Below are 57,671 nucleotides of genomic sequence, written 5' to 3'. Positions count from 1 at the left end.
CCCTCGCGCTCATCGCCACGCTCGTACTGACCGGCCCCGATCGGAAGTTCGCGCTGCGGGTTCTGGCGACCTACACACTCGCCAGCCTCTTGCTGAACTACGTGCACGGCCTCATACCGGCCCTGCACACCGAGTCCATCCGGTGGGGCCGACTGGCCGACTGGGACCCCGCAAACTGGGCCCTCGTACTCCTGGCTACCTCGCTCCCGGTCGGGTCGATCTACTTCGGATCGGACCTCGTGGCGAAGGTGCTGCACCACGACCCCGAGTCGGCCGACTCTGCCGCAGTGGCCTCTGACGATTCGGCCGGCGAACAAGCTGATGAGTCGGCCGTCCAGATCACCGGTGCGCAGGCCACTGAGTCGGGGCCTGGCCTGGCCGAATCTGGTCCCGAAGGGGTGCCCAAGTCGGCGCCCGTGACGAAGCCGACCGAGGCCGATGAGTCGGCCTCCGCTGTCCGATCACCCCGGTCCGCCGCCGTGGTGGAGTCGACTGGAACCTCCCGGCATCAGGCGACCGGTCGGGTACCCGCCGCGACCAAGCCGACCGCCGACCGCCTCCGCACTGACGCGGAAGTCCTGGAGGAGGCCCTGCTCCTGACCGCCGACTGGACCGACGACGCGCTGACCGCGGAGCGTCTGCGCAACGAACTACGCGTCGGCCAGAACCGCGCCCGCGTCGTGCGCGACCAACTTCGGGCCGAGCGCACCGGCCTGCCCGAGCCCGTCACGTACGACGGCTCCGAGGGCGAGCCTCTCGACGTACTCGACGCCGCCGCCTCCACGCAGCAGGGGAAGCCCGCCACGGCCCCGTCCGGCACCGCCTGACCCCGCGTTCCGCCGATCACCCCTGTGTCTCCCGTGCCGACAAGCACGAGGAGGCACAGGGCCCGCGTACAGCGAACTCCCGTCCCCAGCACCCTACGGAGAACCAGCCCATGCACGACCCGCAACACGAACTCCCCATCCATCAGCAGGAGATGACCACCAGCCTCAACGACGCAGCAAGTTGTCGGGGAAGGAGTCCTTACCCGACCTCCGCCCCACAGAGGGGCGGGGCATCCGGCGCCGAGGCGGCACCGGAGTCGGCCGGCCCGGGGGTGCCAGCCGAGATGGGGACCAGCACGCCGTCGCCGAACACGCCGCAGAAGCCCGTCCAGCGTCGACGTCTGCGCGACAAGCAGCTTCGTGAGCGCCGCGTCCATCCCCGTTACAACGACGCCGAGTTCACCCTCGTCCAGAACGCTGCCGCCCTGAGCGGTTTGGCACCTGGCGGCTACGTGGCCGAATGCTCGCTCGCTGCCGCCCGCGCCGATGACCCCACCGCAGCCGTCGCCGACTACCGCGCCATGATCAAGGCACTCATGGCCGCCAACGGCAAGCTCGGCCAGATCGGCAACAACCTCAACCAGCTCACCTGGCACCTCCACAAGGACGGCGCCTGGCCCCGTCCGGCCACCGTCCAACAGCTCCTGGACCGCGTCGAAGCGTCCGTCGCTGAGCTGGACATCGCCATCGCCCAGGTTATTGAGGGGCGGTGATCAGGTGATACCCAAGATCATCCTCAGCTCGGGCCCAGACGCCACGCGCCGCACGATCGGCTACCTCTTCGGCAAAGGCCGGGCGAACGAGCACACCGACCCGCATCTCGTGGCCTCCTGGAACGGCTTCGCCCCCGATCCCGGCCGCAGCCCCCACCGCAACCCCAAGGAGGTGACGGCCCAGCTTGTCGCCCAACTCGACCAGCCCGTGAAGATGCTGGGCGACAAGGCGCCCAGGGACACCGTGTGGCACTGCCCGGTCCGAGCGGCGCCCGAGGACCCGATCCTCACCGACGCCCAGTGGGCCGACATCGCCCGCCGGATGGTGGCCGCCGCCGGCATCGCCCCCGACGGAGACGCGGAAGCCTGCCGCTGGGTCGCCGTCCGCCACGCCGACGACCACATCCACATCGCCGCCACCCTCGTACGGCAGGACGGCCGACGACCCGAGCGCGGCTACGACCAGCGCGCCGTCCAACGCGAGGCCCGCCAGATCGAAGTCGACTACGGGCTACGCCGGTTGAAGTCGGGCGATGGCACCGGGGCCAAGCGCCCCACCAGCAAGGAGCACTTCAAGGCCAAGCGCCTGGGGCAGGACGCCACCACTCGTGATGTCCTCCGTCTGCGAGTGCGCCGCGCGGTTGCCGCCGCGGCTGACGAGGCCGAGTTCTCCGCCCTGCTGGAGGCGACGGGCGTGACTGTGCGCCTCAAGCTCAGCCCCTCCGGCGACGCGCTCGGCTGCAACTTCGCCCTGCCCGACGACACGAACGACAAGGGTGAGCCGGTGTTCTACGCGGGCTCCACGCTCGCCCCCGACCTGTCCCTGCCCAAGATCCGCAAGAACCTCGCCACCACCAGCCCCGAGCCTGTGGCTGCCCGACCGGCCGATCCGTGGCGCCAGGCGACAGCCGCCGCCGAACGCGTTCCCCACCACCTCATCCACAGCGACGAGCCGACCGCCCAGGGCCAGCTGGTCGCGCTCGGCGCAACACTGGACGTCCTGTCGGTCACCGCACCGACCGCGGTGAAGGCCGAGCTGGAACAAGCCGCCCTCGCCTTCGAGCGCGCCACCCGCTCCCGCATCGTGGCCGACCTGGACAGCTCCCGCGTCCTGCGTCGCAGTGTCCAAACGATCTGGCGCGAGAAGCCCGCCGACGGTGACGGGTCCGGGTTCACGATGCTCCTGGACACCGTGCTCACGGCCGTGGCGTTCGCGATGCACTGGCACCGCACTCACCAGCACGCACAGCAGGAAGCCGCGGCCGAGCAAGCCCTGGTCCATCTGCAGACCGCGTACGCACAGGCAGCCGAACCGGTCGTGGGGCGCCTCGCGCAACGAGCCCCCAGCCTCCAGATGAAGCAGCGCTTCGCCCGCCACCTCCAGCAGGCGGTTCCCGATCACGCCGAGCGCATCCTGGGCGACCCGGCATGGGACGCGCTCACCACCGTGCTCGCCGAAGCGGAGGCCGCCGGGCACAACGCGAACACGCTCCTCGACCAAGCGCTCGACCAGCGCACCTTGGACGACGCCCACAGCCCCGCCCGCGCGCTGACCTGGCGCGTCCGGCGTCTGGGCGAGCGGCATGCCCCCAGCCCTCGGGCCCAGGCGGCCAAGGCTCGCAGTGCCGCACAAGGCAACGTCGGCTCGACCCGCTCGACGCCCGTCGCACCCCTTCAACCGCGGTCGCCATCGCGCCGACGCTGACCAAGGAGCGCGCGCAACATAGCCGACGATCGCCGGTTAGCCAAACCGGCGATAGTCCGGAGCATTTGGGCCTCAACCCCGAACTCCGGAAGGAAACCCCTACATGCCCTCGCCCGAAATCCGACCGCACATCGTCGCCCTCCTGTGCCACGCGGACTTCAAGCTCCGAGCGGACACCAACACCTGGAGCCACCGCTCCGGACGCCCGTTCACTGAAGCGGAGCAGGCAACGGCCCTCTCCGCCACCAAGGACGAATTCGAGGAGTTCGGCGCACAGCACCAGCGCTACATGGAGTACCTGCACACGAAGGAGGAGAGCCCCAACACTCTCCAGAGCTTCCTCGCCCCGTTCATGGAACAGCTCACCGAGAAGACCTACGGCAATGCGGTCGAGCTGATGACCAAGGGCGATCGGGCCGAACTCGATCGCATCCTCGGTCTCATGCTCGAACCGGCTCGCCCTTTCACTCCGTACGCCTTCTGACAGGCGTACGCACACGGCGGCGCTGATCAGGCCCGCGCCAAAAGCTCGGGAGTGAGCAGCTCCAGCGCTTCCTCCCAGCGATAGCGGTCCGCACCACCGCCGGCCTTCGGCTTGTGGGGCTCGTACGAGCCGATCAGGACGCCCATCTCGCGCAGCACGTCGAGGCTGCGTGCGTACGCGGGATGGGCGGCCTGCGCCGCGTTCAGGTACGGGCAAGCAGCGATCGGGATGCCCATGCCATGGGCCTCGCACAGGATGCCGAGCGCCAAGGTGTCGGAGATCCCCAACGCCCACTTGTTGATCGTGTTGAAGGTGGCAGGCGCCACCGCGATGGCGTCGGAAGGCGGCAGCGGGCGCGGGTCGCCGGGCATCCGCCAGGCTGAGCGGATCGGGTAGCCGGTCTGCGCCTCGACCGCCTCGGCGTCTATGAAGCCGAAGCCCTGCGGAGTGGCGACGACGCCCACGTCCCAGTTCGCCTCCTGCGCCGCGGTGATCAGCTTGCCGACGTCGCCAGCAATTCCTGAGGCGCACACAACGACGTAAAGAAAGGGCTTCTTGGTCTGCTGGTCTGGCTGATCACTCACGCAGGGACTCCCAGTTGGCGACTGAAGCGGTGCAGTTCAGGCAGCGTACGGCGACGGTCGCGGGCAGCCATGTCGGCGACCAGTTCCCGGACGGCTGGGCGCCGGATGTCCTGGGCCGCGCAGCTCTCGGCGATGCGCAGGGCCTGGTAGCCGTCAGCGAGACGACCCTGCTGGCTGTAAGCGCGGCCGGCCTCGATCCACAGGGCGGCCCGGCGTTCGGGGACGGGGATGTGGCGGCGCATGAGAGGGCGGGCGGTGTCCAGGGCGACGCCCGCGTCGCCGAAGACGACGGCCGCGCTGAGTCCGTGCAGGGCGACGTTGGTCGGGCTGAAGTTGGCCCAGGCGTCCGGGCTGTCGAGCGCGACGTAGCGGGCGACTTCTTTCGCCTCGGTGAGGAAGTCCTGGGTGGCGGAGCGATCTCCGCCGTTGCTGGCGGCGGTGACCCCGCGCAGGAGCAGCAGTCCGAGCGCCGCGAGGTACCTCGGGGGCCTCTGGTCGTACGAGCCCGTGAGCTGGTCGGCGGTGTGCCGGACGAGGGTGACGGCCTGGGCGGTGTGCCTGTCGCGGGCCAGGGCGTGGGCGTGAACGCGGACGCTGGAAGCGAGGACGACAGGGTCGCCGGAGCGTTCGGCCTCCGCCATTGCGCGTCCGACCGCGAGCCAGGCGTTGCCCTGGTCGCTCTGTTTGAGCAGCAGGCTCGCCGAGGTCTGGTACGTCGTGGCGAGGAGACCGGAGAGGTCGCTCGAGCCGGGGCTTTCGCTGATCGCCTGCCGTAGCTGACCGATCAGGACGGGCAGCGCGCCCTCCAGCTGCGTGTAGTCACAGGTGCAGAACAGGCGCCGCACGCCTGCGACTTGGTCTCGCAGACTCGGAACATCGGGCACTGGTTCGGCGGTCACTCGGACCGCTCCTGGCATCAGGGACTGGACCAAGTCCTGATGGGCGGTGCTGGGGATGGTCGGGGCCGCGAGCGCGGCGATGCCGGCGGCGAGAACGGTACGGCGGCGCATGTCCTCTGTCTCGGGGTCGGAGGGGCTGATGTCCGAAGCGGCGGCGAGGCCGAGGCGATGCGGTGGAATCGCCAGCACCTGCGCGACCTCGCGCAGCATGCGGACGTCCTCCGTCCCCCTCCCGCTTTCCAGGCGGCTCACCTTGGACTGGTGATAGCCCAGTGCGGAGGCAACGTCCTTCTGCGAGCGCCGCTGTAATACGCGGGCCTGACGGATCACTTCACCGATCCGTCTCGCCTCACCCTGCGCGTCGGCCATCTGTGCCACGGCTCCTCCCGCCGTCGCCGATCCTGCCTGCTCAACCGAGCGTAATGGACTGGCAGTTCATCGTGATGCAGCTCCTGCATAGGTCATGCAGCACCGGCACACGTTCTGGTTCGAGGGGCCCGTGGGGCAGTTGCCTGGAGCGGCCGAACCCATCCAGGAGGCCGCTCATGGAAGCGCACCACATCCGAATTCCCGTCTCCGGCACACCTGCCGGCGCCGCGTCCGCGCGTCGGCAGATCGCCGAGGAGATACGGGATTGGGGTGCCGCTCTCGGGCACGAACTTCTGTACGCGGCCGAGTTGGTGGCCTCGGAGCTGATCACGAACGCGGTACGGCACGCGCACCACGGGCCCATCACAGCGGGCGCCGATCTTGACGCAAGGGCACTGCGCATCGCGGTGATCGACGCCAGTTCCCAAATCCCCGAAGTCAGCCTGCCCGAAGCGGACGAGGAAGACGGACGCGGACTGTTCCTCGTCGCCGCGCTCGCCGACCGCCACGGATTCGATCCGCTGCCTTCCGGCAAGCGCTGCTGGGCCGAGTTCGAGTTCGGAACACCGCTCCCAGTCTCTGCAACACGCCCTCGCCAGCAAAGGAGTTGACTGTTGCCTGCCACACGGATTCCCCCAGTCGCAGCGGAAGTGGTCGCCGTACGGCCGAGCGTCCCGCTTGCCGGAGCCGTGACCGTCGACGGATCGAAGAACGCGGCGTTGCCTCTGCTGGCCGCCGCCGCGGCCATGCACCGCCCGGTGCACCTGAGCAACGTCCCGGCGAACACGGATGTCGAGACGATGCTCACCCTCCTCCAGCAGGCTGGTTGGCACGCAGCCCGCCCGGTCAGTGACCCGCACACCACGGTGATCCTGCCGAGCGACAAACCGCAGCCGGATCCGGGCCCCGAGGTCGCTTCCCGCATCCGGGCTTCGTACTACCTGGTCCCGGCGCTGCTCGGCGCTTACGGGCGGGCCCGCCTGCCGTGGCCGGGCGGCTGCGCCATCGGGGAGCGCGGGATGGAGCAGCACTTCAAGGTGTACGAGCACTTCGGTGACCGCACGACCGTGGATGATCACGGCTATCTCGTGGAGGCGGCCACGGGTGGACGCGGGACGTTGTCGATCATGCTGCCCTTCCGGTCCCGCGGAGCGAGCATCGCCGCCATCTTGCGGGCGATCGTCGCCGGTCGCCCGCTGCGCCTGGGACAACCGAACCTGTCGCCCGAAGTGCTCAGCGTCGTAGAGGCGTTGGAGATCGCTGGGTGGGAGTGCCGGGTCATGGCGACCGTCCTGACGCTGCGGCCGCCTCGGTCCCTCACCAGCGACCCGCTCGCCTGGAGGGTGCCTGGAGACAAGATCGAGGCAGGCACCCTGGCCTGCGCGGTCGCGGTGAGCGGAGGCAACGCACAGATCCTTGGCGTGCGCAGCGACGACATCGCGCCCCTCGTCAACGCACTGCGCTGGCTCGGCGTACCCACCGATGCCAAGGACGACGTACTCACCGTCGAGGCCCAGGACGCCCAGCCCACCGGCCGACCCCTGCGCGCCATCGCCTCCCTCTCCCCCGGCGGCCTGGACGCGGATTTCGAACCACCCCTGATAGCCCTCGCCCTCACCCTCCCCGGCACCCACCTGTTCGCCGACGACATCAACCCCGGCCGCCACGGCAACCTGCTGCCCCAGCTCGTCCGCCTCGGAGCCACCATCGACGAGCTGTCGCCCACGCAGTGCCGCTTCACCGGGCCGCAGCGGCTGACGGGAACCGGGGTGGAGGCCACCGACATCCGCACAGGCTCCGCCCTCCTCATCGCCGGGCTCACCGCTCACGGCGTCACCACCCTCGGCGGCCTCGAACAGCTCCGTCGCGGCCACGCCGACCTGCCCGTCAAGCTGCACGCCCTGGGCGCCGACATCTGCGAGGTGATCCCGTGAACCGGCAGCTCCGGCAGCTCATCGCCACGACCGACGTCCACTCCACCTTCGGCTCGGCCGTCCCGATGCTCGCCTACCTCCACGCCTCCAGGCCCGACAGCCTGATCGTGGACTGCGGAGACTTCTTCGAGGGCAGCGGCTTCTACCACCTCGGCAAGGGGCGCATCGAGCGCACAGTCCTCACCACCCTGTACGACCTGCTGGCACCCGGAAACCACGGCTGGCCGCACTACTTCGAGCCGCAGCTGCATCGGATGACGGTGTGCGCGAACACCACCGACGACAACGGCAAGCCGCTCTTCGACCGCGTACACATGCAGGAGATCGGCGGTCGACGGGTCGCTGTCACCGCGGTGCTGGGGCCACAGGCGTTCAACGCCATCCCTGCCGACCAGCGTGTCGGCCACCGCGTCAGCGATCCCGCACAGGCCCTGCGCGAAGTGATGCTGGAGCACCACCACCGGGCCGACGCCTGGATGGTGCTTTCACACTCCGGCTTCGAGGAGGACCTGAAGCTGGCCGCCGCCTGCCCGTTCGCCGACGTCATCTTCGCCGGACACTGCCACAGCGACACCCTCGGCCCCTCGCACGTCGGCGACACTCTGGTGGTCAAGGGCCGCGAACTCGGCGTCGGATACGCAGCCGCAGAGCCAGTCGGCAGCGGCTGGGCCGCCCGCACCTGCGTCTTCCCCGACGCCACTACCGTTCCCAGCGACCTCACCGCGCTGTGGAAGGAGATCTCGACCGCCCGACAGCAGCTGAGCAGCCCCCTCGGCATGCTGCGCGAGCCTTACCGCGGCAACCGCTTGGACCGCCGCCGACTGCTCGAAGAGATCGCTGAGCGTCTGCACACCGGCCTCGGCGCCGACGCGGTCGTCCTCAACGAGACGGCCTTGCGCACCGTTCAGCTCGGCGCCGTCCTCACCCTCGGCGACCTGTTGGCCGTCGAGCCCTTCGCCAACCAGCTTGTGCACGCCTTCCTCTCCGAGGAGCAAGACCAGGAACGCGACAAGCTGCTCGATCACCTGCCCCAGCTCGTCGGCCCTCTCGCCGTCGCCCCCGATCCTTTGCCGCCGGCGATTCGAACCGTGCTGACCACCGACTACCTGGCCAACACCTTCTTCGGCGAACGAACTCATCAGGCAGGCATGCGACTTGGCCAGGCAGTTCACCACGTCCTGGCCTCTCCACTCCCCAGCTCAGCACCACTCACAAAGGAGCCGAGCGATGATCCTTACCGGACCTGAGATCAGGGCTGCCGTGGCCGACGGCCGCTTACGCATCACGCCCTTCGCCCCGGACCAGACCAACCCCAACAGCTACAACGTCCGGCTCGGTCCCACCCTCCTGACCTACGCCTCCACGGTCATCGACGCGCACCGCCCCAACCCCACACGCTCGATCATGATCGGCAAGGACGGCTTCGTCCTCCAGCCCGGTGAGCTGTACCTCGGCCACACCGTCGAGGAGGTCGGCTCGGACGTCTTCGTTCCTCTGCTCTTCGGCCGCTCCTCAGTCGGCCGCCTCGGTCTGTTCGTCGAGATCACCGCGCCGATCGGCGACATCGGATTCCACGGCCAGTGGACCTTGATGCTCTCGCCCATCCGGCCACTGCGGGTCTACGCGGGCATGAAGATCGGCCAGGTCATGTTCTTCGTCTCCACCGGTGACGTCGACCTGTACTGCGGCAAGTACCAGGGTGCCGCGGGACCCCAGCCCTCCCGCTACTGGCGGGACACGGCCCGCACCCCGGCGGCCGCATCATGATCCTCACGGGCCCCGCCATCGCCGCCGCTGTCAGCATGGGCGAGATCACCATCTCCCCGTACGACCCCTCACGCCTCTCCCCCAACGCCTACGACTGGCGCCTGGGCGACACCATCCGCGTCTGCGCCGGCGACCTGGACGCGGCGATGCCCACAGCCTTCACCGAGCACCCCATCCCCACCTCCGGCCTGATCTTGAAGCCTGGCGTTCTCTACCTCGGCGCCACGCTGGAGCGGACCGGCTCGGAAACGTACGCGCAGCTACTGAACGGCGACCTCACCATCGGCGCCCTCGGCATCTGGGTCCACGTCTCAGCCCCACTCGGCCACCAAGGGCACGCGATCCACTGGACCTTGGAGATCCGCGCTGCTCTACCCACGCGGGTCTATCCGGGCATGACCTTCGGAAAGCTCGTCTTCCTCACCTCCCTCGGCACCCCTGCCAGCTACCAGCAGGAGCACGCCAAGTACGCGGCCACAAGGGGCATCGACATCTCCCGACTGTACGAAGAGATCCCTCAAGGAGCGCTGTGAATCCCGCCGTACGCCAGGACGCGGGGCCGGTAGCCGCAACCTTTCTCGACCTGCCGGCCGGAAGCCCCGGCGGCAGCGTCGAGCTCTTCCTCGACCTCTACACCGGGGATCAGCCGCTCATCCCCGCGCGAGCATTCATGCTGGCCCCTGCTGGGACCAGACCTCGCCTCCCGGCCAACCTCGGCCTGCTGACGGCACCCGGCAAGTGCCTGGAGGGTCCGGCGTTTGCCCGTTACGTGGCAGTCCTACGACGCGCCTTGGTGACCGCGGTGAACCCGGCCCAGATCGAGGTCCTGCACCTGCAGCACCTCGCCTTCGGCGCCACCCCTGCACTGCTCCGGGCCCTGCCATCGCGTCCCAGAATCGCCCTCGTGCACGGCACCGACCTGATCTTCGCCGAAGCACACCGCGATCAACTCCAAGTGCTCCGCGAGACAGCAAGGGCGGCCAACGCCATCGTCGTGCCCACCAAGGCGATGGCGGACCACCTTCTGAAGCTCGCCCCACAGACCGACCACCGAAAGATCGTCCACGTCCCCTGGGGCATCCCGGACCGCCTGCTCACCGATCCACCGTTCAGACCCGCCCGCACCCCGACCAGCCACCTACGGCTCTTGTACGCCGGCCGCCTCACCGCCGAGAAAGGCGTAGGGCACCTGATCACCAGCGTGTCAGCCTTTCCCGGAGTCGAGCTGAGCATCGCCGCCCCCAGAGCCCAGTTTCACGCCATGGCCCCGCTCCTCAAACGGGCCAGGGTACGGCCGCGATATCTCGGCTGGCTCCGGCGTCCACAGCTGTGGAAAGCCTTCGCCGAGCACGACCTGCTGGTCATGCCCTCCACGACGCTGGAGGCCATGGGCTTGGTCGCGCTGGAGGCCCAAGCCTGCGGTCTACCCGTCCTGCATCAGCCGGTCCCCGGCCTCAACGAAGTCCTCGCCACGTCCGGGGTGGCCACCGACTTCACGCACCCCGCCGCACTCGCACGCGAACTCGACCGGCTCCGAGCCGCACCGGGCCTGTTCCCCGCCCTTCAACAGGCGGGCTACGCGAACGCCGCCCGCTACCCGCTCTCGGCGACAGCGGAAGCCCTGGCCGACCTCGGCCGCCAGCTCACCTGAACACGGCCGTGGCCCGGCTTCGACGCGCCATTGCCCTTCCAACTCCGACCGCGTCACTACGCTGACGCGGCGGGACACCGATTGCGAACAGGGAGACCATGACGTACCGCACCGACCGCATCGAACAGCTCCTGAGCGAAGGCGTCCGGGACAAGGTCTATCCAGGTGCCGTGTGGGCGGTCGGTGACGCCCACGTCACCGGCTCCCAAGGCGTCGCCGGAGCCCTCGACCCCGTCGAACCGGACGTGCCGATGCGACTCGACACCGTCTTCGACGCCGCCAGCCTTACCAAGATCCTCGCCGTCTGGGCTTCGATCGGGGCGCTGTGGGAAGAGGGCAAGCTCGACCTCGACGCACCGCTCGGCACCTTCTGGCCAGAGGCCGACGGACACCCGCTGGAAGCCGTGACCGCCCGCAACCTCCTGACCCACACCGCCGGTCTACCGCTGCGAGCCCAGCTCAAGAATCTGTACGGCATCGACCCACAGGACATCCGCGACGGAGTCCTGCACGAGGCCCTGCACCGGCCACCAGGCGAGGCCGTCGAGTACACCGACCGGGCCGCCCTCATCCTCGGATACCTGGCCGAGCACCTCTCCGGACAACGGCTCGACCAGCTAGTCACACGCCGGGCCTGGCAGCCACTGGGCATGGCCAACACGTGCTTCGGACCACTGCCCGCCGAGGTCACTGCACGCTGCGCACCAACCGAACTCGACCAGGACACCGGCAGGCACCTCAAGGGCGTCGCCCACGACTTCTCCGCCCGGCTCCTAGGCGGGGTTTGCGGCATCGCGGGCGCCTTCACCGTCCTCGACGACCTCGGAATTTTCCTGCGCCACATGCTCGCCGCCGCCCTGGACCAAGCCGGATTCGGCCCCGACTGGACCAAGGAGTCGCTGACCATCCAGACCGGCGACCTGGAGCCGGTACGTGGCCTGTTCTGGCACCCAGCCCCTGGCAGCGACTCCGGCGACGACATCTGGGTCCACTACGGCTTCACCGGCACCGGCATGTGGATCTCACCCCAACAAGGCCGATGGGCAGTGCTGTTGACGAACAAGCTCTACTACACCCGCGATCGGCAGCCCTTGACCGATGTCCGCAACGCCTTCCGGGCCCTCGCGTTCGCCTGAAGCAGTCAGTGCCCGAGGTGGAGCAGACCGTCTTCCAGGGTGGGATGGAAGCAGTCGGCAGGACCGGAGTTGCGGTTGTACCAGGCCGCATCGAGGCGCGGTTCCCGCACCTGGTGACCAGCCCTGCAGCGCAGCCACACCGAGTCATCGCGCATGCAGAGGACGATCCAGTCGCGGTACTCGGCGCACGTCGGGCACGCGTGAACGTCGCCATCGATGACGAGGGGCCGCTCCCAGCGCATCATGAAACCTTCCACGTCCTGCCGCGACGGCGCCCGGAAGTCCGACGGCAGGAAATCAGGGTGTGCCGGCGCTTCTGGAGCAGCCGCCGGACGTGGAGGGTCGGGCAGGGGCCATTCGGTATGCAACGCCAAGAGCACTTGGCCAGCCCGCTGTGCTTCACGGAACTCACGGTCGGCACGAGCACGTCGTCGGAACATGCGGGTTCTCCTCTCTGTCGGCAGGCTCGGCGTACCGCGCCGCTCAGGAACGGCGCGGTACGGCACAAGCTCCTGCAAATCTGCGCGCGTCAGCTGCTACGCACGACGGTGAGACGGCCCTCGCTGCTCTTGGGCAAGGAGCGCCGGGGCACTGGGGCCGGCGACCCGAGCGAGGAGGCAAACGCAGCGACCAGGTCATGAGGGACGCTGGGGCTGAAGGTCGCGCACCACAGGTAGGGGGCACCGAGCATGGGCTCCGCCCATGCCTGCCAACCGAGTTGATCAGGCCGTGGATCAGCATCCTGAATCAGCGGCGGCAGCAGCTCCAAGGAGACGCTGCACGTGAAGGCGGCGTCAGTCGCGGTGGTCTGAGGCCGATCCATATCGCGGATCCAGCCCTTGGCGCTCAGCGCGCCGAGGACCTTCGGGGGCCCGCTGGCACTCACGCTGTGGGTCTTGCGAGCGCCGAACTCGACGAGGAGATCGGTGAGAGCTTCGTGCGGGACGCCGGTGGTGAAGTAGGCGTTCCACTCTGTCATCGCGGAGACGGGATGTGCCCGAGCGCTCAGCTGCCATGCGACAGGGAGTCCTCCCAGTTCAAAGGGGTAGGCCGCAAGGATCCACTCGGCGCCGTACAGCCCGTCGGGGCTCACATACAGCACGGTGTTGCGGGCGGTGGGCCACATCCGCCAGCCGAGGCGGCTCAGCGTCTCACCGACGCGTTCGGCGAGCGCGCCGTCGTCGCCGGCCAAATGACGTGGGGTGACCCAGTACACCGGGTCTTTCGCCTCGGGGTGCAGGGGATCAATGGGATGGTGCGAGCTCAGTGGCGTCTCCAGGGCGAGGGAGTCGATCTTCCAGCAGGACGTTGTAGGTTGACATGCCTTCGGGCAGCGCACCAGTCCCTTCGAGGCTTGCTCTGTCTGCCCCCGGCGAACTGCTGTCCTTCGTCATCCAATCGAGGCGTTTGACAGCAAACGCAGTCGTCTGGGCTTCTTCTGACAGTGAATCTAGTCGTGAGGGGTGACCAGCCTCGATCCCGATAGCCTGGAGACCGAAGCGTACGGGCACGGGGGGATGATGGTTCGAGCACTTCTGCTCGGGGTTGGGACCTTTGAGAGCGTGGTCGACGGCGAGTGGAACCCAGTGTCGGAGGGGTTGCGTCCGCTGCCGTCGGTTCAACCGCAAGTGCGTGAACTCGCCGTGGTGCTTTCACGCTTCGACGGACTGAACGTCGGTGAACCGGTGATCGACGCGAACCGCGTCAGCATTGAGGAGAGCTGGCGGCAACTGCGGCACGATTCGGCGGGCGGGCCGCGTATCGTTCACTTTGCCGGTCACGGGGCCCTTCGTGGCCGCGTCTTGTACCTGCCCGTACACGACAGCCGTCCGAACGACCTCCCGGAGTCAGCGATCGATGTCGGTCGATGGCTGAACGAAGTCGAGCATGGTTCCAACCAGTCTCCCGTCCTGTTCCTGCTCGATGTTTGCGGTGCAGGGGCCGCGACGGACTACCAGCTGTTCCAGGACGTTCCCGAGGGCGACCGAAGGACCTGGGTGATTGCGGCCTGTACGGCGGACGAGAGCGCCTATGACGCACGGTTCACCAAGGCCACGGCCCAAGCCCTGGAGCGGCTCCGCTTGGGGCACTGGGACATTTCTCCGGCTCTGTCCCACGTGCCGGTGGAGGCTGTCGCCGACGAGATCGCACGGGAGTTGGTCCGCCTCGGCGAGGGGTATCCGCAGACCGTGGTGCACTCGCCGCGCCGAGCCGCCTCGTTGCCGGTACCGGAGTTCTTCGCCAACCCGGCGTTTAGCACTGACGGCTGGCAGCGACTTCGGAGCCGACTGCGATTTGCAGTTCGGGAACTGGCGGCCGAGTTCGACCCGGGTCTGGACCCAGTCCACTTTCTCACCCGGGCGTCCGGCCGCCTGGACGACGCCGCTGCGATCATGGCCTGCCTCTTTACTGGGCGAACCCGTGAGCTGAGCCAGATTCGCTCCTGGTTGGCGAGCGACGACACCCTGTTGCTGGTCACCGGAAGCCCTGGGGCCGGAAAGTCGGCGCTGCTGGGGGTAACCGTCTTCCTGTCGCACAACCAGCTCGCCGAGCTGAGTGCTGGGCTGGTTGGCCGCATTCCTGCTCAGTACCGTCCGGAGCGTCGGTACCCGACTCTTGTCGCGGTCCATGCCAGGCACCGGAGCAGGGACGAGGTGATCGCTTCGATCATGGCGCAACTGACTCCCGAGGACACGGAGTCGGCCGCCGCTAGCAGTGAGCAAGCTCTGAAGCAGCTCAAACGCATCGCCCAGGATCTGTCAGAACCGGTGATACTCATCCTCGATGCCATTGACGAAGCCCTGGAGAGCGACCGTATCGTCCGCAATCTGCTACCCGAGCTACTGCGCACGCTCCGCTCCGACGGCCGCCCCGCCTTCCGCGCGCTCGTGGGAATGCGCCCGCCGCAGACGGACGGCCACCGGTTCTGGGAAGCACCCGGTGCCCGCGGGATGGTGCTTAACCTGGACACCTCTTCCAGTGTCGAGGACCTTGCGAACGACCTCACGACCTACATCGCCGACATCCTGTACAGCGCACCCGGCTACAGCGACCAGGCCCTCCGCGAGTCCGTAGCCCGTGCGGTTGCCACCACGATCGCTCATAGCCGCGATCGCAGCACCTTCCTCGTCGCAGCGCTCTTCGCCGACTTCCTGCGGACCGGCGTACCACTGAAACCTGCCGATGCGGTCGCCCGGCTGCCGCAGAGTCTGCCGCACCTGCTCGAACTGCATTTGCGGACCACGCTGGACGACGACCCGTGGATGCGGCACGTGATGGTGGGGTTGGCACAAGCTCGGGGTCAGGGTATGCCACTGGAGCTCGTGGCGGCAGCGGCCACCGCTGCCGCCATGGCCGCAGGTCAGGGGCTCCGCCCGCTGGCCCCGGGCGAAGCCCGCGAGAAGCTGGCTACCGCCCGCTTCTATCTGCGGACGAACATCGACTCGGACGGACGTCAGCTCTACCGGTTCTTCCACGAGACGATCACCGAACACTTCCGTGACGCCGGGGCCGAACTCGACGGCCTCGCCGACAAGCTCTTCTACGAGCTATTTTCTGCCGTCCCCGGACGGTGGGCCGCTGAGGGACCTCGGTGGGACCTCGCTGCACCGTATCTGCTTCGACACCTTATGGAGCATGCCGTCGCTGTGCCGGGCGGATCCGCGGTCGATCAGTTGTTCCTGGACCCGGAGTACCTAGTCCGCGCCGACCGCAACAGCATCTGGGAAGCCGTTCACAGGACGAAAACCCCCACGGCGCGGCGGGCCGGAGCCGCGTACCAGAAGGCATTCGGTCGTGGCAGCCTCTTCGGGCAGGACGGATTGCTGGAGACACGGCGTGCGAGGCTTCAGCAGAGCCTTGTGACCTACCGGGCGGCCGGACTGGCGCGCCATCTCCAAGACGAACAAGCTGCGCTCTGCACGCGCTGGAGTACGGGCTTGCCTGAGGAGTCTCTGCTGCACGTCATCACCAAGGACGAGTTGGGCACCACAGTGTCAGCCCTTGCCCTGGGAGCTGTCGGTCGACGGCTCCTCGCTGTGTTCGGCGGCAACGACGGCTGCCTCCAAGCGTGGGACATCACACCGAACCGAACCGGCGCGGTCCTCCGGTATTCCTCGACACTCCGGACAGACAGAGATGCCATCACTCACATGGTGATCGTGGATCTGGAGGAGCGGGTGGTCATCGCCTTGGTGACTGACCAGAACGTTCTGCGGCTGCACGATCTCGCCACGGGTGCGATCGTTGCCGACGCGCACCTCAACGGCGCGGGGGTCTCGGCCCTGGCGGTCGCCGACACTGGGGATGAAACCGTCCTTGTAGTTGGTCGGGTCAATGGCGACATCAGCCGGATCGGCCTGCTGGATGAGTCGTTCGGCAAAACCCTCGACACCGTCAACGCCGGGGACACCACCATCTGCTCGCTACTCGGAGTGGAGTCCGCGGACGGCTCCCTCGCGATCCACTATGTTTGCGCCGAACCTCAAGACGACGGACCGAGGGTGCTGCGCAAACTGGACGGGCGGCCCGTCTGCCTCACATCGGCCGGCGGGCTCCAAGCAGTGCGGATCCAGCACACCAACGCGCTGGCCCCGCTGTTCTCCCTCGTCGCCTATACCCCCAACATGTACGAGGTCCGGGCGAACGGTGACACCGTCCAGGTCGTCACAGGCCCAGAGGACAGAAGGCTCGCGCTAGGGGATATCCGCCGCGTCGACCGCTTTCAGCTCGCGCTGACCGCCCATCGCGACGGCAACATGCGGGTGTGGGACCTCGACGTTTGCCCACGGTTCGGTCACGGCCAAAACCACTGGCACCCCGCCACAATGCTCGGCACCCTCCGCCTCGGCGGCTCGGAGCTCGCCCTCAGCGCCGAACTCGTCTCCGGCACGGTCAAGGCTTGGGACCTGAACACCGGCGCCGAGGATCGCGAATTGACTGGCCTGGGCGGGCTCAGCCATGCCACCACCGTGACGGCCAGCGACGCGTCCTACGTCGTCACGGTGACCACGGAGAATGAGCTCGACACCTGGAATGTCCGTGAGGATGCCCTGGAGTCGACGGTCCGCCTCCCCGCCCCGGCCACCGCGTTGGCCGCTGTGCCGCACGGCGATTCGGTGTGGGCCGTGGTCGGCGGTGCCGACGGCGGTATCCATGTCTGGGACACGATCAAGAAGTCGCCTTCCCATCTCCTCGCCAGCATGGAGGGGCCGGTCACAGAGCTGGTCGCAGGCACCGTCGGCAGCGAGTCGCTCCTCATCAGCGTCCACAACGAACACAGGGTCTGTCTCTGGTCCCTGGCTGACAGCACCCTGCGGCAATCGATCACGCTGGACCGGATCGGAGCGATCGCGATGCAGGGCGGACGCCTGTTCGCTGCCGAGCAATCGTCGGATGACGATCAGGTGCGGATCTGGGACCTTGTGACCGCCTCGCTCGTGGGTTCCGTCCCCGTGGCCGGCCCTCGGGTGATGACTGTCAGCCAAGTAAACGGCAAGCCGGTACTCGTGGCCGCTGTCAGCGAGGCAGAGGTCCAGGCATGGGATGCCGAATCCGGCGATCCACTCGGACCGCCGGCCCCGGTACCGGATCAAGTACACACGATCGCCCCCTACGAGAACGGCGTGCTGGTAGGCAGCGAGGTCGGCCATGTCACGGCCCTCGGCTGGGCCTGTTCCGCAACGGAGCCGTCGCTCCATCCGACGCGGCCGACCGTCCACGTCACCCACGTCCTGGCTTGGTTGCCGGGCGAACTGCTATGTGGCGATGCCCGCGCAAACGGGTGGGAGTTGCACACCGCCGACGAATGGGAGAGAGGGCTGCCGCCTTCCTCCGACCTGGTCTACACCCGCCCCATCACTGCGACGACTGCCCAACTCCACGATGCTCTCGTCGACGTACTGGCCCCCGACGGATTTGAGGTCGTACGGCTGGAGGCACACGAGTACGAGATCAGCAAGGTCGACGGCGTGACCACCGGCGGCCCGTGGCGATTCCCGGCGTACTCCGTCCATTGTCACTTGGAGGAAGGACCAGAGCAGTGACGATCGTCGCAGTGCACGGCATCGGCAACCACCTGAGCGGCCGCTCGCCGGAACAAGCTGCCACCGAACTAGCAGGGCAGTGGCAGCCCAAACTTCAGCATGGCTTCACGGCTGCCGGACTGGGCGCCCACCAACTCCCTGCCCTGCACGTCGCGTACTACGCTCACCACACCCACGCCGCGGAGCGACAGGCTGTCGTGCCGGATGTACTTGCCATCGACGAACGAGAACAGTCCGTGGTCATCGCCTGGGCGCTGGCCCTGGGTTCACCCACCCTCCAGGAACGGCAGGGACTGATTACTGCACCGCTGCGGCAGGTCCTGTCCTGGGTTTCCCGACGCCGCAACATCCCCATCGGGACGGTCATCCGGCTGGCCGTCCAGCTGGCGGGCGAGGTCCGCCGCTACCTCCACGTTCCGCAGGTACGGGCTGCCGCCCGATCCGCCGTGGCCGAGTCGATCCGGCGCGTGCGCCCCCGCGTGGTGCTGGCGCACTCCCTCGGCTCCGTCGTCGCGTACGAGGCCCTCCATGCTCACCCGGAACTGACCGTGGACTGCTTCGTAACCCTGGGCTCTCCCCTTGGCCTGCCAGGCGGGATTTTTGATCACCTGGTGCCCGCACCCATCGCCGAGCGGGGTGCCCGACCTGCCGGGGTCCGCTACTGGGTGAACCTCGCCGACACAGGTGACCTTGTGGCGATTCCCCGTCGGCTTGGCGACCGATTCCCCGTTGACCAGCACGCCGACACCCCGATTGGCCGTATCGACTTCCACACCCTCGGAGCGTACTTGTCCTCCCCACTCACCGCTGCAGCGATTACGCCCTTCGTCCTCAACCCGACAACCCCGGACCAGATCGCCTGAGACTCTCGTCGGTCTGCGCCTTCAACGATCTAGCCTCGCAGGCAACGCCCCCGCATGCAGGAGCTTGCCTCCCACGACTAGGTTCGCTGTCAAACGACTGGATTGGATGTCAGAGGACAACTGCCAAGAAGGCCCTACTGTGGGATCTCAAATCCCGTGGCCGATTTTCAGGGTCCTCGGCCACGGGCTCGATCCCGACGGCCCGGACATGTCCTGCCGCACAGCGGCAGCGGGGCCAGTTTCTGTAATCACTCCACGCCGCGTAGTTTCGCTTGCTAGCGTGCTGAGTTGGCGATAGTTCGCCGGGTGACTGAACGCGTAGGCCCGTGAAAGCCAATTACGGGCAGCGAGACCAGCATGGTCCTCCATGCTGCCAAACGTTCACGTTGTTCCGAGCGCGCTCCGTCCGTCAGGTTCAGGAGAATCCTGCTCCGTCCGGTCGGGAACGCTGGGGTCAGACTTCTGGTCTGCCTGTGCGTTGATCGCACGCCGTATGGCGTGCATGTTCCGCACGCCCTGAGCCCGAAAGGGTCGTCAGGTGGAAGAACAACTTGTAGTCGATGCCGAAGCTGCTAGCCCGCCCCCATCACCGTCTAGTGAGAACGAGGCGGCCGGAGCAGATCCCGATCTGGGCAGTCGTGCCGATGAGCTCCGCGTCCGAGCCGATCAAATCCGTAATCTGACGTGGAAGCAGTACTCAGCCATCCGGGGGATGTTGATCGATTTGGGGCTACCCCCCGAAGTAGCGTCGACGGCGCCGTGGATGGCCGCTGATCCGCAGACCATGATCGATCAGCTCAAGCGCCCCCGACGTGAAGTGCTGGCTCCCGGTGTCACCGGCATCACCCTCATGCTTGATGTCCTCATGGCACCGCTGATCCGGGCGCTGGAGAACCTCCGCATGACGGAGAAGCGGTACAACGGGCAGTTCCTCCTGCCGCGGTACACGTCTGCCGCGTTCAACAAGGTGTGCCTGTGCGACCTGAGCGAACACGCGGACATGGCCGGGGCGACACAGTTCCTCTTCACTGAACTGGGCAAGGTCGACGAGGAGATCGCCGCCAACAACAAGTACGGGAAGGACATCGCCAAGAACGGCGTGCGTATTGGCGGCATCCTCTTCCCACTGCAGATCAGTCTGCCTGGGCAGCCGGTCATCGGAGGCTTCGAGACGGCCGACTGCTACGGGAGGACCTACTTCATCCAGGAGTCGGAGGGCATCACGGCCGCTGACGTTCTGGAGTGGCTCCGGAATGTGCCCACGGATGCCCGCGAACTGAAGGATCACCCACTGCAGGAGCGACGGACCGATCTGCTTTCCGTCGCAGGGAAGGTCCGCGCCGGCAACACCCACCTGAAGGGGCTTGAGGAGCTCCGGCTGATGCGTGCGGTGATGCCCAACACAAAGATCGTCCTGACGGTCGACGGAAGCGTTTCTATGGCCGAGGTGCGGCGACGGCTGGTGGCTCAGCAGCATCTGGACCCTCCCACCGCCTTCACTCCCGACACGGAGTGGCAGACGCGCGCGGAGGCCGTGCTCGAGGCCCTGGAGCAGAAGGGTTACCTGACGACGGTCCCTGGCGCCGACGCTCGTACGGTCCGTCAGATGATCGACAATCCCAAAGCCGCAGAAAATGCAGGACGTTGCCCTGACGAAGTCGCCGCCTTGGCCGTCTCTTTGCTGCTCCGAACCCCGAACAAGGGCCCCGACCGGGTGATCACCTCTGCCCTGCTGACGCGAGGCGTCGCTGGCCGGGAGCGGTCGCAGGCCCGGTCTGAACTGACCGCACACGTAGTAGGCCGCGCTATCTCCGACGGCATCGGGCGTGAGGGGCGGCGCTCGGCCCTTGAGCGGGTACTGCGTATGAAGGAGCTGCGTGATCTGGACGTCGACCTGCGGCCCATCGAAGATCTCATCGAGGATGCCCGCTCCGAACTGAGGGACGCCGACGCGGAACGCAGTAAGGGCACGAAGCCGACGATTGGACCGGCCGTCACTCAGATCATCGTTCGTGCCGCGTTCTACCTCACGTGCGGCACGGGTAACGAGGGCCCGCTGCTTGCGCGGAGCTCCCACGGCGCAGGCAAGGGCGAGGCCCAGGAGCCTGCCGAACTCATGCGCAAGCTGGCGATCACCTCTCATGGCCTTGAGCAGCTTGTACAAGCTGTCCTCGACGGCCGCCAGGGACAACCCGTACGACTGCTGGACGAGCACCAGACCGCCAAGGCGATGTCGTCGGCGGTCTCGGAGGACGAGCAGCTGACAGGTGAAAAGCTCCGCGCCCTGGCCCTGAAGCAGAAGCCAAAAATCGAGAATCCGACTGCTTTCGCGAAGGTGGCTGAGGACACGGACGACATCAGGGATAGCGTCACTGCCCTTGAGTACAACATCGAGGTGATGGAACGGCGCAAGGACCAAAACGCGGGCCTGCCGTACATCAAAGACCATGGCTGGGCGGACCCGCACGACTCCGTCGCCAAACTGAAAGAAGTTACCGGGCGGCTGGAGCAGTGGAAGATGCTGCATAGCGTGATGAACCGTAACCGGTTCCCTGAAACAGACGCCGAATGAGGTCCCCGGTGCGCTTGGACCAAGCCCTTGCCGATCACGTCGACTGCCTCATGAGCATCGAGATTTCCGGAGTCGGTGACGGCGAAAGCACCACCGGGATCGTTCGTGGCTGGAAGCGCCCACAACTGGTGCCCATGAGCGAGGTACTCAACCGGAACCAGTGGAGCCAGATCCGAACGGCCGTCTATGTCGTCTGCACTGCCGAGGCAGAGGTCCTCTACGTCGGAAGTGTGCGGCGCAGCCAGGCCGCGCTGGCCCCACGGATGCGAAAGCACTTCAGCGAGGATCCCGGCCGTGGGAGCACATGGACCCATCTCGCGGTGGTGATACTGCCTGACGCGTTGGGCCTCCAAGCGGTGCGACGCTGCGAGGGACGGGCCGGTCGAGCACTGGACCCGTTGGATAACCAGCAGTTGCCAGCGGTCCCCGAACGCGGCCCCTGGATTCCGCGGCAACGCCAGGCACAGCTGTGACCTGTGGCTTCGTGCCAGCGCATCCGTGGTAAGGGGCATGCGAGAGCCACTGTATGGCCCGGGCGGTGGGGCCGGGCAGCAGGCATGCTGCCCGGCCCCACCGCCTATTTCCGGCCGCTCAGTCTGAGATTTATCCACAGGTGATCTGTCCTACGGTCCTCGCCCGAGCGTCGGTGTCCGCTTCTCGCGGCACCGTCAAGGCGATGTCTCCCTGCAAGACATCGCCGACCGCGAAGGATCCAGCCTGGCCCCGTCCGCCTCCTCTGCTCAAGAACGGCGTTGCCATGCGCTTCTCAAGGGCCTACGCGACTCACCGGTGAAACGCTCGGGGACCGGCCGGAGCCTCCTTCAGACCCGCGCGGTTCACAACTTCCCTCAGCGAGGACCTGACTGCGTGCCACGGTATGGCAGGACATTCGGGGGGAGCGCCGTCGCTCAGCCGCTACCTCAACTCCAGGTACGAGGCCAGAGTGGCTGCGGTGGCCACTGTCCGCCCTCCGGAGCGACGCCATCACCTCCCAGCCGCTCGACGTCGCCCGGATCACGCTGCCGCTAAGGCCACGACGCCGGCGTTCACGGCCGCGGGCAACAACTTCGAGCTCCCCATCGCGGTCGCCATCGCCACCTTCGGCGCGGCCAGCGGCCAGGCCCTGGCCGGAGTCGTCGGCCCGCTCATCGAGGTCCCCGTGCTCATCGGCCTCGTGTACGTGGCACTCGCCGCCCGCCGCTACTTCCCCAGCGCCCCGTCCCCGCAGCCACACCGGCCGCCGCCCAAGAAGGCTCCGCCCGTGTCTGACGCCGCCAAACCCTCGGTCCTGTTCGTCTGTGTCCACAACGCCGGCCGTTCCCAGATAGCCGCCGGATTCCTCGCCCAGCTCGCCGGCGACCGCATCGAGGTCCGCTCCGCAGGCCCGCTGCCCGCCGACCGTCAACCCGGCTGCCGTCGAGGCCATGGCCGAAGTCGACATCACCACCGCGACACCCTGGGTGCTGACCACCGAAGCCGTCCAGGCATCCGACTACGTCGTCACCATGGGCTGCGGCGACGCCTGCCCCGATCTTCGCCGGCAAGACCTACCTCGACTGGCAACTCGACGACCCCGCCGGCCAAGGCATCGAGGCCGTCCGCCCGATCCGCGACGAAATCCAGCAGCGCGTCGAGGCTCTGATCAACGAGATTGTGCCTCGGTAGCGAACGGCACCTGGGGGTTGGCAGCTACGCCGCCTGTCGAAAGATCAGGTAACGCCGTACAGTTACCGAGTGCGCTACGGACAGAAGGCGTTACTGCCAGAACCCGGAACGTTCCCCAACGAGAAGGCACTTGCCGCGTTCGTCCTCGGTAAATTGGAGCAGTGGTTCCACATCGAGGAGCAGGTCCAGGGCCGCTACTGGACGGGTGAAGAGACCCGAATAGACGCGGTGTTGAGACCGCGGGAACCAGACGGCTGGCACGACGAAGAGCCGGCCTTCGGCGTGGAGTTCAAGAATCTCGCCCCGAACACCAGCATCGGCGAGCGCTACAGCTGGGTGGCGCAGGCAGTCGGATACACGCAATGCCAATGGCAGGGTTACGGCAGGCTGGGAGTTTTCCTGTGCCCCTCCCCGCTGACCTGGCTCCTGTCGCGCGCCGACGACATCGCCACCTTCCGTCAGCGGCAGATCAGCCCTGAGATGCTGGAGCGTGAACGCGAGAGAATACGGCGCTACGGGCGCCAATTCGGCAAGGAGTACTCCGACTCATACGTCGACGCCGAGGCACTGATCGCCCATCGGCGCCGCCTCGGCGAGATGACTTACGAGGAGTTCACCGCTCGCGCCGACGGCTACGCGAACGCCGACGCGCGAGAGCGTGAGCACGATCTCCGGATGGCCAAGGAGCTGACCCACCTCCTGGGGCAGCTCAGCGTCGGAGAGCTCATGCCCTACGAAGACAGCGGATGGACACTGATGCGGTCCGACTCACGACTGTGGAGCGAACGCGAGGGACCGGCAAGGGTCCGATACAGCCTGCATCCCCGGATCGGCTCCCAAAGGCGCAAACGCTGAGGCCACCGCCGCCCCACCGATGAGCCACCGGCGCCAATTGCGGGCTGCGGCCTCACTGCAAATGTGCGAGGGAAATGCTCGGCCGTACCCGCTTCTTCACCCCGAAGGGTGCATGGGCGACCTCGTGGCCTGGGAGAAATCTGGGAGATGATCTTCTCTCGGAAGCCCGTCGGGACCACCCAAGACCAACCCACTACAGGCCACTGACCAGCACGTATACCCATCAACCCTGGTGGCGATCTTCACCGAACCTCATTCGGGACGAAGAGGTCGTGGGTTCAAATCCCGCCACCCCGACGCTGGTCAGAGGGTCAATCGCATGATCGCGATTGGCCCTCTTTCATGCTCGGGGGCCAAACAGGGGGCCAAACGAATTTGATCAAGCCACTTCGTCGCCCTCTTCCTGGTCCTCCGCGTCCTCCCCTTCCTGATCTTCGGCGAGATGTCGTCCGTCGCTTCAGCTCCCTGCGTGATCACCGGACGGAGCTGCTTGCGATAGACCGCTTCCGTAGTCGCCTGACTGCTGTGACCGACCAACAGCGCGATCCGCTCCAACGGGATGCCGTGATCCGAGAGCAGGGACACGAAGCTGTGCCGCAACTCCCTCGGGGTCCACTCCGGCTTCAGGCCCGCCTTCTTCACGATGGCCTTGAAGTCGCGTCGGACGTTGGCCGCGTCGAGCGGTTCGCCGCTACGGGTCGTGAGGACACGGCCGGTCGGGCTCCACTCCTTCCCCTTCGACGCGCGCTCCTGCTTCCGCCACCTCAGATGCTCTTCGAGTGACGTCGACCACCTGCTTTGGCAGGGCGATGGTCCGGCGGCTCCTCCTTGTCTTTACGCTGAAGCCCGCGTCACGCTGGGCGTCACGGCGGCGCGTGACGGTGACCTGGAGCAGGCATTGACGATGGGGAGCGCGTCCTTGAGGGCGATCGCCAATCGGTGCCGTCGCTCATCATGACCAGCCGGGAACTTGCTGCCGAGATGCGGCGCCGCTACGCCGCAGAACCGGCCGCGCCGGACTACATCAGCCGGCTCCACTCGTTGGCGCAGGAGAAGCCCGGATTCATGCCCTGGTGAGGTTCAGACCGGACAAGTATCAGCCCGGGGCTTTAACCCGGGCTGTTCCTTTCCTCGGAACAGCAGTCAGCCACCCCATTGTCCTCCGCTGGCCGGAGCCGGGATCACCGGTCGCGGAGCACCTCGGGGCGGCCTAGGCTGAGATCAAGGCCCCTCGAGTGGAAGGGAACCTTGAGATGCATTTCGTCCTGATCGCGACCCACACTCCGGAAGTCTGTCCGACCTCCAACGCGACAACGCGCGACCTGATGCTGCAGACCGCCCCTGATATCCCGAACCTGGCCCAGAAGGCAGGCGTCGAGATCGTGGCCGGCCCCTTCGTCAACCGTGAACACACGATTGTCGTGGTCGTACAGTCCGACAAGGTCGAGAATGTCGACCGCTTGCTGGTGGAGTCTCGCCTCCCTCACTGGAACCGCGTCCGCGTGCTGCCGTCGCTGACCATGGAGGAAGGACTCACCGACATCGAAGCGCAGACGCCGATCTTCTGACCCACCCCGCTCAGGCACGCGACCGGTCCTTCGATGCGGGCGCCAGATGCGCCATCGCCCTGCCGCCATCAGTGCAGACGAACGCTGTCGGCTCCGCCTTTCGCCCTTCAGGCCGCGTGCCTCTGTCTTGTGGACCGCTCCAACCGCTCGGGCGACGTCTCATCGATCACGGGGCAACCGGTCCAGGCCCTGCCCGGCTGGAGAACCTCGGGCTTCGCGGTCCAGAACAAAGCACCCGAAGCATCTCTGTGGCCAAGTAGGCAGTGTGACTGGCCAACTGTCGCGGCCAGTCACACCCATGCGGGGGCCAAACAGGGGCCAAACCGCAGCAGCTCCACCGAGACGACCCTGGACTGCAATGGACAATGCCGGAGCCGAACTGGCAGGTCAGGAACCCCGAACCAAGGTCACAGAGGGGTCTGATCGCGTTCGGGACGAAGAGGTGGGTTCAAATCCCGCCACCCCGACAGTGAAATACCAGGGCAGGGGCCTGATCCGCATCGCGGGTCGGGCCCCTGAGTGGTTCCTGGGGTCGCTGGGCTCGAACGGCGGCTGAACCCTCGTCCAACAAGGGGATGACCTGCTACCGGGTGGCCGCCACGGCATCTTTCAGGGTCGCCCAGGTGATCCAGGACGACGACACCGGGGCAGGCGTGAGGACTTCGGCCTCGGACTCGGACTCGGACGGACCTCGCAAGGCGGCTGGGTGGCGGTCCGCATGGCGCTGCTCGCCCTGGACATCGTTAAGGGCCTCATCACACTCGGCACGTCGATGGACTTCGAGAGCCCACGCAGCCGCGACCTGGGGTGCTGGGACGGGGTCGAGTTCAACACGCCGCTGGTCGACGCCCTCGCCGACCCGGTCGGCGAGGACTGGGTCGTGCCGGACCAGTTGGTGGACGAGGTGTTCAACACGGCCCTGGGCGGCGTCTCGGGCGAGGAACGCGAGTTCTGGCTCGCGTCTGGAGATCATCGAGGGCGGGCAGCACTTCCTGAGCGCCTCGAACCCGGCGGAGGTCGACTCCGCGGCGATCGATTTCGTGAAGCGCTGGGTCTGAGCTGAGCAAGTACGGCAGAAGAGCGAGTTGAACGGTTCCCCCCTCTGCCCCGCCAATTGTGCACGTCGAGGAGCCTCTGACCCTCCAGGACTTCGAAGGGGTATGGGCCGCAGCCCGGCGACACCTCACTGCACCCCGGAGTCCTCTGATACCTCCTGACAGCTGTCGCCGACCGCTGTCAGCGCTGTGTCCGCCCGCTGTCAGCGGGGCCCGGCATCGTCATGGTCGTCGAGAACGACGAGGACCTGACGAGGAGTTGTTGAGCATGGCGTACGCGATCCGGGCCGAGGGACTGGTCAAGAAGTACGGCGATTTCACCGCCCTGGACGGTGTCGACCTGGAGGTCCCGGCCGGCAAGGTCGTCGGTGTCCTGGGCCCCAATGGCGCCGGCAAGACCACCACCGTGCGCATCCTGGCCACGCTGATGCGCCCCGACGCCGGACACGCCACCGTCGGCGGTCACGACATCGTCAAGGACCCGGTCAAGGTCCGGCAACTGATCGGGCTGACAGGTCAGTTCGCCTCCGTGGACGAGACCCTGTCCGGCGCCGAGAACCTGGTGCTCATCGGGCGGCTGCTCGGCCTGTCCCGGCGTGATGCGAAGGCGCGGGCCGCCGAGCTCCTGGAGAAATTCTCCCTCACCGACGCGGCCCGCAAGCCGATCGCCACCTTCTCCGGCGGTATGCGACGGCGTCTGGACCTGGCCGCCTCCCTGGTCGGCCGGCCCCAGGTGCTCTACCTGGACGAGCCCACCACCGGCCTGGACCCGCACGCCCGGCAGGAAGTCTGGAATGTCGTACGGCAGTTGGTCGCCGACGGCTCCACGGTGCTGCTCACCACCCAGTACCTGGAGGAGGCCGACCAGCTCGCCGACTCCATCACCGTCTTCGACAAGGGCCGCAAGGTCGCCGAGGGCCGGCCCGGTGAGCTCAAGCGCCGCGTCGGTGGTCAGATCCTCCAGGTCCGGCCCACCGTGGCCGCCGATGTGCCGCAGGTCGCCGGGATGCTCGCCGAGCTGACCGGACACGCCCCCGCCCAGGACTCCGGCGTACTCACCGTGCCGGCCGACGATCCGCTGATCGTCGCCGCGGTCGCCCGCCGCCTGGACGGCGCCGGCATCACCGCCGACGAACTCGGCCTGCGGCTGCCCAGCCTGGACGAGGTCTTCCTCGCCCTGACCGGACACGCGCCCGCCGTCACCGACGACCAGCCCGTCGCCGTCTGAGCCCCCAGCTCCCCCGCTCCCCCGCTCCCCAGCTCCCCCGCTCCCCCGCTCCCCAGCTCCCCCGCTCTCCCGCTCTCCCGCTCCGCGCAGACTTCCCGAGAGGACCCCGTCATGAGCACCCAGCCCCTCACCACCCACCCCGAACTCCCCAGCCGTATCGGCCTCGCACAGACCGCCCGGCACAGCCTCGCCCTCGCCGGCCGCGGCGTCACCAAGTTCATGAAGTCGCCGATCCAGCTGGTCGATGTGATCCTCACCCCGATCATCAGCCTGCTGATGTTCATCTACCTCTTCGGGGACGCCATGTCCGGCGGCGATACCGACGGCTACCTGCGGCTCGTCGTCCCCGGCGTCATGGTCATGGCCGTCTTCCAGGCCAGCGTCGGCATCGGCGCCTCGCTCTGCGCGGACGCCAGTACCGGGATCTTCGACCGGTTCCGCAGCATGCCGATCGCCCGCTCCAGTCCCCTGATCGGCGCCGTACTCGCGGATGTCGTCCGCTATGTCGCCTGTCTGGGCACCCTGGTCGTCCTCGCTCTGGTCATGGGCTACCGCGTCGAGACCGGCCCCCTCGCCACGCTCGCCGCGCTCGCCCTGCTCGTCGGCTTCGCCCTCAGCTTCTCCTGGATCTCGGTGTACCTCGGGATGCTGATCAAGAACCCCACCTCCGTACAGGGCCTGATGACCATCCTGATCCTGCCGCTCACCTTCGCCAGCAACGTCTTCATCCCCAGGGACGGCATGGCCGGCTGGCTCCAGGCCTGGTCCGACGTCAACCCCGTCTCCCTGGTGGCCGACGCGGTCCGCGGACTGCTCAACGGCGGTCCGGTCGCCGGTTCCCTGGCCGGCACCTTCGCCTGGATGGCCGGCGTGATCGTGGTCTTCTTCCCGCTGGCCATGCGCGCCTACCGCAAGAACGCCGGATGATCCTCCGGTGACAAGCCCTGCCGGGCGGGGTCCGCACCCACGAGGGTGGAGCGGACCCCGCCCGGCTGTCAGCATGAGCGCCCGGCTGTCAGCGTGACCGCCCGGCTGTCCGCATGGCCGCCCGGCTGTCCGCATGGCCGCCCGGCTGTCCACATGACCGCCCGACTGTCCGCATGACCGCGCGCGCCTCGTCAGATCCGCGGCACCGCCCGCAAGGTCTCTGCCTCCAGCCACCGCAGCGCGTCCTCACGGGAGTACGCGGCCCCCTCCTCGTACGCCTTCTTGAAGCCCTCCTCGCCCAGCGTCGCCACGATGCGGTCGACCAGCTCGCGCCACTCCGGCTCGCCCCAGTCGAAGGCTCCGCGCATCACCTGGCTCATGCCGAGCGACCTGGCGCCGTCTTCGGGAGCGTCCTCCAATGTCCGTATTCCGCCGAGCAGTTCGGCCACCCAGGCGAGTGCGGCGCCCGCTCCCTGGCCGAACAGGGCGCCGGCCGCCTCGGGCAGCAGGGCCCTGGCCCGCACCGCGTCCCCCTCGGCGAGACGGTTCTCGATGCGGGTGCTGACGATCAGGTCGCGGGCCAGTTCCCTGAGGGAGGGGCGCCGGGCGCTCAGCGCCTCGAGACGGTCGAGGGTCGCGTCGGACTGCGCCAGGTCACCGGCCCTGCGGTGCACATTGGCCAGGCCCACGAGGATGTTGGCCTCCAGGCGCAGCTGCCCGTGGTCGCGGGCCTGCCGGTGTGCGGCGCGCAGATCGCGGAAGGCGCCCGCCAGGTCGCCGCTGCGCCGGCGTTCGCGGGCGAGCCGGGCCTTGCTGAGGTAGAGGTAGTCCTCGGTGCCGAGTTCGGAGCTGAGTGCCACGGTCCGTTCGAAGGTGGCGATGGCCTGGGGGTACTCGCCGCGCAGGGAGTGGTCGCGGCCGATCGGGAGCAGGCTCATCACGAGCCCCCAGCGGTCGCCCACCTCCTCGAAGCCGCGCAGCGCCTCGATCCGGGACTCGGCGCCGGTGACCAGGTCGCCCTGTTCGGTGAGGGCGAAGTCCCGTGCCAGGTGGGCGCCGGCCCGTACCCAGGGATCGGGCGAGTCGAGGGGGTCCTGGTCCGCGGTTCCGCCCGGTCCCGACGCGCTTGCGGCGAAGGAGACTTGAGACATCCGCAGGAGCAGTACGGCCGGGTGGAACTCACGTGCCGTCGCCGACTCGCCCTCGACGGCGGGACGTTCGCCTCGCCCTGTCTGTACGGAATCCCGTGCCCGTACCGAATCCCGTGCCCGTACGGAATCCCGTGCCCGTACCGAATCCCGTGCTCGTACGGAATCCCCCACCCGCACGGAATCCCCCACCCGCACGGGACCCTCCACCCGTACGGAATCCGGCCCGGCGACCTCCGCCAGATACGTGTCGAGCTGAGTACTCATCCCCCTGATCCCCCAGTACCAGAACATCGCCCTGGCGAAGCGCGCCGCCAGGTTCCCGTCCCGGGCGTCGACGACCGAGCGCAGCGCGAGGACGAGGTTGTCGTGTTCGGCGTCGAAGACCTCGATGGCACGCAGCTGTTCGCTGGTACGAAGGCGGGGTTCGTGTTCTTCCGCGAGGGCCAGGAAGTACGCGGCATAGCGCTCGGTGACGGCGGCCCCGGACTCGGCGTCGGACTCGGCGAGCTGCCTCGCCGCGTACGCGCGTACCGTCTCAAGCATCCGGTAGCGCGGCTCGCCCGACCCTTCGCCGGCGTTGTCGACCAGCGACTTCTCGACCAGGGCGTCCAGGACGTACGGGATGTCGGCGGCCGGGAGCGACGGGTCCGCGCAGACCGCTTCGAGCGCGGGGACGGTCGCGCCGCCCGGGAACACCGACAGTCTGCGGGCGAGGATCCGTTCGGGTTCGTCGAGCAGGTCCCAGCTCCACTCGACGAGCGCGAGCAGGGTGCGCTGGCGGGGCAGGGCGGTGCGGCTGCCCGAGGCGAGGAGGCGGAAGCGGTCGTCGAGGCGACGCGCGATCTGCTCGACGCTCATCGAGCGGAGCTTCGCCGCGGCCAGTTCGAGGGCCAGCGGCATCCCGTCGAGCCGTCGGCAGATCTCGACCACGGCGTCGAGGGTCGAGTCGTCGAGCGTGAAGTCCGGACGGACTCCGGCGGCCCGGTCGACGAAGAGGCGGACGGCGGGCGACTGCGCGGCCTCGGCGGGCTCCGGTGATCCCATCGGTACGTCGAGGGGGCCGAGGTGGCACAGGGTCTCGCCGGTGATGGCGAGGGCCTCGCGGCTGGTGACGAGGATTCGTAACTCGGGGAGTTGGTCGAGGAGTTCGGCGGCGAGTTCGGCGGCCGCCTCGACGAGGTGCTCGCAGTTGTCGAGCAGGAGCAGGGCGTCGCCGCTGCCGAAGAGCGCGGCCATGCGCTCGACCGGGGTGGCCCGCTGTCCCTGGCCGGCGTCATAGAGGCGGCCGTCGGTGGAGCCGAGGGCGCCGAGTACCGCGTCGGCCAGCTGGTCCGGTGCGCTCACACCGGCGAGCGGCACGAACCAGACGCGGCCGCGTGGGTGGGCGCGGTCCCGGGTGGCCGCTTCGAAGGAGAGCCGGGTCTTGCCCGCGCCGCCGGGGCCGACGATGGTGACGAGTCGGTTGTGGGCCAACTGCCCGCCGAGTCGGCTCAGTTCATCGTCCCGACCGACGAAGCTGGTCAGCCTGGCCGGGAGGCGGCTCGCGGCGGCCTCGGCCCGCTCGACAGGCGTCTCCAACTCGCCTCGTAGCAGGGCCAGATGGATCTCCCGCAGGTCGGCCGACGGGACGACGCCGAGTTCGTCGTCGAGTCGCTCCCGTATCGCCTCGTACACCGCGAGGGCGTCGGACTGCCGTCCGGCCGCGGACAGCGCGCGCATCCGCAGCCCGGCGACCCGCTCGCTCAACGGCCGTTCGGCACCGGCCGCTTCGAGGTCGGCCAGCACCTCTCCGTACCGTCCGAGTCGCAGCTCGGCATCGCAGTGGTCCTCGGCCGCCGCGGTCCGCAGATCGTCGAGCCGGGTCGCGACGGGCCCGGCGAACGGGGCGTCGAGAACATCGGCGAGCGCCGTGCCCTGCCACAGCGCGAGCGCCGTTCCGAGCAGCGAGGCCGCCTCGCCGGCCCGCCCGGCGGCGAGTTCCCGCCTGCCCCGAGCGGTCAGATCCTCGAAGCGGTGGACGTCCACGTCCTCGGCCCGCACCGAGAGCCGGTAGCCGCCGGACGCGGACTCCACCGCCGCGGCCCCGCGCAGCGATCTGCGCAGCCGGGACACCAGCGCCTGCAGCGCGTTGGCCGCTTCGGCGGGTGGCTCCTCTCCCCACAGGCCGTCGACGAGCGAGTCGACGGACACCGTCCGGCCCTCGTCGAGGGCGAGCCTGGCGAGGAGCATCCGCAGCCGGACACCACCCACCTCGACCGGCGTCACCTCGTCGGCATACACCCGAACCGGTCCCAGCAGCTCTACCCGCACAACGGCCTCCCCCTCCGGACCGACCGGCCCCTACCGTGTCGATCACCCCTCCAACGCCGGGCCAGCATCACCCACTTGATGCCCCCGGTAAAGAGCCTTCGGCTCCGGACGGCACCTCGGTGTGCGGTGCGTGTGTTCGGGCGGGTCAGAACCTTCCGCCGGTTCCAGCAGCATGGCGGCGGCGAACTGCGGTACAGCGCGGTGGAGGCGGATCTGCAGCATCTGCTGACCGAGTACGGTCCGCCCAACAGGGCGACACCCGCTTACCCGTTCCACCAGCCCGAGGTCCACAAGGCGAGCACCTGGGCGTCCGAGGTGCCGGGTCGGTGACGGAGGCAGAAGGCGGCCGCATCGTACGAATGCCCTTCCAGGGCCGCCACCTCAAGCGGTGGAGTTCACCGCAGCGTGGAATCAAGCCGTGTACTGATGGGCCGAGTAGGTCAAGTAGCCCGCTTCGCCGCCCTGGTAAAACGTGGTCTCGTCGACGGGGGCGATCGGAAGTCCGACGCGCAGGCGCTCGACCAGGTCGGGGTTGGCGATGAAGGCGCGGCCGAAGCTGATGAGGTCGGCGCCGAGGCCGAGCCAGTGGTCGGCGTCGTCTCGGCTGGTCTGTTTGGGGCCCATCGGGAGGACTGGGTTCATGACGAGGGTGCCCGGCCATGCTTGCCGCAGGGCGACGAGTATCTCTTCGTCGGCGGTGGCCTCGAGGTGCACGTATGCCAGTCCGAGGGGGGCCAGTTCGGTCAGCAGGGCGGTGTAGAGGTCGAGGACGTCGGTCTCCTCGACTCCCCAGAACGTTCCGCCCGGTGAGAGACGGATGCCGGTCCTGTCCCCGCCGACGGCCTCGACCGTGGCGGCGACGGCCTCGACGGCGAACCTGATCCGGTTGGCGATCGGGCCTCCGTAGCGGTCCGTGCGCAGGTTGGCGTTGGACGAGAGGAACTGTGAGATCAGGTAGCCGTTGGCGCCGTGGAGTTCCACGCCGTCGAAGCCCGCGTCGACGGCGCGGCGGGCGGCTTCGGCGTACGACCGTGCGTGCTCGGGCACTTCGGCGGTGTCGAGCGCGCGCGGCGTCGACGCGGGCTGGGGCCCGGTCGGGGTGAACACGTCGCCGACGGCGGGGACGGCTGAGGGCCCGACCGGCTGCAGGCCGGTGGTGTCGGAGTGTGACACCCGGCCGCCGTGCATGATCTGGGCGAAGATCCGGCCGCCGTTGGCGTGGACGGCGGCGGTCACGGGGCGCCATGCCTCGACCTGCTCGTCGGTGTGCAGTCCCGGTGTGCCCGGGTTGGACTGCCCGATCAGGCTCGGCTGCACCCCCTCGCTCACGATCAGCCCGGCTGTCGCCCGCTGGGCGTAGTAGGTCGCCATCGACGACGTCGCCAGGCCACCGGCGGCTGCCCGGACCCGGACATCGGGGCCATGACCGTACGGTTGGGCAGCGTGAGGCCGCCGAGCCGGTAGCTGGTGAAAAGGGTCGTCATGTCAGGGCTCCTTCACGTTCTCCGTGCCCGCACCTCGGGCACGGCAGCTACGCTAAAACCTCACACCGATGTCAGAGGCAAGGCCTGTGACGCAGAACTCAGCCTGGAGGACTTGGTGCGGATCGGGGAGCTCGCGTCGCGTTCCGGAGTCAGTGTCCGGTCCGTGCGCTACTACGAGGAGCAGGGGCTGCTCACCAGCACACGTAGCCATAGCGGGCAGCGGCACTACACGGACGGCGAGGTCGAACGGGTCGCGTTCATCCAGCGGTTGTACGCCGCCGGCCTGTCCAGCCGCACCATCACCGAGCTGCTGCCCTGCGTCGACGCGCCCAGCGAGGAGAACTCCGACTCCGCGCTGGAGCGGATGGAACTGGAGCGCGAGCGGCTCTCCACGCACATCGCCGACCTCCTGCAAACCAGGGACACACTCGACGAGCTGATGGCCGCGGCCCGGGCGTACCGCGGCCAGCTGGGTCAGGCCACGGCCGGCCGGCTCAAGGACCCCGCGCTGATGAGCTGCCAGAACTCATAGGTCGAGCAGGCCCGTTGAGGCGCCCGTCGACACCTCCGCCCAGACCGTCTTGCCCACGGGGTGACGCGGCGTCGAGCCCCAGCGCACCGCCAGGACGTCCACCAGGAGCAGGCCGCGGCCCGACTCGCCGTCGGGGTACGACGACGGCGTAGCGGCAGGCGGTCGTTTCGTGGCGGCGGCGTCGGCGACCTCGATCCGCACCAGGCCGGCCGCCTCGTCCAGGCCGAGCCGGAGACCGAAGTCGCGCCCCGGGACGCGGCCGTGCTGGACGGCGTTCGCCGCGAGTTCGCCGACGACGAGGGCGACCGCGCACGACACGTCCGACTCCGGCGGGTGCCCCCACTCCTCCATGTGCCGCACGGCGCGGCGTCGGGCGAGGCTGGCGCCTCGGGGTGACGAGGCGAACTGCGCCGTGAAGGCCGGGCGTTCGGTACCCCTTCGAGGGCCTTCGCCCGAGGTGGTTGTTCCTGTCAGCACAGCGGGTCCGTCCTTGCCTGTCGAGCCCTGGGACGTCCCGCGCTGCGCACGAGTCGTCACGTTCCGTACTCAAGCATCGGCAGACAGCCCTACGCTCAAAAGGTGACGCAGCCTTATCTTTCGGTTCGTAAGGACGGAAGTGACGCCTTGGCCAACGGAATTGACCCCAGTACGTCAATGGCGGCGCTGTTCGGATCGCGGGTACGCAGACTCCGTACGGCGGCCGGAATGACCCAGGAGGAAGTCGGCCGGAAGACACACGTGGTGAGCACCCGGATCACCCAGATCGAGCGAGCCTCCGGGGCGAAACCCACGCTGGAGCTCGCACGGGCGCTCGACGCCGTCCTCGGCGCGGACAACCTGCTGGTCGAGCTGTGGCCGTACGTGTACCGGGAGACGTTCCCGGACTGGTCGCGGGCGTTCATCGCGCACTCGGAGCGGGCGGTGTCCGTCAGGCAGTACGCCGCCCATGTGGTGCCTGGGCTGTTGCAAACCGAGGAGTACGCACGGGCGGTGCTCGGCCTGGACGCGTTACTCGACGGCGAGGAGCAACTGGAGGAGCGTGTCACAGCCCGCCTGCAACGGCAGGAACGGCTGAGCTCGCCCGACCGACCAGAACTGTGCGTGGTTCTGGACGAGGCGGTTCTGAGACGTCCGATCGATGGTCACGCCGTGATGCGGAAGCAGTTGGAGCGACTGCTGGATGCGGCAGCAGAACGTCACATCACCGTTCAGGTACTGCCGTTCGACCAGGGCGGGCATGAGGCCATGGGCGGATCGCTGACGATCCTGACCCTGCCGGATGGCTCGGAAGTGGCCTACACAGAGGGCTCGGACTACGGCCAGCTCATCGAAGAACCGACCAACGTCGCCCGCTACAAGATGATTTACGATCGGCTGCGGGCGGCAGCCCTGCCCCCGCTCATGTCCCTCGACATGATCCGGTCCGTGATGGAGGGCGACTACCGTGGCACGAACATCCCGTCCCGATCTGAACGACGCCGCCTGGCGCAAGAGCAGCTACAGCAATCAGGCCGGGGGCGACTGCGTGGAGGTCGCCGACGGGTTCCCCGGCGCCGTTCCCGTCCGTGACAGCAAGGCCCCGCACGGCCCCGCCCTGTCCTTCGAGGCAGGCTCCTGGGCAGCGTTCATAAGCGAGTTGAAGGGCGGTCACCACCGCACCTGAGCCGACCAGGTCCCGGTCACGGTCCGTCTTCCGGAGCTGCCGGTCCCTCGTCCGCGAGGGGCCGGTGGGCCGCTGGCCTCCCTAAAGAACCGGTGGAAAGAACTACCCGCCCACCCACCCTCCCTGCCCCCGTCACCCGTCCGAGTGACCGGCTTGCAGGTGCGGGATGCGGGCGGTTACGTTCGCCGCGACAACCGCAAACAGATACGGCCCCCGGCCGGGACGGCAATCCCGAACGAGGGCCTGACCGATCAGGAAGCTCCAACCTTCCCAATGGCTGAAACGCAGTCTAACGCGCGCCTGCGCGCCGACGCCGGAGCTCCGACTTCCGGCGTGATCCACGTACGCACCCGCCTCACGGCCGACTTCACCGTGATCTCCAACGCCCTCGCCCAGCGGCGCGGCAGCGCCGTCACGATCGGCGTGGCGGTGTACATCCTCTCCCTGCCCACCGGCACTCCCGTGTCCATCGCCGCCCTGTGCGAGCACTTCACCGAGGGCGAGATCCTCATCTCGCGAGCGCTCAGGGAACTCGAAGCGGCCGGATACCTGGAACGCCGCCGCGAGCGACTGTCCACCGGGCAGATCCGTACCCGGACGTACTTCTACGACGTCCCCGGCGGGACCCCGGACCCGAGCCCGGACCCGGACCCGACCCCGGACCCGAGCGGGCCTCCCGAGCCGCCGAAGCCGCGTCGGCCCCGACAGCAGCGCGCCGCAGCGACGGCCGCACCCACGTCCGTACCCGTGCCCGTGCGGGAACCCATGCACGCACCCGCGCAGTCCGAGGCGGAGGTACCGCCCCCGCTCGCCGACGCCGATCCCCAGGCCGTCGCCGTACTCACCGCGCTGCGTCGAGTCGATCCGCGTCTGATCCTGTCCGGTCGGGAGGCCGCCTGCCTGGCACCGGCCGTCGCCCAGTGGCTCGCGGCGGGTGTGGGAGCGTCCCAGATCACCGAGTTGCTCACCGCGGGGCTCCCCGGCCAACTCCTCGTCCGTCCGGCAGGAATCCTCGCCTTCCGCCTACGCGAGACGCCTCTGCCCCTGCCCGCTCCACTTCCGTCGGCGTACCCCGTGGAACGTCCGGCGGCTGTCCTGCCCTTCCAGACCTGCGACGGCTGCGAACGTGCCTTCCGCGCCCCCACACCCGGCCACTGCCGCGACTGTCGATCGGGGGGCCGTCTCCGTGCGGCCGGTTGAGCCGGTGGGCGGGTGTGCGGTCGGACCCCGGGTGGGAGGCTTGATGTGCAACGATGCGAATCCCGCCATCAGCAACGGCGTCAGCAACTTCATCAAGAGGAGGTGGGGCATGGCCGACAGGTTCAAGGACGGACTTCTGACGCCCAGAGAGACCGCCTCCTACCTTCAGATTCCGCAGTCGACCCTCTTCTCGTGGCTGAAGGGCAGGGCCGCTGGAGCGCCTCTGGTCCATCAGGTGGAGCCGGTACGGAGGGGACAGCCTTCGGTGCCTTTCATCGCGGTCGCCGAGGCGCACGCCCTTCGTTCCCTGCGTTCCCTGGGGCTCCGCATGAGCGAGATCAGGGAGGCCGCGGCCGCCGTACGGGACGCCTTGGACACCCCGTACGGGCTCGTGTCCAAGCGGATCGCCACGGACGGCGTGGACATCTTCATCGAGCACGGTTGGGGTGACCTCCGCAGAGCCCGCGACGGCCAGGTCCCCATCGAGGAAGTGGTCTCCGACTATCTCCGCTACCTGACCTGGGAGCCGGGCGACGACTTCCCCTCCAGCCTGCGGCTGAGGCAGTACCCGGACTCCGTCCCCGTCGTGATCGATCCGAGGTTCGGTCACGGTCTCCCCGTGGTGGCCGCCAACCGGGTCTCGGTCAAGGCCATCACCGATCTGTGGGAGGCCGGGGAGTCCGTCGAGGACATCGCGTACGACTACGACATGACACCTGAGCAGGTGGATGCCCTCTGCCAAGCAGTGGTGCATCTTGCCGCCTGAGTTCTTCCTCGACCGGAACCTCGGCCGCCGTGTCGCCGAGGGGCTGAGAGCCGACGGGTGGACGGTTCACCGCATCGGAGACGTCTTCCCTGACGACGGGCAGAACGTCCCGGACGAGGAGTGGATCGCTCACGGTCTCGACCGTTCCTGGGTCCCGCTGTCGAAGGACGGGCGGATCAAGACCCGCGACCTGGAGATCCGGCCCGTGCTGGAGCGCGAGGCGGTGCTGTTCTACCTCGACAACCAGCAACTGCGCAGCATCGAGATGGTCGAACGGCTCGCCGCACACCGTGACGCGATCCACCGGACCGTCGAGAAGGGCGGTCCGGCGGCCTACGCCGTACGGCGCGACCGCATCGAGCGCACGTGGCCGCCCTGACTGGCGGGACAGCCACCCGAGTCACGAGGTCGCCGCGGCCGGATGTGGGGCCTGGCCCCTCGGACCGGCCCCATGCGACCCGACCGGCGCCCAGGACTTTCCCTCTGCCGGAAAAGGACGCCGGGCCCGATGGGTTGTTCGGGGTCGGGTCGGGCATGACTCGGGAATGCATTTAACGGATCACGGGGACGCAGCACGTCGTCCGGCGCCGGTCCCTCCCCTCGTGGGGACCGGTGCCGGACAGTGCCGATGCGTCCATCCGTGCCGTTCGGGCGTGGATCGGGGACGAATGCCGGATCCCGGTGGATCCCTCGGGCTCGGGTGGGGAGACCGGCGGCGCCGTCCCGTGACTCCGGCGGAAGCCGGCGGGGCACGTGCCAAGCCGTGGGGTGTCTCTCCGAGCGCTGAGCTGGTGGCCTGTCCTGGTGACGTCCGGTTGCCGCGCTGTTACGGGGCGATCCTGCCAGTTTCGGCTTCGCGCGAGGAGGTTCCGGTACCCGTCCGGACACGTAACCGCAGGTCAGCCGTATAAAGTGAGTTTTCCGGTCCGGATGTTCAAGCGCGAGGGAAGTAAGGGGTGGAGACCTTGAGTTCCGACTCAGGGGCACGCACGGCCTTCGCGGAGCGACTCGCCCTGCTGTACAAGGAGGCCGGCAACCCTCCCCTCAAGAGCGTCGCCGAGGCGGTCGTACGGCTGCAGCGGGTCGACGAGCGCGGGCGATCCGTGCGGGTGTCGTCGCAGCGGATCAGTGACTGGCGGCGGGCCAAGAACGTACCGGCCCAGTTCGCCGCTCTCGCGGCGGTGCTTCATGTCCTCATACCCCAGGCACGGCGGGCGCGGCCCGCCCCGGTGTCCAACGGACTGTACGACCTGGGGCAGTGGCAGCGGCTGTGGGAACAGGCGGTGGCCGATCCGGTCTCGGAGCGTCCCGCCGCCGAGACGGAGGCGGGCGAGGAACAGCGGGTCCGGGCGGACGCCTCGTCCGTGGCCGGTGGGGTGTGTCCGTATCGGGGGCTGGCCTCCTACCGGCAGCAGGACGCCGGGTGGTTCTTCGGGCGGGAGCGGAGCACGGAGGCCCTGGTCGCGCAGTTGCGCGCGGCCGAGCCGACCGGTGGTCTGGTGGTGCTCGTGGGTGCGTCGGGGGCGGGGAAGTCGTCCCTGTTGAACGCCGGTCTGGTGCCCGCGGTGCGGGACGGGGCGCTCAGCGGCGGGAGCGGTCCGGCACGTCCGGTGCTCCAGCTCGTCCCCGGTGCCGATCCGCTCAAGGAGTTGATCCGTCGGGTTCCCGAACTGAACGACGTCGCCACGGACATCGCCTCGGACATCGCCATGGAGATCTCCACCGACATCGCCACCGACGTCGCCTTCGACACGGCCGAGTCCCAGGCGTTCGCCGGCTCGGTGCAGGAGGCCTTCGCCGGGTGGGCGCGGCGTGAGGCGCCGTCCGGTGGGCGTCCCGTCGTCATCGTGGACCAGTTCGAGGAGGCGTTCACCCTCTGCTCCGACGAGGCCGACCGGCGGGCCTTCGTCCAGGTCCTGCACGCCGCGTCCACGCCCCCCGGGCCGGGAGCGCCCACCGACCCGGACGCGCCAGGCGACTGCCCGGCCCCCGTTCTCGTGGTCCTCGGGATCCGTGCCGACTTCTACGAGCAGTGCCTCGGATATCCCGAACTGGCCGACGCGCTCCAGCACCGCCACATGGTGCTCGGCCCCCTCACCGCCACGGAGTTACGGGAGGCGGTGACCGGTCCGGCCAAGGCGGTCGGGCTGGAGTTGGAGCCGGGGCTGGCGGAGCTGATCGTGCGGGAGGTGAGCGCCGACGGACCGCGCGGGGCGCACGACGCGGGGGCGCTGCCGCTGCTGTCGCACGCGCTGCTCGCCACCTGGCAGCGGCGCAAGGCGGGGCGGCTGACGCTGGCCGGATATCGCGCGGCGGGCGGGATCCAGGGCGCGGTGGCCGCGACCGCCGAGCGGGCCTGGTCGGGGCTGGACCCGGCGGCACGTACGGCAGCGCGGCTGCTTCTGCTGCGGCTGGTCCGGCTGAGCGAGGACACCCAGGCCACCCGGCGGCGGGGGACGCGGCGGCAACTGGCGGAGGAGTCGACGGACCCCGGCAAGACGGAGGAGTCGCTCGAAGCGCTGGTGCGGGCCCGGCTGGTGACGATGGACGCGGAGACCGTCGAGATCACCCACGAGGCGCTGCTGCACGCCTGGCCCCGGCTGCGCGACTGGATCGACGAGGACCGGGGCAGCAATCTGCTGCGTCAGCGGCTGGAGGAGGACGGCCGGGCCTGGGAGGACTCGAACCGTGACACCTCCCTGCTGTACCGGGGCTCCCGGCTGGAGCAGGCGCACAGCTGGGCGAAGACCGCCGGTGACATCTTCCTGACCCGTGGCGCGACGGACTTCCTGGCCGCTTCGGTACGGCTGCGCAGGCGGACCGTCTGGATCAGCCGCGGCGCGGTGTCGGCACTGTTGGTGCTGGCGCTCGTGGCCGTCGGTTCGGCGGTGGTCGCCTGGCAGCAGCGCAACGACGCGGTGTTCGAGCAGGTGGTCGCCGAGGCGGACCGCGTCCAGTACACGGACCCCTCGCTGTCCGCACAGCTCGACCTGGTCGCGCACGGGCTGCGGCCGGACGACGAGGGCACCCGCAATCGCCTGATCTCGATCGTGAACGCCCCGCTGGCCACTCCCCTGCTCGGCCACACCGGCGCCGTCTACCTCACCTCGTTCAGCCCGAACGGAAAGCTTTTGGCCACCGCGAGCTACGACCGCACCGTCCGGCTGTGGAACGTGGCCGACCCGTCCCGTCCCCGGCCCCTGGGCAAACCCCTGACCGGCCACACCAGTTGGGTGAGCAGCGCGGTCTTCAGCCCCGACGGCAAGACCCTCGCCAGCGCGGCGGACGACGGCACGATCCGGCTGTGGGACGTACGGGACCCGGCTCACCCCAAGTCGCTCGGCGCACCGCTGACCGGTCACAAAGGCACCATCTACCTGGTCGCCTTCAGCCCGGACGGGAGCACGCTGGCCTCCGCCGGCGAGGACCACACCGTACGGCTGTGGGACGTACGGCATCCGCGCGCGCCGAAGTCGCTCGGGGCGCTGACCGGGCACCGGGCCGCCGTGCGGTCCGTGGCGTTCAGCCCGGACGGGCGGACGCTGGCCGCCGGGGGCGACGACCACACGATCCGGCTGTGGGACACGACCGACCCACAAGATCCGCGGCGGTTCGACACCAAGCTGGCCGGACACACCGGCACCGTGCACTCCGTGGCCTTCAGCCCCGACGGCTCCACCCTCGCCAGCGGCGGCGCGGACGACACCGTCCGCCTGTGGGACGTGTCCGACCCCCGTCGGGGCGCCCAGTTGGGCACGCCGCTGTCCGGGCACACCGGCCCCGTCTGGTCGGTGGCCTTCAGCCCCGACGGGAGCGAGCTCGCCGCCGGCAGCGCGGACAGCACGGCGAGCCTGTGGAACGTGAGCGATCCGGCCTACCCCTCGCAGGTCGGGGAGCCGCTCGCGGGCAGCAGCGGCGAGATGTACGCCGTCGGCTTCAGCCCCGACGGCAGGACCCTGGCCACCGGGAGCGGCGACAGCAAGGTCCGCCTGTGGTCCGTCCCGAGGGGCGACATGATCGGCCGCACCGGGGTGTTCCGTCCGGACGGGCGGGTGCTGGCCACGGCCGGGCGCGACGGACGGATCCGGCTGTGGAACGTGGAGCGGCCCGGTCGGCCGGTGTCGCTGGGCGAGCCGTTCATGCCCGGGGACGGCGGCCAGCGCGCGCCGTTGTTCTCCCCCGACGGCCGCACGCTCGCGGTGCTGACGGGGAACCGGGCCGTGCATCTGTGGAACGTCAGCGACCCCGCCCACCCCGTCCCCGCCGGGCCGCCGATCGAGCTGCGGACCCGGTTCATGGGCCCCGACGCGCTGGCCTACAGCCCGGACGGGCGCACCCTGGCGACCGCCTACGACGACCGCACGATCCAGCTGTGGAACGTCGAGGACCCCTCCCATGTCGTTCCGCTCGGCAAGCCGCTGACCGGGCACCGGGGCTACATCAACTCCCTTGTGTTCAGCCTCGACGGCAAGACCCTCGCCAGCGGCAGCGCGGACGGCACCGTCCGGCTGTGGAACGCCGCCGACCCCGGGCACGCCACTCTTCTGGGCACTCCGCTCACCGGGCACCATGGCCCCATCAACACGCTCGCGTTCAGCCGGGACGGCCACACCCTGGCCAGTGGCAGCGACGACGACACGGTCCGGCTCTGGGACGTCACCGACCCGGTCGCCGCGACCTCGCTGGGCTCCCCGCTCACCGGCCACACCGAGGCGGTCGTCTCGCTGACGTTCAGCCGGGACGGGCGCACCCTCGCCAGCGGCGGCAACGACAACACGGTCCGGCTGTGGGACGTCGCCCATCCCGATGACGCCGCGCCCATCGGGCAGTCGATGAGCCCCAACGCGAAGACGGGCAACTTCCTGTCGTTCAGCCCCAGGAGCCAGATGCTCGGGGTGTCCAGCGGCGCCGACACCGTACGGCTGTGGAATCTGGACGTCGAGGACGCCATCGACCGGATCTGCTCGACCACGCGGGGTGTGCTGACGTCGCAGAAGTGGCACGAGTACCTGCCCCGGCTCTCCTACCGGCCCCCGTGCGACCAGTGACACGGCCCGGGCGTGCGGTCGCCCGGTCGTCCGGTCGTCCGGTCGTCCGGTCGTCCGGTCGTCCGGTCGTCCGGTCCTGCGCACAGGTTGGACCGTTTTTTGAACGTGATCCCGATCACAACTTCTTGGTCCGGCTCAGCAGTCGGCTCCCACCGGACATGCGGCGTTGTTAGTGTTGGCCATAGCCCGATCGCTGGTGCATCCCCCGTCGCCAGCGGTCGGGCGTTTCCGTGTCCCGCGGAGCCCGGCCCCGCCGCCGCTCCGGGAAGGTGGTGGGTGCTGCCGTGAGCAGGCGTGTCGTCGTCGTGACCGCCGTCCACGCCCCGTCGGCCCACTTCCTGCGGGAGGCCTACGCCTCGCTGCGCGCGCAGGAGCTGCCCGACGGCTGGGGCTGGCACTGGGTGATCCAGGAGGACGGGGCCACCGGCGACGTCGTCCCTCATGTCCCCGACGACGCCCGGGTGACGTTCCGGCAGGGCCGGCCCGGCGGTCCCGGTGTCGCCCGCACGATCGCGCTCGCGCACGCCGACGGCGACTACGTGAAGATCCTGGACGCCGACGACCGGCTCGCCCCCGGCACCCTGGCCCGCGACCTGACCGCCCTGGAGGCCGACCGCACCCTCGGGTGGGCGACCTCCCGCGCCCTGGACCACCTGCCCGACGGTTCCACGGTCGGCTTCCCCGGGGACCCCGACCACGGGCCGATAGAGCGCGGCGCCGTTCTCGACTTCTGGAAGGCGAACGACTTCCGCTCCCAGGTCCATCCGGCGACACTCTGCGTCCGCAGGGACCTCCTGGTGGCCCTCGGCGGCTGGATGGCGTTACCCGCGTCCGAGGACACCGGCCTGCTGCTCGCGCTCAACTCCGTGAGCCGCGGCTGGTTCTCCGAGGAGGTGGGGCTCCTCTACCGCAAGTGGGACGGCCAGATGACCGGCCAGGCCTCGCACACCGACCCGGCGGAGCGAGAGGCCCGGATGACGGTGGTGGAGGCCAGGGCGCGGGCGTTGGCGTCGTTGCGATGGGAGTACGGGCAGGGCCGCCCCGACCGGCGGCCGGGGTCCGGGGCCTGATCCTCCCGACCCTCCTGATCCCCCTGCCGTTTTTAGCGCTCCGCCGCGGTGGCGAGCCAGTTGGCGAGGGTGCGGACGGTGGTCTCGTCCAGTCGGTCGACGAGGGTCTGTACGGCTGTCACGTCGTCCGGCGCGAGATCGTAGCGGCCCGCTTTGCTCAGACCCGCCATGAGCACCTGGTGCCGGCGGTCGTGCATGCGCTCGGCGAGCTTGGTGGGTTCCTTCTTGAGGGGTTCCTTCTTGGTTTCCTCGGCGGGGGTGGGGGTCGGCGACGTGGTCGGAGTGACAGGCGTGGCGGAGGCGTCGTAGCGGTGCCAGTCCTCGTCCTTCGGGCCCCACAGCGCGACGGTCACCTCGTCGCCACGGGCCCGGAGGGTCTGGGTCATCTCGCCGAGCGCGTACAGGACGGGTGAGCGGTCGGGCGACTCCGCGCCCAGCTGCCAGGAGGCCGTGTCCGGCCGGTAGAACAGCGCGACCCAGCGGGGAGTCCCCTGCGGTCGCGTGCACTCGGGTCGGGTCTCCATGACACTCACCCCTTCGACTCGGCACGGTTTCTACGCGGCGCGGCACGGCACGGTTTCTACGCGGCGCGGCACAGCGGGGCGACCATACCTGACGGGTCGTCAGATCTCCAGGGTCGGCGGTCATGGCGGGGCCGCCGCAGCCGGTACTCTGGGGCGGCTGCGGCACCTTTCACGATCACCACCCCACGCCACGAGGTGAGTTCGGCCTGCGGCCATCGACACGTCCGACGGCATGAGGATGACGAACAGGTGCTGATTGCGGGCCGATACCGGCTGCAGGATCCGATCGGTCGCGGTGCGATGGGAGAGGTCTGGCGGGGCTACGACGAGTCGCTCGGCAGAGCTGTGGCCGTCAAGCTGCTCCTTCCCCACGACTCCGACCCCACGGCCACCGCCCGCTTCCGGCTGGAGGCCCAGACCGCGGGGCGGCTCAACCACCCTTACGTGGTGGGGGTGTACGACTTCGGCGAGTACGACGGCCGGCTCTTCCTCGTGATGGAACTGGTCGAGGGCGACAGCCTCGCCGGCCGTCTCAGCAAGGGCGGACCACTGCCAGCCGAGCAGGTGGCCCGGATCGCCGCCCAGGCCGCCGCGGGGCTCGCCGCGGCCCATCAGCAGGGCATCGTGCACCGCGACATCAAGCCCGCCAACCTGTTGCAGGACGCCGAAGGCACCCTAAAGATCGGCGACTTCGGCATCGCCCGCTTCATCGACGACCCGTCCGGCGCGCTCACCACCACCGGGCAGATCGTCGGCACCAGCCTCTATCTCGCCCCCGAGCGGGCCCTCGGCCGGCCCGCCGGACCGGCCTGCGACGTGTACGCGCTGGGCTGTGTGCTGTACCAACTCCTCACCGGGCGCACGCCGTTCCGGGCCCCGACCGCGGTCGCGATCCTGCACCAGCATCTCGACACCCCGCCCGTGCCGCCCCGGCAACTCGGCGTCTCCCTCCCTCCCGCCTTCGAGAACTACCTGCTCGGGCTGCTCGCCAAGCGCCCCGAGGACCGGCCGGCCGCACAGCAGGTCGCCGAGTGGTTCGGCGCCGGAGCGTGGCAGGGGCGACCCGAACCACTGCCCGCACCCGCGCCCATGTCGATGCCGACGCCCAGGCATACGCGTGCGCATGCGCCCAGGCATACGCCCACGCCCAACGGGCCCCCTACGACATACGCGCTGCCGACGGCCTCCCGACGGGCGGACCGGCGTCCGCAGCGGCCCAGAACGGGCGGGCTGATCGCGGGAGTGGTGGTGTTCCTGGCCGCGATGATCGCCGGCATGCTGTGGTTCGCGCCGGGACGCAGTTCCGCGGAGAGCCCGGCCGGCGACACCCCGGGTACTACGGCCCCCGCCGTCACCCCGGCCTCGACACCGAGCGCCGCCCCCGCCACGGAGGCCGCGCTGGATGTCGTACCCGAGCCTTCCCTGACCACGTCCTCCCCCGCGGCAGCCCCGGAGGAGGAGAAGCGCGAGAAGGGCGAGAAGCGGCCACCTGAACAGGACAAGGGCGAGGACAAGGGCGAGGACAAGGGCAGCGAAGAGGAAGACGAAGACGGGACCGACGAGGGCTGAGACTGAGGACTCGGGCGCCCGTCAGTTGCTCCAGGTCTCGTCAGTTGTTCCAGCTCTCGTCGTACGGGTCGTGCGGCGCCGGGACCGGCCTGGCGGCCGTGACGTCGAGGTACGGGATCGGGCCGTGGTTGACCGGGTCCTTGGCGCGGCGGGCGGTGTAGGTGCCGGTGACCTCCAGCCAGGTGTCCGGTTGCAGGACCGGGGGGATTTGGCCGGTCAGGCCGATCTTCACCGGCTGCGCGTCGGCGGCACAGCAGTTGAGGGCCATGCGGACCAGGTAGGGGGCGCCGGTGCGGTCCAGCGCCACGAAGCCGGCGACCTTGATCTGCCGGCCCTCCAGGGAACGGCCCCGGTCGTAGATCGCGCGGCCCGCGTAGTCGACCAGGCTGAGGCGCAGGGTGCCGTCGGCGGGGAGATCCGCGTAGCCGTACGGCTGTTGCAGGGCCGTGCCGGTGCGCAGGGCGCTGTAGGAGCCGAGGGCGGGCGGCGCGACCAGGATCAGGGCGAGGAGCGGGAGGACGAGCAGCCAGGAGACCCGGGGTTCGCGGTGGGCGTGACCCAAGTGGCCCGAGTGGCCGCCCTCTTGGCCCCCGTGCTCTGCGGACTCTGCGTGCTCTGCGTGCTCTGCGTGCTCTGCGTGCTCTGCGGGCTCTGCGTGCTCTGCGGGCTGTGAGGGCTCTGCGTGGCCCTCCTTCTTCGCCCGCCACTCGTACCAGACCGTCGCCAGGGCCGCCGCGATGAGGACGACGCCGGAGGCCAGCAGCATCGGGCGCAGGCCGGCCTTGACGTAGCGCAGGTAGAGGTCGGTGAAGCCGGCGTGCAGGAGGGCCGCGCCGAGCAGGAACAGGACCGCCGCCTGTGCCTGGCGGTTCACAGCAGCACCGCCCCGGTCAGGACCGACACGGTGACCCCCATTGCGAAGGTGGCGGGTGCGAAGCGCAGGGCGAAGCCGCGGCCGAACGTGCCCGCCTGCATCGCGAACAGTTTCAGGTCGACCATCGGGCCGACGACCAGGAACGCCAGCCGCGCGGTGAGCGAGAACTGCGACAGCGAGGCGGCCACGAACGCGTCCGCCTCCGAGCAGATCGACAACAGCACGGCCAGGACCGCGAGGGCGAGCACGGACACCACCGGGTTGCCGGCCGCCATGCGCAGCCACTCCTCGGGGACGACGGCCTTGAGAGTGGCCGCGGCCATCGCGCCGACCACCAAGAATCCCCCGGCGTGCATCACGTCATGGCGGACCGAGCCCCAGAACGCGGCCCCCTTGCTCTGGCCGTCGTAGGCCGCGCGGGCCGGCGGGCGCAGCCACTCGGCGCGGCCGACGCGCTGCCACAGCCAGCCCATCGCGCAGGCCACCAGCAGGCTCGCGACGAAACGGGCGAGGACCATCTCGGGGTCGTTCGGGAAGGCGACGGCGGTCGCCGTCAGCACGATCGGGTTGATCGCCGGGGCGGACAGCAGGAACGCGAGCGCGGCGGCCGGGGTGACGCCCCGGCGCACCAGTGCCCCGGCCACCGGTACGGACGCGCACTCGCAGCCAGGCAGCACCGCGCCCGCCATGCCCGCCACCGGAACCGCCAGCGCGGGGCGTTTCGGCAGCGCGCGGGCGAAGAAGGACGGCGGGACGAACACCGCGATGGCCGCCGACAGCAGCACCCCCAGCACCAGGAAGGGCAGCGCCTGCACGATCACCGCGACGAACACGGTCATCCAGCTCTGCATCACCGGCGCGGACAGCGCCCGCCGGATCGGGCCCTGCGCCAGCACCAGGAGAATGAGCAACAGGGTGAGCGTGAGCGGCGAGTTGAGGCGGCGCGGGCCCTCCGTGTCCGGCGCCGGACCGATGTCCGCCCCGCTGTCCCGCCCGCTGTCCCGCGGGGCTGCTTTGGTGACGGCCACGGCCGAGGTACCTCCGGTGGTGCGAAAGGGCGCTGGTTTCGCTCCCCTCTCATACGGCTGACGAGGAGTGCCCGTTCAGTGAACACCGGAACCGGGTGCTGCAACCACCTGCCCCGTTGAGGCAGTCTTGCCCCTCGTGGCAACTGTTCCGAATCAGAGTTCGCCGGGTGACGCGAGCACGCACATGGTGGTGTGCGGTGACGACGGGCTCGCGCACCGACTGGCCGCCGAACTGCGCGGGGTGTACGGGGAGCGGGTCACGCTCGTCGTACCGCCCTCCGAACGCGGCGTACGGACCCCGGTGGTCGGACGGGCCCGCACCGCGTCGGCGCTGCTCGACCGGGTGGTGAACGCGGCCGTCAACCGGGGCGGGGGCAACGGCGCCGCCGAGCCGCCCGCCCCCGAAGCCCGGGTGGTGGAGGCCGCCGAGCCGGCCGAGGCCGCCCTCGCCGAGGCGGGCGTGGACCGGGCGGCTGCCCTCGCGCTCATGTACGACGACGACGAGACCAACATCCGGGCCGCCCTCACCGCCCGCCGCCTCAACCCGCGGCTGCGGCTGGTGCTGCGGCTGTACAACCGGCGGCTGGGCCAGCACATCGAGGAACTCCTCGACCAGGCGGCGGCGTTGGCGACGGGCGGTACGACCGGGCCGTCCTCGGTGTTCGACGCCTCCACGACCGTCATGTCCGACGCCGACACGGCCGCACCCGCGCTGGCGGCCTCCGCGATCGTCGGCACCAGCAAGGTCGTCCAGACCGACGGGCTGCTGCTGCGCGCGGTGGAACGGCCGCCGCCGGGGCCCGGCCGGGTGGCCGACCCGGGGCTGGCCACCCTCGCGCTGCTGTCCGCGACCGGCAACGATCCGGCGGGCGCGGACGGTTCCGAGAGCGGCGACGACCAGGTTCCCCTGCTCCTGCCGGACGCGGCGACGGTACGGGCCGCCACCGGGCGCGGGACCGTCGTACTGGAACAGGTCTCGTACTCCGGGCCCTCGCTGCCCGCCAGGCGCGGGATCGTACCGCCGTTCGCCTCGTTGTTCTCGCGGCGGCTGCGGTGGTCGCTGGCGGGGTCGGTGGGGTGCGTGATCGCGCTGGCGGTGGCGCTGTGGCTGGTCACGCCCGGTATGCATCCGCTGGCCGCGTTCTATCTGACGTTGCTCGATCTCTTCGCCATCGACGACCCGGCCATCGGGGCGGCGACCGGACGGCAGATCCTTCAACTCCTCTCCGGTCTGGTCGGGTTGCTGCTCCTGCCGGTGCTGCTGGCCGCGGTGCTCGAAGCGCTGGGCACCTTCCGGAGCGCGTCCGCGTTGCGCAAGCCGCCGCGTGGGATCGGCGGGCATGTCGTGCTGCTCGGGCTCGGCAAGATCGGTACGCGGGTGCTGATGCGGCTGCGTGAGCTGAACATCCCCGTGGTGTGCGTGGAATCCGATCCCGAGGCACGCGGGCTCGCGACGGCACGACGGCTGCGGGTGCCGGTGGTGCTCGGGGACGTCACCCAGGAGGGCGTCCTGGAATCCGCCAAGATCCACCGCGCGCAGACGCTGCTCGCGGTGACCAGCGCGGACACGACGAACCTGGAGGCCGTGCTGTACGCCCGATCCGTACGGCCCGACCTGCGGGTCGTCCTTCGGTTGTACGACGACGACTTCGCGACCGCCGTGTACCGCACCCTGCGGGCCGCGCACCCGGCGGCGTCCACGCGGAGCCGGAGTGTGTCGCATCTGGCGGCACCCGCGTTCGCCGGGGCGATGATGGGGCGGCAGATCCTGGGGGCGATCCCGGTCGAGCGGCGGGTGCTGTTGTTCGCGGCGGTGGAGGTGGGCGGGCATCCGCAGTTGGACGGGAAGACGGTCGGGGAGGCGTTCCGGGCCGGGTCCTGGCGGGTGTTGGCGTTGGACACGGGGGTCCTGGCCGACCGACGGGAGGAGCCGGCCTCGGAGGAGGCCTATGACGACGTACGGCCCTCGGGGGGCTCGGGGCTGGTGTGGGATCTGCCGGACACGTATGTCCTGCGGGGCTCGGACCGGGTGGTCATCGCCGCCACCCGTCGGGGGCTGGCGGAGTTGCTGGGACGGCGGAGCCGGGAGCGGGCGGGCACTTAGGAGTGCCACACCCGCCCGCCACACTCACCCGCCGCCCGGCGCCCGCAGGTCCTAGCCCGCCAAGTGCCGTGCCGCGAAGTCCAGTTCCAGTCTCACCTGCTTGATGCGCTCGTCCACCACCAGGGAGCCGTGTCCCGCGTCGTAGCGGTACACCTCGTGCACCGCCCCTCTGGCCTCCAGGCGCTTGACGTAGTTGTCGATCTGGCGGATGGGGCAGCGGGGGTCGTTGACGCCGGCCGAGATGTAGACGGGGGCCTTGACCTGGTCGACGTAGGTCAGGGGTGAGGACGCCTCGAAGCGCTCCGGGACCTCCTCCGGGGTGCCGCCCAGCAGGGTGCGGTCCATGGCCTTCAGGGCTTCCATCTCGTCGTGGTACGCCGTGACGTAGTCGGCGACCGGGACGACCGCGATGCCCAGCGTCCACGCGTCGGGCTGGGCGCCGAGGCCGAGGAGGGTGAGGTAGCCGCCCCAGGAGCCGCCGGTGAGGACGAGGCGGGCGGGGTCGGCCAGGCCCGAGGTGATCGCCCACTCCCGGACCGCCGCGATGTCCTCCAGCTCGATCAGGCCGACCCGGTGCTTCAGGGCGTCGGTCCAGGCGCGGCCGTAGCCCGTGGAGCCGCGGTAGTTGACGCGGACCACCGCGTACCCGTGGTCGACCCAGGCGGCCGGGCCGGACGCGAAGGCGTCGCTGTCGTGCCAGGTGGGGCCGCCGTGGATGTCGAAGACCGTGGGGAGCGGGCCGGTGGTGCCCGCCGGTTTCTGGACCAGGGCGTGGATGCGGCCGCCGGGGCCCTCCACCCACACGTCCTGCACGGCGACGGATCCCGGGGACTTCATGCCGGGCGGGTCCAGGACGGAGCGGCCCGTCGTCGAGCGGACCGTCGACGGTTCGGCGGCCGAGGACCAGAGGTACTCCACGCTGCCGTCGGGGCGGGCCGTCGCCCCGGAGACCGTGCCCGGCGGGGTCGGGACCCTGACCCGCTCCCGGGTCGCCAGGTCGTAGCGGAAGAGCTCGCTGCGGGCCTCGAAGCTGTGCGCGATCAGCAGGCCGGTGCCGTCCGGGTACCACTCGGCGCCGACGTCACCGGGCAGGTCCAGGGCGAGGTCGGTCTCCTCGCCGGTCGCCACGTCCCACACCAGGGGCTCCCAGCGGCCCCGGCGCTGGTGGCCGATCAAGAGCCTGGTGTCGCCGTCCACCGGAGCGAAGCCGAGGACCTCCAGGCCGAGTTCCCGCTCGCCGCCCTCGGTGTCGTCGAGGTCGGCGACCGGGGTGCCGTCGAGGCGCAGGACGCGCAGCGCCGAATGCATCGCGTCGCCGTGCTCGGTGTGCTCGAGGGCGATCAGCGAACCGTCGTGGGAGAGGTCGCCCACGCCCGCCGACTCGCGGTGGCGGTAGATCTGCACGGGCTCCTCGCCGACGCGGGAGACATGGATGGTCGTGCCGTCCTCGTCGGTGGAGCGGCCCACGACCGCGGTACGGCCGTCCCGGGCGAGGGCCAGCCCCGCCGGGTACGACGCCTTGAGGCCCGGCGTGGCGAGGTCGTCCGCCCCGCCCTCGAAGGGCTGGCGGCGCCAGACCCCGAACTCGTCGCCGTCCTTGTCGTCGAACCACCACACCCACCGGCCGTCCGGGGAGAGCACGCCGTCCGTCGTGCCGTTCGGCCGGTCGGTCACCTGGCGTTGCTCGCCCGTCGATCGGTCCCAGGCGTACAACTCGTAGGTCCCTGTCGCGTTCGACACGAACAGGGAGCGGTCCGGCGCGTCCTCCGCCCAGTCGGGCAGCGACACCCGGGGCGCCCGGAAGCGCTTCTCCCAGTCCGGCACGTCCGGCATCTCGTCGTTCCGCTCGGGCGAGGCGGACCCGTTGCTCTCAGTCATGGCCCCATACTGCCCGCCCAGACCGACAACGTGCAGACCAGCCCCCCAGCCTGTGGATAACTTCGACCGGCCTCTTCCGAAGCCCTTGCTTTCCCGGCCGGCGGTGGGCCCGGCGCCGACCCCGCGACCCGGGCCGGCGCGGGAGCCCCGTACCGTGGGAGGTGTGTACCGGTTTCTGCTGACGCCCCGTTGGTGGGGGATCAACGTCTTCGTGCTGCTCGCCATCCCGTTCTGCGTTTTCATGGGGTCGTGGCAGCTCAGCCGCTTCGAGGACCGGATGCAGGACCACCGCAGCGCGGAGACACAGGCCGCGTCCAGCGCGCGGGAGGCTGCCCGTCCGCTGTCCGAGATGCTGCCGGTGGACAAGTCCACCTCCGGTCGCCAGGTCACCGCGACCGGGCACTACGGCAAGCAGCTGCTCATCCCGGACCGTGAGCTGGACGGCCGCGAGGGCTACTACGTCCTGACATTGCTGCGCGTCGACGGGGGCGAGGCCCTGCCCGTCGTCCGGGGATGGCTGCCGGGTTCCGCCGACGCGGCGAAGGTGCCGGCCGCGCCGGGCGGTGAGGTCTCCGTCACCGGGGCCCTGCAGGCGTCCGAGACGCCCGGGGACAACGGGGTCAGTGCGCGGGGAGGTCTCCCGGCGGGGCAGACAGCGGCGATCAGCGCGGCGTCGTTGGTGAACCTGGTGCCGTACGACGTCTACGACGCGTGGGTCACGCTGGCCCGGGCGGACTCCGGGATGACGGCCGTACCGGCGGCGGCGCCCGCGGACTCGGGGCTGGACCTGAAGGCCTTCCAGAACCTGGGGTACACCGGCGAGTGGTTCGTCTTCGCCGGGTTCGTGGTGTTCATGTGGTTCCGGCTGTTGCGCCGTGAGGTGGAGTTCCTGCGGGACGCGGAGTTGGGCCTGGTGCCGGAGCCGGAGCCGGAGCCGGGTGGGGACCAGGAGCGGGTGGCCGTCTGACGAGGGGCCGCGGGCCGCGGGCCGCGGGCGACGAGGATGCTGGCGGCCGCAAGCGCCCCCAGCGAGGCGCCAGGCCTTGAGCATCCAAGGCCGGCACCGACTGCGCACGGGTCCTCCAGGACCCTGCCGACACCGACGCGCACGGTGCCTCTAGGACCCCGCCAGCACGCCCGTCCAGTACACCGCGCCCGCGCACGCGTTGGACACGACCGCCGAGACCGACGGTGCGCCGCCCTCCGCCGTGTTGGTGACGACCACGCTGCCGTCGGCCGTGCCGTCCTCCGTGACCAGCTGGGCCGAGGTGCCGGTGTCGCCGCTCGTGGTGGTGCCGCCGTCCGTGGTGGGGCCGTCCGTGGGCGACGGGTCGGGTGACGGGGCGCCCGTGTCGCCGCCGGTGGTGTCGCCGCCGGTCGTGGGGCAGGTCTCCGAGGGGACCCAGGCGAACTGCACCTCGTACGAGGAACCCGGCTGGAGCAGCAGTGAGCCGACCTCCAGGGACGGGTCGGGCAGGGCGGCCGCCGCGTCCCCGGCGACATGCCGGACGGTGCCGATCTTGGTGGCGTCCGCGGCGCCCTGCGCGGCCGGAGCCACCGTGCCCGGGCCGCTGACCGTACAGCCGGTGCCGGAGACGTTGGTGAAGCGGAAGGTGCCGTAGACCGCGCCGACCGAGTCGGGGGCGTTGACGCTCTGGGTGGCCGAGCCGATCTCGGTGGCCGTGCACGCCGAGGCGCCTGCCGCGGTGGTGGGCGGGGTGTAGGAGCCGGCGCTCGATCCGGCGCCGCTGCCGGTGGCCTTGCCCTTGCCGCTTTCCTTCTGCTCGGCCTTGTCCTTGTTCTCGGTCTTGCCCGCGGAACCGCCGGAGGTGCTCTCCCCGCCGTCCGGGCCCTTGCCCTGACCGGCCCCGCCCTGAGCCTGCGCGCCATGTCCGGCGATGGAGGGGTCGGCGCCGAGGCCGTTGGAGTTGGAGACATGCCACAGGGCCGGGATGGCGGTGCCGATGAAGAGCGCGGCGGCCGCCATGCCGACGACGGCCTGCCGCTTGCGGGCCCGTCGGGCGGGCACCGCCTTGCGCAGGTGGTCCAGCGTGCCGTCGCGCGGCTCGACCTCCTGGACCGCGTCGTGCAGCAACCTGCGCAGCACCAGCTCGTCCGAGTCGAGCTCCGTGGAGCTCTGGTCGTCGGGGCCGTGGTTCACAGTTCCGTTCCCAGCGTGCGATTGCTTCGGCTCTTGGTTGCCCGGCCCGTCTGTCGGCTCGTGCCACTCGTACGGCTCGTGCTCGTGGGTGACGTGCAGATGACGCCGCCCTTCGTGGTCGCGGCTCATGCCGCGGCCTCCATGGCGACCCGCAGTGCGGCGATGCCGCGCGAACCATACGCCTTGACGGAGCCCAGCGATATCCCGAGCGTCTCGGCGACCTGCGCCTCGGTCATGTCCGCGAAGTAGCGCAGGACCAGCACCTCGCGCTGGCGGCGCTGCAGGCCCTTCATCGCCGTGATCAGGGAGTCGCGTTCCAGCAGGTCGTAGGCCCCCTCCTCGGCGCTCGCCATGTCCGGCATCGGCTTGGAGAGCAGCTTCAGGCCGAGGATGCGGCGGCGCAGGGCCGAGCGGGACAGATTGACGACCGTCTGACGCAGGTACGCGAGCGTCTTCTCCGGGTCACGGACGCGTTTGCGTGCGGAGTGGACGCGGATGAACGCCTCCTGGACGACGTCCTCGCAGGAGGCGGTGTCATCGAGGAGGAGCGCCGCGAGGCCCAACAGCGAGCGGTAGTGCGCGCGGTAGGTCTCGGTGAGGTGGTCGACGGTGGTTCCGGCCGCCACCGTGTCCTCGGCGTACTCGGCACCGTCGCGCTGGTTCGGTATGCGGGTGGGTCGCGCTGCGGGCATGGGCGCGATCACCGGCATGCCACCGGCCGTGCCGGCCATGCGGGGTCGTAGGGCCGCACGGGGCGGCCGGAGAGCCGAGCCGCGCGGGACCGCAATGAAGTCGAGTACCTCTGCCACGCCTGTTGGACACGCTTCACCCCATCAGGGTTGTACGAGACTGACCGTCTTCTGTCAGGCAGCACAACTGACCGTGCGTCAAACGCGCTCATGCCCTACCCGCTCTTCCCCTGTGTCCTGAATGACCGGAGCGTCCCCACGCCCCGAAAAAACGTCCCCGCGCCCCCTGAAGGGCGTTCGCAAAGACGCTCCCCGCCCTCCGCGCGGTTGCGGAGGGCGGGGAGCCAAATCTTCGAACGCCTGGCGAGCTCGGTTCAAGTGGTACGGACCATCGCCCGTGCCACATGTCATCCACAGATCCTACAAATGAATGCGGTTTCGGCCAGGACTTTTCCGGCAGTAGTACCGTGCAGCACCACGTGTCGCTCGTAACACCAAGCGTCCGAGAAGGCGCTTTCGTCACCTGAGACCGGGTCGAAACGAACCGAGTTGGGCCGAACTCTCTTGAACCTCGACGGACTCGACCAAATCAGGCCCAACTTGACCGAATTGGACTGGACCGAACGGGACTGAGTCAGAGCGAACTGGACTGGGTCAGACCGAACTCGACCGGACTCAGCCGAACTCGGCCGCGACCAGCTCCGCGATCTGCGCGGTGTTGAGGGCCGCGCCTTTGCGCAGGTTGTCCCCGCACACGAAGAGTTCGAGCGCGGTGGGGTCGTCCAGCGCCCTGCGCACCCGTCCCACCCAGGTCGGATCCGTGCCCACGACATCGGCGGGCGTGGGGTACTCCCCCGCCTCCGGATCGTCGAAGAGCACCACCCCGGGGGCCGTGGCGAGGATCTCGCGTGCCTTGCGGACGGTGACCTCGCCCTCGAAGCGGGCGTGGACGGTCAGGGAGTGCGTGGTGACGACGGGCACCCGCACGCAGGTCACCGCGACCGGCAGCCTGGGCAGTCCGAGGATCTTGCGCGACTCGTCGCGCACCTTCATCTCCTCGGAGGACCAGCCGTCCTCGCGCAGCGACCCGGCCCACGGTACGACGTTCAGCGCGACCGGCTCCGGGAACGGCCCGGTGTTGTCGCCGACGGCCCGCCGTACGTCTCCGGGGCTGGTCCCCAGCTCCGTCCCGGCGACCAGGGACAACTGCTGGCGCAGGGTCTCCACCCCGGCCTGGCCGGCCCCGCTCACCGCCTGATAGGAGGAGACGACCAGCTCGCGCAGCCCGAACTCGGCGTGCAGCGCGCCCAGGGCCACGATCATGGAGAGGGTCGTGCAGTTGGGGTTCGCGATGATGCCCCGCGGCCTGACACGGACCGCGTGCGGATTGACCTCGGGCACGACCAGGGGCACCTCCGGGTCCATCCGGAAGGCGCCCGAGTTGTCCACCACCACCGCACCTCTGGCGGCGGCGATCGGCGCCCACTGGGCGGCGACCTCGTCGGGGACGTCGAACATGGCGACATCGATCCCGTCGAAGGCGTCCTCGGTGAGCGCCACCACCTCGACCTGCGTACCGCGCAGGGCCAGCTTGCGGCCGGCCGAGCGCGGTGAGGCGATCAGTCGGATCTCGCCCCAGATGTCCGCGTGCTGCGACAGGATCTGGAGCATGACCGAGCCGACGGCTCCGGTCGCACCCACGACCGCGAGCGTCGGTCGTACGGTCATCGCCCGGTGCCTCCGTAGATGACGGCCTCGTCGCTGTCGGAGTCGAGCCCGAAGGCGGAGTGGACCGCGCGCACCGCCTCGGACACGTCGTCGGCGCGGGTGACCACCGAGATGCGGATCTCGGAGGTCGAGATCAGCTCGATGTTCACACCCGCGTCGGACAGCGCCTCGAAGAAGGAGGCCGTGACGCCCGGGTTGGTCTTCATCCCGGCGCCGACGAGGGAGATCTTGCCGATCTGGTCGTCGTAGCGCAGCGACTCGAAGCCGATGCCGGCCTTGTTCCGCTCCAGGGCGTCGATGGCCTTGCGGCCCTCGGTCTTCGGCAGCGTGAAGGAGATGTCCGTCAGGCCGGTGGACGCGGCGGACACGTTCTGCACGATCATGTCGATGTTGATCTCGGCGTCCGAGATCGTACGGAAGATCGCGGCGGCCTCGCCCGGCTTGTCCGGCACACCGACGACCGTGACCTTGGCCTCGGAGGTGTCATGCGCGACACCGGAGATGATGGCCTGCTCCACCTTCTGGACCCCTTGCTCGATCGGCTCACTGCTGACCCACGTGCCCCTGAGCCCACTGAAGGACGAGCGGACGTGGATCGGGATGTTGTAGCGGCGCGCGTACTCCACGCACCGGTGAAGCAGCACCTTCGACCCGGAGGCGGCGAGCTCCAGCATGTCCTCGAAGGAGATCCAGTCGATCTTCTTCGCCTTCTTCACCACCCGCGGGTCGGCGGTGAACACGCCGTCGACGTCGGTGTAGATCTCGCACACCTCGGCGTCGAGGGCGGCGGCGAGCGCGACGGCCGTGGTGTCGGAACCGCCACGCCCGAGCGTGGTGATGTCCTTCTTGTCCTGGCTGACGCCCTGGAAACCGGCGACGATGGCGATGTTGCCCTCGTCCAGCGCGGTCCGGATGCGGCCCGGCGTGACGTCGATGATCCGCGCTTTGTTGTGGACCGAGTCGGTGATCACGCCCGCCTGGCTGCCGGTGAACGACTGGGCCTCGTGGCCCAGGTTTTTGATCGCCATGGCCAGCAGCGCCATGGA

The 57,671-nt window shown here is 69.5% G+C and carries 47 protein-coding genes and 4 pseudogenes (2 of these 51 cut by a window edge); 35 read left to right on the top strand and 16 right to left on the bottom strand.

What is annotated here, in order from left to right:
• The 4 genes from AB0H86_RS06340 to AB0H86_RS06325 form a co-directional block, all read left to right on the top strand.
• Positions 1–827, top strand: the 3' portion of a protein-coding gene (locus AB0H86_RS06340) for a DUF2637 domain-containing protein (protein WP_362433572.1). Its footprint begins 241 nt before the window's first position; 827 of the gene's 1,068 nt are visible here — the last part of the coding sequence; its start codon lies beyond the left edge, outside the window; it ends in the stop codon at positions 825–827.
• A 284-nt stretch (positions 828–1,111) separates the two neighbouring features.
• Positions 1,112–1,540: a plasmid mobilization relaxosome protein MobC gene (locus AB0H86_RS06335; RefSeq protein WP_362433570.1), complete on the top strand. Its 429-nt coding sequence runs from the start codon at positions 1,112–1,114 to the stop codon at positions 1,538–1,540.
• A 4-nt stretch (positions 1,541–1,544) separates the two neighbouring features.
• Positions 1,545–3,245, top strand: a complete 1,701-nt coding sequence (locus AB0H86_RS06330; RefSeq protein WP_362433567.1) for a mobilization protein — start codon at positions 1,545–1,547, stop codon at positions 3,243–3,245.
• 103 nt (positions 3,246–3,348) lie between these two features.
• A complete protein-coding gene (locus AB0H86_RS06325; RefSeq protein WP_362433565.1) occupies positions 3,349–3,729 on the top strand; it encodes a hypothetical protein in 381 nt (126 codons plus the stop codon).
• Between the two features lie 26 nt (positions 3,730–3,755).
• Here AB0H86_RS06325 and AB0H86_RS06320 read toward each other — a convergent pair whose 3' ends face one another.
• Together AB0H86_RS06320 and AB0H86_RS06315 are read right to left on the bottom strand one after the other, a co-directional pair.
• Positions 3,756–4,313, bottom strand: coding sequence for a flavoprotein (locus tag AB0H86_RS06320; protein ID WP_362433562.1), 558 nt, complete (start codon positions 4,311–4,313; stop codon positions 3,756–3,758).
• Positions 4,310–5,581, bottom strand: a complete 1,272-nt coding sequence (locus AB0H86_RS06315) for a helix-turn-helix transcriptional regulator (RefSeq protein ID WP_362433560.1) — start codon at positions 5,579–5,581, stop codon at positions 4,310–4,312. The genes AB0H86_RS06320 and AB0H86_RS06315 overlap by 4 nt, the downstream gene beginning before the upstream one ends.
• Before the next feature lie 176 nt (positions 5,582–5,757).
• Here AB0H86_RS06315 and AB0H86_RS06310 point away from each other — a divergent pair, with 176 nt between their 5' ends.
• The 7 genes from AB0H86_RS06310 (at position 5,758) to AB0H86_RS06280 (ending at position 12,069) form a co-directional block, all read left to right on the top strand.
• On the top strand, positions 5,758–6,192 hold the full coding sequence (locus AB0H86_RS06310) for an ATP-binding protein (protein ID WP_362433558.1): 435 nt from the start codon (positions 5,758–5,760) through the stop codon (positions 6,190–6,192).
• 39 nt (positions 6,193–6,231) lie between these two features.
• Complete coding sequence (locus AB0H86_RS06305; protein WP_362433730.1) at positions 6,232–7,515, top strand: UDP-N-acetylglucosamine 1-carboxyvinyltransferase; 1,284 nt, start codon at positions 6,232–6,234, stop codon at positions 7,513–7,515.
• The gene (locus AB0H86_RS06300) at positions 7,512–8,762 is read left to right on the top strand and encodes a bifunctional metallophosphatase/5'-nucleotidase (RefSeq protein WP_362433556.1); all 1,251 of its coding nucleotides are present in this window, start codon (positions 7,512–7,514) and stop codon (positions 8,760–8,762) included. Before AB0H86_RS06305 ends, AB0H86_RS06300 begins: the two co-directional genes overlap by 4 nt.
• Positions 8,743–9,282, top strand: a complete 540-nt coding sequence (dcd, locus tag AB0H86_RS06295) for a dCTP deaminase (protein WP_362433554.1) — start codon at positions 8,743–8,745, stop codon at positions 9,280–9,282. The genes AB0H86_RS06300 and dcd overlap by 20 nt, the downstream gene beginning before the upstream one ends.
• The gene (locus AB0H86_RS06290) at positions 9,279–9,815 is read left to right on the top strand and encodes a deoxycytidine triphosphate deaminase (protein ID WP_362433551.1); all 537 of its coding nucleotides are present in this window, start codon (positions 9,279–9,281) and stop codon (positions 9,813–9,815) included. The genes dcd and AB0H86_RS06290 overlap by 4 nt, the downstream gene beginning before the upstream one ends.
• Positions 9,812–10,933, top strand: coding sequence for a glycosyltransferase family 4 protein (locus tag AB0H86_RS06285; protein ID WP_362433548.1), 1,122 nt, complete (start codon positions 9,812–9,814; stop codon positions 10,931–10,933). The genes AB0H86_RS06290 and AB0H86_RS06285 overlap by 4 nt, the downstream gene beginning before the upstream one ends.
• 98 nt (positions 10,934–11,031) lie before the next feature.
• Positions 11,032–12,069 (top strand): serine hydrolase domain-containing protein, encoded by a 1,038-nt coding sequence (locus AB0H86_RS06280; protein WP_362433546.1) that lies wholly within the window; start codon positions 11,032–11,034, stop codon positions 12,067–12,069.
• A 5-nt stretch (positions 12,070–12,074) separates the two neighbouring features.
• Here AB0H86_RS06280 and AB0H86_RS06275 read toward each other — a convergent pair whose 3' ends face one another.
• Complete coding sequence (locus tag AB0H86_RS06275) at positions 12,075–12,509, bottom strand: hypothetical protein (protein ID WP_362433543.1); 435 nt, start codon at positions 12,507–12,509, stop codon at positions 12,075–12,077.
• 89 nt (positions 12,510–12,598) lie between these two features.
• On the bottom strand, positions 12,599–13,261 hold the full coding sequence (locus AB0H86_RS06270) for a DUF317 domain-containing protein (RefSeq protein WP_362433541.1): 663 nt from the start codon (positions 13,259–13,261) through the stop codon (positions 12,599–12,601).
• Between the two features lie 271 nt (positions 13,262–13,532).
• Here AB0H86_RS06270 and AB0H86_RS06265 point away from each other — a divergent pair, with 271 nt between their 5' ends.
• The 7 genes and pseudogenes from AB0H86_RS06265 to AB0H86_RS06235 all read left to right on the top strand — a co-directional run bounded on the left by AB0H86_RS06265 (position 13,533) and on the right by AB0H86_RS06235 (position 24,068).
• Entirely contained in the window at positions 13,533–18,113 is a 4,581-nt protein-coding gene (locus AB0H86_RS06265) for an AAA family ATPase (protein WP_362433539.1), read from the top strand.
• A complete protein-coding gene (locus AB0H86_RS06260) occupies positions 18,110–18,976 on the top strand; it encodes a serine peptidase (RefSeq protein ID WP_362433537.1) in 867 nt (288 codons plus the stop codon). Before AB0H86_RS06265 ends, AB0H86_RS06260 begins: the two co-directional genes overlap by 4 nt.
• 763 nt (positions 18,977–19,739) lie before the next feature.
• Positions 19,740–21,548: a hypothetical protein gene (locus AB0H86_RS06255; RefSeq protein WP_362433535.1), complete on the top strand. Its 1,809-nt coding sequence runs from the start codon at positions 19,740–19,742 to the stop codon at positions 21,546–21,548.
• A gap of 50 nt (positions 21,549–21,598) precedes the next feature.
• On the top strand, positions 21,599–22,021 hold the full coding sequence (locus AB0H86_RS06250) for a hypothetical protein (protein WP_362433532.1): 423 nt from the start codon (positions 21,599–21,601) through the stop codon (positions 22,019–22,021).
• A gap of 486 nt (positions 22,022–22,507) precedes the next feature.
• A pseudogene (locus AB0H86_RS06245) lies at positions 22,508–22,817 on the top strand (arsenical-resistance protein); the annotation flags it as partial.
• Positions 22,810–23,213 (top strand): annotated as a pseudogene (locus tag AB0H86_RS06240) (arsenate reductase ArsC). The pseudogenes AB0H86_RS06245 and AB0H86_RS06240, both read left to right, overlap by 8 nt.
• 69 nt (positions 23,214–23,282) lie before the next feature.
• Positions 23,283–24,068: a hypothetical protein gene (locus AB0H86_RS06235; RefSeq protein ID WP_362433530.1), complete on the top strand. Its 786-nt coding sequence runs from the start codon at positions 23,283–23,285 to the stop codon at positions 24,066–24,068.
• A gap of 303 nt (positions 24,069–24,371) precedes the next feature.
• Here the strand turns inward: AB0H86_RS06235 and AB0H86_RS06230 are convergent, their stop codons facing one another.
• The gene (locus tag AB0H86_RS06230; protein ID WP_362433728.1) at positions 24,372–24,836 is read right to left on the bottom strand and encodes a tyrosine-type recombinase/integrase; all 465 of its coding nucleotides are present in this window, start codon (positions 24,834–24,836) and stop codon (positions 24,372–24,374) included.
• A 186-nt stretch (positions 24,837–25,022) separates the two neighbouring features.
• Here AB0H86_RS06230 and AB0H86_RS06225 point away from each other — a divergent pair, with 186 nt between their 5' ends.
• From AB0H86_RS06225 to AB0H86_RS06205, 5 genes are all read left to right on the top strand, one after another.
• The gene (locus AB0H86_RS06225) at positions 25,023–25,145 is read left to right on the top strand and encodes a hypothetical protein (protein ID WP_362433528.1); all 123 of its coding nucleotides are present in this window, start codon (positions 25,023–25,025) and stop codon (positions 25,143–25,145) included.
• 176 nt (positions 25,146–25,321) lie between these two features.
• Positions 25,322–25,636 carry a hypothetical protein gene (locus AB0H86_RS06220; RefSeq protein WP_362433525.1) on the top strand — a complete coding sequence of 105 codons (315 nt, stop codon included), beginning with the start codon at positions 25,322–25,324 and terminating at the stop codon, positions 25,634–25,636.
• 718 nt (positions 25,637–26,354) lie between these two features.
• On the top strand, positions 26,355–26,699 hold the full coding sequence (locus tag AB0H86_RS06215; protein WP_362433523.1) for a hypothetical protein: 345 nt from the start codon (positions 26,355–26,357) through the stop codon (positions 26,697–26,699).
• A 260-nt stretch (positions 26,700–26,959) separates the two neighbouring features.
• A complete protein-coding gene (locus AB0H86_RS06210) occupies positions 26,960–27,919 on the top strand; it encodes an ATP-binding cassette domain-containing protein (protein WP_362433521.1) in 960 nt (319 codons plus the stop codon).
• A 111-nt stretch (positions 27,920–28,030) separates the two neighbouring features.
• Positions 28,031–28,846, top strand: coding sequence for an ABC transporter permease (locus AB0H86_RS06205; RefSeq protein ID WP_362433519.1), 816 nt, complete (start codon positions 28,031–28,033; stop codon positions 28,844–28,846).
• Positions 28,847–29,037: 191 nt separating this feature from the next.
• Here the strand turns inward: AB0H86_RS06205 and AB0H86_RS06200 are convergent, their stop codons facing one another.
• Entirely contained in the window at positions 29,038–32,307 is a 3,270-nt protein-coding gene (locus AB0H86_RS06200) for a BTAD domain-containing putative transcriptional regulator (RefSeq protein ID WP_362433516.1), read from the bottom strand.
• A gap of 159 nt (positions 32,308–32,466) precedes the next feature.
• On the opposite strand from AB0H86_RS06200, the pseudogene AB0H86_RS06195 reads away from it, so the two are divergent.
• Positions 32,467–32,583: pseudogene (locus AB0H86_RS06195) on the top strand (restriction endonuclease); the annotation flags it as partial.
• Between the two features lie 135 nt (positions 32,584–32,718).
• Here the strand turns inward: AB0H86_RS06195 and AB0H86_RS06190 are convergent.
• Positions 32,719–33,791, bottom strand: a pseudogene (locus AB0H86_RS06190) (alkene reductase).
• Between the two features lie 115 nt (positions 33,792–33,906).
• On the opposite strand from AB0H86_RS06190, the gene AB0H86_RS06185 reads away from it, so the two are divergent.
• Positions 33,907–34,323 (top strand): MerR family transcriptional regulator, encoded by a 417-nt coding sequence (locus AB0H86_RS06185; RefSeq protein WP_362433726.1) that lies wholly within the window; start codon positions 33,907–33,909, stop codon positions 34,321–34,323.
• On the opposite strand, the gene AB0H86_RS06180 is transcribed toward AB0H86_RS06185, so the two are convergent.
• Positions 34,318–34,800: an ATP-binding protein gene (locus tag AB0H86_RS06180; protein WP_362433513.1), complete on the bottom strand. Its 483-nt coding sequence runs from the start codon at positions 34,798–34,800 to the stop codon at positions 34,318–34,320. The two genes, AB0H86_RS06185 and AB0H86_RS06180, sit on opposite strands and share 6 nt — an antisense overlap.
• Positions 34,801–34,977: 177 nt before the next feature.
• Between AB0H86_RS06180 and AB0H86_RS06175 the strand changes: the two genes are divergently transcribed.
• The 7 genes from AB0H86_RS06175 (at position 34,978) to AB0H86_RS06145 (ending at position 44,070) form a co-directional block, all read left to right on the top strand.
• Positions 34,978–35,892 (top strand): helix-turn-helix transcriptional regulator, encoded by a 915-nt coding sequence (locus tag AB0H86_RS06175; RefSeq protein WP_362433724.1) that lies wholly within the window; start codon positions 34,978–34,980, stop codon positions 35,890–35,892.
• Positions 35,849–35,986 carry a DUF397 domain-containing protein gene (locus AB0H86_RS06170; RefSeq protein ID WP_362433511.1) on the top strand — a complete coding sequence of 46 codons (138 nt, stop codon included), beginning with the start codon at positions 35,849–35,851 and terminating at the stop codon, positions 35,984–35,986. The genes AB0H86_RS06175 and AB0H86_RS06170 overlap by 44 nt, the downstream gene beginning before the upstream one ends.
• A 273-nt stretch (positions 35,987–36,259) precedes the next feature.
• Positions 36,260–37,186: a hypothetical protein gene (locus AB0H86_RS06165; protein WP_362433509.1), complete on the top strand. Its 927-nt coding sequence runs from the start codon at positions 36,260–36,262 to the stop codon at positions 37,184–37,186.
• Between the two features lie 109 nt (positions 37,187–37,295).
• Complete coding sequence (locus AB0H86_RS06160; protein ID WP_362433507.1) at positions 37,296–37,952, top strand: DUF433 domain-containing protein; 657 nt, start codon at positions 37,296–37,298, stop codon at positions 37,950–37,952.
• Positions 37,942–38,331, top strand: a complete 390-nt coding sequence (locus tag AB0H86_RS06155; RefSeq protein WP_362433505.1) for a toxin-antitoxin system, toxin component, PIN family protein — start codon at positions 37,942–37,944, stop codon at positions 38,329–38,331. The genes AB0H86_RS06160 and AB0H86_RS06155 overlap by 11 nt, the downstream gene beginning before the upstream one ends.
• A gap of 577 nt (positions 38,332–38,908) precedes the next feature.
• Positions 38,909–43,000: an AAA family ATPase gene (locus AB0H86_RS06150; RefSeq protein WP_362433503.1), complete on the top strand. Its 4,092-nt coding sequence runs from the start codon at positions 38,909–38,911 to the stop codon at positions 42,998–43,000.
• Positions 43,001–43,284: 284 nt separating this feature from the next.
• Positions 43,285–44,070 carry a glycosyltransferase family 2 protein gene (locus tag AB0H86_RS06145; RefSeq protein WP_362433501.1) on the top strand — a complete coding sequence of 262 codons (786 nt, stop codon included), beginning with the start codon at positions 43,285–43,287 and terminating at the stop codon, positions 44,068–44,070.
• A 32-nt stretch (positions 44,071–44,102) separates the two neighbouring features.
• On the opposite strand, the gene AB0H86_RS06140 is transcribed toward AB0H86_RS06145, so the two are convergent.
• Complete coding sequence (locus AB0H86_RS06140; protein ID WP_362433498.1) at positions 44,103–44,594, bottom strand: hypothetical protein; 492 nt, start codon at positions 44,592–44,594, stop codon at positions 44,103–44,105.
• A gap of 249 nt (positions 44,595–44,843) precedes the next feature.
• Here AB0H86_RS06140 and AB0H86_RS06135 point away from each other — a divergent pair, with 249 nt between their 5' ends.
• Positions 44,844–46,163 carry a protein kinase gene (locus tag AB0H86_RS06135; protein ID WP_362433495.1) on the top strand — a complete coding sequence of 440 codons (1,320 nt, stop codon included), beginning with the start codon at positions 44,844–44,846 and terminating at the stop codon, positions 46,161–46,163.
• Between the two features lie 40 nt (positions 46,164–46,203).
• Here AB0H86_RS06135 and AB0H86_RS06130 read toward each other — a convergent pair whose 3' ends face one another.
• Both AB0H86_RS06130 and AB0H86_RS06125 read right to left on the bottom strand, forming a co-directional pair.
• On the bottom strand, positions 46,204–47,037 hold the full coding sequence (locus AB0H86_RS06130) for a TIGR03943 family protein (RefSeq protein ID WP_362433493.1): 834 nt from the start codon (positions 47,035–47,037) through the stop codon (positions 46,204–46,206).
• Positions 47,034–48,011, bottom strand: a complete 978-nt coding sequence (locus tag AB0H86_RS06125) for a permease (RefSeq protein WP_362433722.1) — start codon at positions 48,009–48,011, stop codon at positions 47,034–47,036. Before AB0H86_RS06125 ends, AB0H86_RS06130 begins: the two co-directional genes overlap by 4 nt.
• A 238-nt stretch (positions 48,012–48,249) precedes the next feature.
• Here AB0H86_RS06125 and AB0H86_RS06120 point away from each other — a divergent pair, with 238 nt between their 5' ends.
• Positions 48,250–50,169, top strand: coding sequence for an NAD-binding protein (locus tag AB0H86_RS06120; RefSeq protein WP_362433720.1), 1,920 nt, complete (start codon positions 48,250–48,252; stop codon positions 50,167–50,169).
• A 51-nt stretch (positions 50,170–50,220) separates the two neighbouring features.
• Here the strand turns inward: AB0H86_RS06120 and AB0H86_RS06115 are convergent, their stop codons facing one another.
• Positions 50,221–52,047 (bottom strand): prolyl oligopeptidase family serine peptidase, encoded by a 1,827-nt coding sequence (locus AB0H86_RS06115; protein WP_362433492.1) that lies wholly within the window; start codon positions 52,045–52,047, stop codon positions 50,221–50,223.
• A 163-nt stretch (positions 52,048–52,210) separates the two neighbouring features.
• Between AB0H86_RS06115 and AB0H86_RS06110 the strand changes: the two genes are divergently transcribed.
• Entirely contained in the window at positions 52,211–53,014 is an 804-nt protein-coding gene (locus AB0H86_RS06110) for an SURF1 family protein (RefSeq protein ID WP_362433490.1), read from the top strand.
• A 150-nt stretch (positions 53,015–53,164) separates the two neighbouring features.
• Here AB0H86_RS06110 and AB0H86_RS06105 read toward each other — a convergent pair whose 3' ends face one another.
• The 4 genes from AB0H86_RS06105 to AB0H86_RS06090 form a co-directional block, all read right to left on the bottom strand.
• On the bottom strand, positions 53,165–54,337 hold the full coding sequence (locus AB0H86_RS06105; RefSeq protein ID WP_362433487.1) for a hypothetical protein: 1,173 nt from the start codon (positions 54,335–54,337) through the stop codon (positions 53,165–53,167).
• Positions 54,334–54,939, bottom strand: coding sequence for a SigE family RNA polymerase sigma factor (locus AB0H86_RS06100; protein ID WP_362433718.1), 606 nt, complete (start codon positions 54,937–54,939; stop codon positions 54,334–54,336). The genes AB0H86_RS06105 and AB0H86_RS06100 overlap by 4 nt, the downstream gene beginning before the upstream one ends.
• A gap of 633 nt (positions 54,940–55,572) precedes the next feature.
• The gene (locus tag AB0H86_RS06095) at positions 55,573–56,625 is read right to left on the bottom strand and encodes an aspartate-semialdehyde dehydrogenase (protein WP_362433485.1); all 1,053 of its coding nucleotides are present in this window, start codon (positions 56,623–56,625) and stop codon (positions 55,573–55,575) included.
• Positions 56,622–57,671: the 3' portion of an aspartate kinase gene (locus AB0H86_RS06090; RefSeq protein ID WP_362433483.1), read on the bottom strand. It continues 228 nt past the right edge of the window; 1,050 of the gene's 1,278 nt are visible here — the last part of the coding sequence; its start codon lies off the right edge, out of view; the stop codon is at positions 56,622–56,624. Before AB0H86_RS06090 ends, AB0H86_RS06095 begins: the two co-directional genes overlap by 4 nt.

It is taken from the genome of Streptomyces sp. NPDC050997 (genome assembly GCF_040660135.1).
Classification (GTDB): Bacteria; Actinomycetota; Actinomycetes; order Streptomycetales; family Streptomycetaceae; genus Streptomyces.
The sequence above is the reverse complement of the archived record's forward strand: the minus strand, read 5'-3'. Positions and strand labels throughout refer to the sequence as shown.

Excerpts from the sequence above, each read along its gene's own strand:
- AB0H86_RS06335 (WP_362433570.1), top strand. The coding sequence starts at position 1,112 with ATGGGGACCAGCACGCCGTCGCCGAACACGCCGCAGAAGCCCGTCCAG.
- AB0H86_RS06325 (WP_362433565.1), top strand. The coding sequence starts at position 3,349 with ATGCCCTCGCCCGAAATCCGACCGCACATCGTCGCCCTCCTGTGCCAC.
- AB0H86_RS06315 (WP_362433560.1), bottom strand. The coding sequence starts at position 5,581 with ATGGCCGACGCGCAGGGTGAGGCGAGACGGATCGGTGAAGTGATCCGT.
- AB0H86_RS06310 (WP_362433558.1), top strand. The coding sequence starts at position 5,758 with ATGGAAGCGCACCACATCCGAATTCCCGTCTCCGGCACACCTGCCGGC.
- dcd (WP_362433554.1), top strand. The coding sequence starts at position 8,743 with ATGATCCTTACCGGACCTGAGATCAGGGCTGCCGTGGCCGACGGCCGC.
- AB0H86_RS06290 (WP_362433551.1), top strand. The coding sequence starts at position 9,279 with ATGATCCTCACGGGCCCCGCCATCGCCGCCGCTGTCAGCATGGGCGAG.
- AB0H86_RS06280 (WP_362433546.1), top strand. The coding sequence starts at position 11,032 with ATGACGTACCGCACCGACCGCATCGAACAGCTCCTGAGCGAAGGCGTC.
- AB0H86_RS06275 (WP_362433543.1), bottom strand. The coding sequence starts at position 12,509 with ATGTTCCGACGACGTGCTCGTGCCGACCGTGAGTTCCGTGAAGCACAG.
- AB0H86_RS06255 (WP_362433535.1), top strand. The coding sequence starts at position 19,740 with ATGGCCGCTGATCCGCAGACCATGATCGATCAGCTCAAGCGCCCCCGA.
- AB0H86_RS06250 (WP_362433532.1), top strand. The coding sequence starts at position 21,599 with ATGAGCATCGAGATTTCCGGAGTCGGTGACGGCGAAAGCACCACCGGG.
- AB0H86_RS06225 (WP_362433528.1), top strand. The coding sequence starts at position 25,023 with ATGACCAGCCGGGAACTTGCTGCCGAGATGCGGCGCCGCTACGCCGCA.
- AB0H86_RS06220 (WP_362433525.1), top strand. The coding sequence starts at position 25,322 with ATGCATTTCGTCCTGATCGCGACCCACACTCCGGAAGTCTGTCCGACC.
- AB0H86_RS06215 (WP_362433523.1), top strand. The coding sequence starts at position 26,355 with ATGGCGCTGCTCGCCCTGGACATCGTTAAGGGCCTCATCACACTCGGC.
- AB0H86_RS06210 (WP_362433521.1), top strand. The coding sequence starts at position 26,960 with ATGGCGTACGCGATCCGGGCCGAGGGACTGGTCAAGAAGTACGGCGAT.
- AB0H86_RS06205 (WP_362433519.1), top strand. The coding sequence starts at position 28,031 with ATGAGCACCCAGCCCCTCACCACCCACCCCGAACTCCCCAGCCGTATC.
- AB0H86_RS06175 (WP_362433724.1), top strand. The coding sequence starts at position 34,978 with ATGGCGGCGCTGTTCGGATCGCGGGTACGCAGACTCCGTACGGCGGCC.
- AB0H86_RS06165 (WP_362433509.1), top strand. The coding sequence starts at position 36,260 with ATGGCTGAAACGCAGTCTAACGCGCGCCTGCGCGCCGACGCCGGAGCT.
- AB0H86_RS06160 (WP_362433507.1), top strand. The coding sequence starts at position 37,296 with ATGGCCGACAGGTTCAAGGACGGACTTCTGACGCCCAGAGAGACCGCC.
- AB0H86_RS06140 (WP_362433498.1), bottom strand. The coding sequence starts at position 44,594 with ATGGAGACCCGACCCGAGTGCACGCGACCGCAGGGGACTCCCCGCTGG.
- AB0H86_RS06120 (WP_362433720.1), top strand. The coding sequence starts at position 48,250 with ATGGTGGTGTGCGGTGACGACGGGCTCGCGCACCGACTGGCCGCCGAA.
- AB0H86_RS06115 (WP_362433492.1), bottom strand. The coding sequence starts at position 52,047 with ATGACTGAGAGCAACGGGTCCGCCTCGCCCGAGCGGAACGACGAGATG.
- AB0H86_RS06105 (WP_362433487.1), bottom strand. The coding sequence starts at position 54,337 with ATGAGCCGCGACCACGAAGGGCGGCGTCATCTGCACGTCACCCACGAG.
- AB0H86_RS06100 (WP_362433718.1), bottom strand. The coding sequence starts at position 54,939 with ATGGCCGGCACGGCCGGTGGCATGCCGGTGATCGCGCCCATGCCCGCA.
- AB0H86_RS06095 (WP_362433485.1), bottom strand. The coding sequence starts at position 56,625 with ATGACCGTACGACCGACGCTCGCGGTCGTGGGTGCGACCGGAGCCGTC.